Here is a 52,403-nt window from a genome sequence, read left to right as displayed (position 1 = left end):
GGGCCAGTCACGCTTCAAGCTTGAGTTGCGCAACAACGCCGGGTGGGGTCATCGTTGGACGCCAATGGTGGGGTCGAACCCCGAGCCGAAACACAGGGTGTAACGTGTTCACCGCCGAACTGACACCGGCCCCAGCACCGCTCATGACCTGTGGTGCAACTGGTTTACAGGCAGTCGGTGCCAACAGACTCGACCGAAGCTGTTAATTGACGCACTTTGCGCTTGTGCGCCTGACGCGCTTACTGGAATCGCGAGAGAGATTAGTTGGAACTGACAAGACGCAAGACACTCTCCCTCGGCCTTGCAGCCTGCGGCACTTCTGCGATGCCTGCACTTGCGCAGGCACCGCCAGTAATCAGATTTGGTCTGACGCCGGTGTTCCTCGACAACGATGCACAGATTCTTGACCAGTTCCGCAGCTACCTTCGGGCAGCCACCGGGGCTGAGGTTCAGTTTACCCAACGTCGGACCTACAAGGAGGTTGTTGCGCTGCTGATCCTTGGCGACATCGACGTTGCCTGGCTTTGCGGTTATCCGCTGCTTCAACATGCAAACGAACTCGAAACCCTCGCCATGCCCGTTTGGCGCGGTGACACGAGGTATCAATCCTACCTGATCGTGCCTGCCGATAGTGTTGCCGGGGCGATCGAGGATCTGAGGGATGGCATTCATGCTTATTCCGATCCGGACTCGAATTCGGGATATCTCGTCACCGTCTCGGAACTCCTGCGGCTCGGCCAGAAGCCCGAGACGTTTTTCAGCAAGACCTTTTTCACCTTCGGACACCGCAACGTGACTGTGGCTGTCGCGCGCAAGCTCGCCGACTCTGGCTCGGTTGACGGCTATGTCTGGGAAGCACTGGCGAAAGAAGAGCCGGAACTGGCGAACCAGACACGGGTCATCTGGACGTCTGAATGGTTCGGGTTCCCGCCGATATGCGTGCCAAGGGCACTCGCATCAACGCCTGTGATCCAGCGACTGCGCCAAGCCTTGTTTGCGATGCAGGATCACCCGTCGGGGCGAAACGTCTTGCAAGCGTTGCACCTTGAGGGCTTTGCCCCACCCGCACCTGGAGATTTTGACAGCATCGCGCTGCGGATTCAGCTCCTGTCGCGACGGGGATAGCATGGGTTCGCGTTTGTCATCCATTCCTCTCACACTCCGTCTGCCGCTGATGGTTGCGGTCTTGATGTCATTGGTCGGACTGGCGGCCTCAGCGGTCGTGTTGCGGGCCTTGAGCACAACGCAAGCCAGTCAGTTGCGAACCATGGCTGAGCTGGAATTCGACAGCATCCGCACCTCGGCCATGTCGATGCTGATCAGGGATGACACATGGGAGCTTTTTGACCTTCTGGACCGCATCACCCAGCGCGGCACGGGTCTCCGCCCGATCCAAGCGCACCTCGTCGATCCATACGGGCGGGTCATAGTCTCCACCGAACCTGCCCAGTTCCGTATCGGAAGTGACGGAAGGCAGCTGATTTCGGAAGCGATCCCGTTGGATGCGCCCGATTACCCGCTGAACGAGGACAGCATACTTTTGAAAAGGGTAGTGGAGGGCGAAGGCAGAAGTTTCGGCCAAGTTGTCGTCGGCTTTGATGTCGGTGCGCTTGTGGCAGAGCGGAAACGAACCTTGACCTGGTTGGTCATGGGTAACATTGCTGCCACGCTGGTTCTGGCACTGGCTGGCTATGCCATCGCCGTTCGGGCAATGCGCCCGATTTCCCGATTGATTCACCAGATGGGAATACCCGGAGGTGCCCCTCAACCCATCCCGGCCCCTGAAATCCCGGTCGGTGATACAGAAACGGCCCGGCTATATCGAAGCTACAACCGCATGCTGCGCGCCGTGGAGGACCGAAACGCTGCCGAGCGGCGGCTGGCTGATCGTGAGCGGTTCGTCAGCCTTGGGCGGCTGGCCGGGACGATGGCGCATGAGGTGAACAATCCGCTCGGGGGGCTGCTCAATGCTGTCGACACGTTACGCAGTTTTCCGGACCGGCCCGAAGTGGTCGCCCGGAATGCCGATCTTCTGGACCGCGGATTGAAGCATCTGCGCGATGTCGTGCGCGTGACGTTGGACACGCACCGGCAGGCGCGCGGGGACGTGCCGTTGCAGACGGTGGATTTTGAGGACTTGCACGCCTTGATCCGGCCCGAAGCCGATCGGCTCGGCCAGACCCTGATCTGGGATGTCACCGCGGCGCCTGCCACTTTCGTGGCTCTGCCCGCCGGGCCGGTGCGGCAGGTGGCGTTGAATCTGCTGCTGAACGCCAGTGCGGTCTCCGGCAAGGGCGGAGAGTTCGGGTTGATCTTGCAATCTTTGGACCCTGGACTTGCCATCGTGATCAAGGACAGCGGGACCGGATTGCCCAGTGAACTGCGCCCGCGCCTTCTGTCGGATGACCCAATCGAGCCGGGGGGTGGGCTTGGCCTGCGACTGGTGCGCGATCTTGTCGTTGGCCTTGGTGGAACCGTCTCGCTCGGGCAATCTTCAAGCGGTTTGCAGGAAGTGATCGTGGTGCTAGCGTGCGGCAAGGAAAAGACATAAAGCCATGCTGCAGGGACGTAACATCGCACTCGTCGAAGACGACGAAATCATGGGCGCATCGCTGACCGACCGGCTGGAGCTGGAAGGGGCGCGTGTTACCTGGTTCAAGACCTTTGGCCGTGCGCTTGGCGGCCTCAGAACACCGCTGCGTCCGTTTGACGTGGTGTTGTGCGACATTCGTCTTGGCGATGGGTCCGGCGAAGACCTGTTCCTGCGTCTGTGTGACCATGGCACACCGCCGCCATTCCTGTTCATGACCGGGCAAGCGACAGCGGATCAGGCCGTGCGGCTGTTGCGCTCAGGTGCGGCGGACTATCTGACCAAGCCCTTCGACATGGCCGCTCTTCTGGCACGACTTGGGCAGATCATCTCGCCGGTTTCGGCGGTGGGGTCGGCTCTCGTTTTCGGTCCATCGCAGGCAGCCCGCGCGCTGGAGACCCAGATGGTGCAAATCGCGCTGTCAGATGGGCCGGTGTTGATCCTTGGCGAAACCGGCACCGGCAAGAAGGCGGCGGCGCGACACATCCATGGTCTGTCGGACCGTCGGGCGGCTCCGTTTGTGGCGGTGGACCTGTCGCGCACGGATGCGGCCGGACAGGAAAACCTGCTGTTCGGTGCGGACGGCGCTTTGCAGCGGGTTCAGGATGGCGTTCTGGTGATCGAACGGATTGGAGATGCCGCCACACAGGTTCAGGCGCGTCTTGTGCAGACAATATGGGACAGCCAGACACGTGGCGCGCGGATCATGGTCACGGACACGGACGAGCCGCGTCTGCGGGCCGTGTTGCGCCCTGATCTTTTCTATCATTTGAACATGCTGGTCCTGACCATTCCACCATTGCGGCAACGGCCAGAAGACATTGGCTGGATGCTTGCACGGTTGTTCGACGGCATGAACGCCCGCCGCGCCGAGAGTTTGAAAGGTATCAGCCTGCCCGCCGAAGACCTTGCCCTGCGCCATGACTGGCCGGGAAACGGTCGCGAATTGCGGGGGCGGCTGGCGCGCGCCATGGCGATTGCGACCGGAGACATGATCCTTCCGGCAGAGCTGTTTCCCGAAAAGATCTCTGAAGGCGAGGGTGAGTTTTCCACGCTGGCCGAGGCGCGTGAACAGGCAGAACGGTTCCAAATCGAGCGGGCCTTGGCGCGGACGGGTGGCGGGGTCAGCGAGGCGGCCAAGCTCTTGCAAGTGTCGCGCACGACGCTGTGGGAAAAGATGCAGAAGCTGGGACTTTCCGGCTGAGGCTGGGCGGCAACGCCGTGTTCGGAAATCCGAACATTCTGCGCTGCGGCGTGTCAGGAAAACCGAACACCGCTATAAATGCCTGAATTATTGGCAGGAATCCAAGTGGCCGCACAGCGCCACAGCGCCCCGAGAGCGGCATGCATTGGCGTACACTGCCCGTCAAGCTAGGCGGTGGGCTGCATTTTGACGCCCCCTCGACCCAGCCGAGGGAGTTGCTGTGACTCTTGCGTACAACAGACAACCTGACAGAAACGTTCCGGTCTTTCTTGACGCCGGTGCGTGTCTGGCCGTGCAGCGCCCAGACAGCAGCTGCCGCGCCTGCGCGGATGTCTGCGCAACTGCGGCGATCAGCGTCACACCCCGTCAGGTCGAAGTTGCCGCAGACAGCTGCACGTCCTGCGGACGGTGCGTTGCGGTCTGCCCAACCGGTGCACTGTCCGCGACCGTGTCGGCAAGCCCGGCCCCGGCGTACGAATGTGTCCGTGTTCCCGCTCGCGCGCGCGTCGCGGGGGCAGAAGTCGTCTCTTGCCTTGGTGGGCTGACCGAAGAAACCCTGCGTAGGGCATTGGCCAGCGGAGATGTGCACCTGATGGATCACGGCTGGTGCGGTGATTGCCCTGTCTCTGGCTTTGCGGCCCCGTGGGCGGATGTTGTGGCGCGGATCAGTGCCGAGGCCGAGTCGCTTGGTCTTGCTGCCCGGCCCTTGATCGTTGAGGCCCCGCTTGACCCTGCACGCGCGTTGGTGCCGCCGCAGGCTCCTGCCGCTGCCGCCAAAGGCCTGTCGCGTCGCCAATTGTTTTCCCGGTTTGCCGCGCCCGTTACACTAGACCAGACTGCGGCACCCGATGCCTTGGCACATTTGCCGGGGCAGATCGCTCCGCCGCGTCTGGCGGCTCGGCTTGACTACTTGCGCTTGGCAAGTGGGGAGCAGCCCTTGGAGGCACAGCTTTTCCCTGCCGTGGACCTTCCTGCGACCGCAGACATGCGACTGGCCGCGGGCCTTTGCCCGTCGGCGGCGCTGTCGCTTCACGCACTGCCGCAGTCCGACGTTCTGGTCTTCGATGCTGCGCGTTGCCTTGGCAGCCGGGGGTGTCGTGCATGCGTGGTCGCTGGCGCGATCGTCACGCCAGAGGGGGAAGGGGCCTACGAAGGCCCTGTCGCCCTCATCGAACGGCCGATGGCCGACTGCCCGAAATGCGACGCCCGCTTTGCCCCGGTCCGGGGCGCGCGCGTTTGCGATCCCTGCCGCAAGGATACTGAACTGGCCGCATTTGCCCATTGGCTGATGCGGCGTGCTCCGGTGCAACGGGGCGCATGAAATCTGCCGCGCCGGCTGACGGCGCAGGTTCGAGAACGACCTGAGTAAGGGAGGAGACACTGATGGACGAAATAAACACCGGGATCAGCCGCCGGAAATTCCTGGCGACGACCGGCACCACCGGCGCGCTGGCCGCGACGGTATCGCTGGGCGTGCCAGGCATGGGTCTGGAAGCGACAAGTGCAGAGGCCCAAGCCGCAAAGACCCCGAACACGGTTGTGACCAAGAACATCTGCCACCAGTGCCCAGCGCGCTGCGGGATCGATGTCTACACGACTGACGGGCGTGTCCATGCCATCTATGGCACCGCAGATCACCCGATCTCGAACGGCAAACTGTGCCCCAAGGGACCGCTCGGCATCTACGTTCTTTATGACCCCGACCGCTGGCGCGGCCCAATGAAGCGGACGAACCCGAACAAGGGCCGCAATGAAGACCCCGGCTTCGTACCGGTCACCTGGGACGAGGCGCTGCAGACTGTGGCCGACCGCCTGAACGGTCTGCGCGAACGGGGCGAAAGCCACCGGGCTGCCATGCTTTATGGCCGGGGCTGGGGGGCGTCGTGCGCGGGGCTTCTGGGTACATTCGGCGGCCTTTATGGCTCGCCTAACATGCCGATCGGGCATTCTTCGATGTGCTCGGACGGCTCGATCGTCGCCAAGGGCTATACAGATGGCAACGCCAGCTACAATTCGCATGATTACCGCAACTGCAACTACCTGCTGATGTTCGGTGTGGGCTTTCTGGAAGCCTTCCGTCCCTATAACAACAACATGCAGATGTGGGGCTACATGCGCGGGCGCAAGACCCCCAAGACCCGGGTCACCGCAGTCGATGTGCATGTCAACACCACGCTGGCCGCCGCCGACCGGGGCCTGTTGATCCGGCCCGGCACCGACGGCGCGCTGGCGCTGGCCATCGCCCATGTCATCCTGACCGAAGGGCTGTGGGAGAGATCCTTTGTCGGTGACTTCGCCGACCGTCAGAACCGCTTTGTGGCTGGCCAGACGGTCACCGCCGCCGTGGCACCGGAACCCGTTATCAACGCGGAGACCGGCGAGGCCACGTCACCCGAGATCACTGGCGAGGGCTTTGTCGAGAAATGGGTCACGGGTCTGGTTGATTGGTGGAACATCGAGTTGAAGGACCGCACAGTCGAATGGGCATCCGAGATCACCGATATTCCGGCCCGCGATATCCTCGCCACAGCGCGTGAATTCGGATCGACCCGCCCCGCCATGGCGATTTTTGAACGTGGCGCACATTCGCACACCAACGGCATCTATAACGGCATGGCGATCCACTCGTTGAACGCGCTGGTTGGCTCGCTCTTCGCCAAGGGTGGCATGGCCTATCAGATGGGCCCCAGCTATGGCCCGATGCCCGCTGATGCCAATGAGTTCAAGGATGACTGGGCCAACAACGGCGACTGGAAGACCCAACCGCGCGTTGACAAAAAGGGATCAAGCGACGGTTATCTGCTGGCGCGCAACATGATGCAGGAGATCGGGCCGAACCATTTGGCCGGCGATCCCTACAAGCTGGACACGGTGATCTTCTACCAAAACAACGCAATCTTCACCGCGCCCAACGGGCAGGTCTGGGAAGAGGCGATGAAGGATGTGTTCATCGTCGACACCTCGCCCTTCCCCACAGAAACTGGGCATTACGCCGATATCATCCTGCCCGACCACACCTATCTGGAACGGTATCAGGACAGCCCCACCTATCCGTTCGAGGGGTACCCCCTGACCCAGCTGCGGGTTCCCGCGATCAAGCCGATCTATGACACCAAGTATTTCGGCGATGTGATCATTGAACTGGGCAAGCGGATGAACGGCCCGATGGCCGATTACTACCGCGCGCTGGACAGCGCCGAGAACGTGCTGCGCCATCTGGCCAAGGGGTTCGAGACTGACCCCGGCGACAATGGCGTGAACTCGTGGGAAAGCTGGGTGGAAAAGGGCGTTTGGTACAAGAAGCCCTATTTCTGGCAGCAGCGGGACGGCGTGTTCTTCGAATGGGACGGCACCGACTACAACCGTGAGATGACTCCTGAGGAAGTGGGTCAGAAGCTGCTCAAGACACCCTCGGGCAAGTTTGAGTTCCGCTCAGCCGCACTGGAGGCCAATTCCGACTGGATCGTTGGCGCGACAGGGCGTGATCCGGCCAACTTGATGTTCCCGATCTGGGAGCCGCCGGTGCATCCGGGCGGGGGCGACCTGTACTTTGTCACCCCGAAGGTTGCGCTGCATGCCGAAGGGCGCGGGCACAATATCCCGATGGTCATTGCGCATTTGCAACCCACCGTTGGTGGGCGTGGAGAGGCGTTCGTCGAGATCAATCCTGTCACAGCCTCGGCGCGCGGGATCAGTGATGGCGACCGGGTCAGGATCAGTTCCGACGCGGGTTCCATTGAGGCTCGTTGCCGCGTCTATGCGGGTGTGCGCCCCGATACGCTCGTCCTGCCCATGGAGTATGGGCACTGGGCATCGGGTCGCTGGTCCAAGGCGGTGCCGACAGAACATTGCGGTGAGGCGACGGTGAACCAGTCTGACAGGATCACCGGCCAGGCCATGTATTATTCGACCAAGGTCCAAGTGGCCAAGGCGTAAGGGAGGAATACCGACATGCCCAAATGGGGAATGGTCATTGACCTTGAAACCTGCACCGGCTGTCAGGCCTGCACCACGGCCTGCGCGATGGAAAACAACCGCCTTCCGGGCGAGAACTGGCAGGATGTGCTGTTCTATTCGGAAGGGGAATACCCGAACCTGAACCTGTCCTGGCTGCCGCGGCCTTGCATGCAATGCGAGAACCCGTCCTGCGTGTCGGTTTGCCCCACCAAGGCGACCTATAAGGACGAAGGCACCGGGATCGTGCTGGTGGATTGGAACAAGTGCATCGGCTGCAAATACTGCATGGTCGCCTGTCCGTATGGCGTCCGTTTCTACATGGATGAGGCCCCGGCGGTCGAACCCGATGTGAGGGCCGAGTTTCCGGCCAGCGGTCGGCGGTCCTGGAACCCGCCCTTCAAGATGCCGGACGAATACGAGGACGCCTCCAAGGGGATCGGCATTCAGCCCAAGGGCGTCGTGTCGAAATGCACCTTCTGCTACCACAAGGTTAGCCAGGCCCCCGCAGGCGTCGCCGATCTGGACGAGGACAACCCCGAAACCAAGGAATTCACCCCGGCCTGCGTGCGCGTCTGCGCCCCGAAATCGCGGTTCTTCGGTGATCTCGACAACCCCGACAGCCACGTCAATGCGCTGATCGCTGAAAAGGGCGGTGTGCGGCTGAAAGAGGAAACAGGCAACAAACCGCAGGTCTATTACCTGTCGGGCGGCGGGTCACCGGCGGTGCCGGGCAACCGGTCGCGCCGGTCGTGAACGGGAGGGAATGAACGATGGCAATGATGACAGATACGGCCCCGACAAGCGGACACGATACGCAAGGACGGGGTTCCCATTTCCTGCTGCACCTGATCGTAGCACTTGTACTGCTTGCGCTTGGTGGCGGCTATGCTCTGACCGAAATACTCGAATTCGGCAAAGTGCAGTTCAACACCAACAATGCGGGCATTCACTGGGGCATGGCAATCGTCACCTATGACTATTTCCTGCTGACATCGACCGGGTTGGCGATGGTCGCGTCGCTCTGGCATGTTTTTGGGATGGCCGAATTTGCACCCATTGCGCGCCGCGCGCTGTGGTTGGCCATGGCGGGCCTGGTCGGCGGCGTGGCGGTGCTGTTTCTGGAGTTGGGCGCGCCCTTGACCGCGCTCTGGGCCACGCCTTTGAACATGCAGTTTGCCTCGCCCCTTTTCTGGAAGGTGCTGCTGGTCGGGGCCTACGCAATCTCGTTGGCGATTGTCCTGTTCGGGATGATCAACAAGCCTGACGCGGGGCGCAATCCACTGATGATCCTCGTGGGGGGGCTTGCACTGGCGGTCACGCTGGTGGCGGGTTTGGTCTACGGGATGATGGCGATGCGCCCGGTCTGGTTCGGCGGTGAAATCCCGGTGGTGTTTTTGATCGAGAGCTTTGTGGGTGCGCTGGCCTTCACGATGTTCTTCAGCCACCTGAAGAACGGCTTCAACCACTCGAACATGCGCCCTGATACCCGCGCCCTGTTCGAGGGCACGCTGGCGCGGATGTTCGCCATCGCCATCGCGCTGCACTTCATCCTGCATGCAGGCCGCGCGATCACCGGCCTTTGGTCGAATGCCGAGGGGATGCAGGTCTGGGGCTACATGACCGCGCAGCCCCTGTTCCACATCGCACTCTGGGGCTGTGTCGCGCTACCCTTCGTGCTGATGGTCCTGCCCGGTACGCGCTCTAATGGCATGATGCAGATCGTTGCCGCTGCGCTGGTGATGATCGGCCTGCTGATCAGCCGGTACGAGTTCATCATCGGTGGGCAGATGGTGCCGATGTTCAAAGGCACCTGGGCGCCGGAACTGCTCAGCTATAGCCCGTCAACCGGGGAATGGGCGCTTCTGGTTCTGGCGGTGGGTCTTGCCAATACAGTCTATGCCTTCGGCGCCTGGAAACTGGGTGCCGAGGATCGGGCCTGACCGCTCCCGCCGGGGCGGATAACCCGCCCCGGCTCTGACCACGGAGAACAACGATGCATCGCGATACCGCCCTGCTGGCCTTTTCGAAACGGGATTTCTGGTTGTGCATGGCGCGTGCTTTTGCTCCGCCTGCCACCGGAACAGACTATCTGGAGGCCTTTCAAAACGCGCTGCCCGATGATCTGGAGGCAATCGCAGATGAGATCGGTCTGCACCTTGGGGCCGAGATCGCTGATCTGCGCGGCTCCGCCGCCACCCTCGGTGACCCGATGGAGCTACAGAAGCTTTACGCCGCTCTATTCCTGACCCCTCCCACCCCCGTCATGATCAACACCGGTTTTTATCTGGATGGCGGAATCATGGGCGACAGCGAGTCAGGCATGTCCGAATCCTACGCCCGTCACGGGTTTGAGCGGCACCAGCATTTCCGCGACCTCAACGATACCCCCGGCGTGCAGGCAGAATTCCTGGCGCTGCTGTTTGAAAAAGCAGGCGAAAAAGGCCGTGCAGGAGATGACATCGAAGCGCGCGCCCATCTGGCACAGGCCGAGGCATTCTTGTCTGATTACGTCTGTCGCTGGATCACACCCTTTCTGCGCGATCTGGAAACTGTCAGCCGCGACCATGGCGTCAACGCGGTCTACGCCCATCTTGCCAGGCTTATCTGGCTGGCAGCCGAGGGGTCAGTCGCGGCCCCTGAGGTGGTTGAGATCAAGGCCGGCATGGCCAGTCTGCCAACCGGATCGTCTCGTGGAATCGGGGCACTGACGGCAGAGGATCTGGCTGAAATTGCCTTCAGGTTGCAGCGCGATGGCCTGACTTGGGATCATGTGGCGCAGAATGACGGCTGGGATGACGCGGTATTCGCCGCGCGCTGCGCGAGGGATGAGAGCGTTGAAGCGGTTCACTGAAGCCTTCTTCCTTCTGGGGATCGCCCTTTTGGTGGCGGGGCAGGCTTCTGCTTGGTCTTGCGCCTCGGACGAACCGCTGGTGCCTGAAGTTTTGGCCTCGGACCGGGCGCGGATATCTGCAGAGGTCGCGCGCGCGCGAGCGCTGGCGGACGCCCTGCGCTGTCGGTCCGAGGGCCGCGCAGACTGCATGCCACTCGCTGCCGGGTCTGCATTTACGACGACGGTTCCCGCAAACGGCAGTTAGGTTCGTGCTACGCGGGGTCATTCTGGGCACGGCGCTGGCGCTCATGCCACTGGGCGCGGCTTCTGAACCGAATGCGGATGCCTATCAGACCGAGGCTGGTGCCCTGACGCAGGCTGAGCGCGCCGCGGTGCGGGCCCGTCTTGCCGCCGAGATCGAGGAGGAACGCGCCCGCGAGGAAGGCGCACGCCGGATGGCACAGGCCGAAGCTGAAAGAATCGAGGCCGAACGTGCCACCCGCCCTTTGGGCGTACGATTGGTCGAAGCCAGGTGTCTGACCTGCCATGACGCGGGCCAGATCGACAGCACTGCTTTGGGTGCGCCGGGCTGGACGGTAACGGTTTTGCGGATGGAGTGGCTGAATGGTGCCGTTCTGGAACCGGGTGAGCGGGGCGTGATCGTAGAACATCTTGCTGCACGCCATCCGGAACGCAATCGATCCGAATGGATAGGGCTGATGTCAGGATCTGTATTGATTGCGGTCTTTGGCTTTGGCGCGCTGGTCTGGAGGAGAAGAAGATGGTTTTTGAGGCAAGCGCGTTGAACGACTGCACCACCGCAGGGCCCACGCCCCTGATGGGCTGGCAAGAGGCCCGCGCCATCGGCTTGTCACTGGCCGGACCGGTCGACGGGGATGTGTCCTTACCGCTTGCACAGGCCGTGGGGCGGGTGACGGCCACGCCCTGCGCCTCGCCCGTGGCGCTGCCGCTTTTTGACAATTCGGCGATGGATGGCTTTGTACTGGCCACATCCGGGCTGACTGGCCAGGGCCCTTGGACCCTGTCTGTGGCGGGGCGGATTGCTGCGGGCGATACCGCTGGCACCTTGCCCCGTGGTGCCGCATTGCGCATCTTGACCGGTGCCCCAATCCCTGCGGGTGCCGATGCCGTAATCATGCAGGAGCATGTGCGGCGTCAGGGCGCGGCCATCGTGTTGGACGATCTGCCCGCGCCCGGCATCAACATCCGCCGCGCAGGCGAGGATCTGGTGCTGGGCGGCGAGGTTTTGCCCGCGGGGCGCGAACTGGGGCCGCGTGAGCTGGGCGTTCTGGCCGCGACCGGGCAGTCCGAGGTCACCCTACGCCGCCGTGTGCGCGTGGCGCTGCTGTGTTCGGGGTCCGAACTGCGCGAGCCGGGCGAGGTGCTGGCTCCGGGCCAGATCTGGAACGCCAACCGCTATCTGCTGACTGCGGCTCTGGCCTTGCCTTGGGTCGAGCTTGTCGATCTGGGTGCCGTGCCTGACAACCCCGCCCGACTTGCCGCGGCGCTGAACCATGCGTCGCGGACAGCCGATCTGGTCATTTCCACCGGTGGCATGGCCGATGGCGACGAGGACCACATGCCGCGCCTGCTGCGCGAAGGTGGCGGATCGGTTCAGGCCCTCAGGGTGGCGATCAAGCCGGGCAAGCCGGTTGGGATCGGCACACTGGGCGGGGCGATCTATGTCGGCCTGCCGGGCAACCCGGTTGCGGCCTTTGTCACCTGGTTGATGCTGGGTGCGCCTCTGCTGCGCAAACTCGCGGGCATCACCGATCCCCTGCCGGTATTCCAGACCGCGCGCCTGTCAGCCCCGCTGATCCGCCGCCCGGGACGCGCCGAATTTCGCCCTGCCAGCCTGCGGCCCGCTGGCCCCGATGGCCTGCCGGTGGCGGAACTTATGGCGCCGAACTTCGCCGCGCGCATCGCCCTTCTGGCCAGTGCCGATGGCCTGGCCCTGATCCCCGCCGATGCAGACCGGCTGGATGCAGGCGCGCACATCGACTTCCTAAGATTCTGAAGGATATGACATGACCGATACACCCCCCGCGCTTGACGCTATCCGCGCCTGTCTGACCGGCATTGCCCTGCCTGAAGGCGGAAACCTGATCTCGGCTGACCGGGTGCGGGCGCTGGCTGTCACGCAGGGCACCGTCACCTTTGTGATCGAGGCCGCCGACGCGGCCGAGGCGCAGGCTCTGGCCCCGGTTGTGGAATCGGCCGAGTGCGCCTTGCGTGCGCTGCCGGGGATCACTTCAGTCAACATCGCCGTCACCGCCCATGCCGCGCCGAAAGCCCCCCCGAACCTGACCATCGGTCGCCACCCCGAAGGCGCACCGCAGCAGCGGCGCATTCCCGGCGTCAAGCGTCTCCTTGCAATCGGGTCGGGCAAGGGGGGTGTAGGCAAATCCACTGTCTCGTCGAACCTTGCCGTGGCGATGGCGCGGCAGGGCTGGAAGGTGGGCTTGCTGGATGCCGATATTTATGGCCCCAGCGTGCCGACCATGCTGGGCGTCACCCGCGCCCCGGCCTCGCCTGATGGCAAGGTGATCATCCCGCTGCAGGCGCATGGGATCAGCTTCATGTCGATCGGCAACATGCTGCCCGAGGGACAGGCGGTGATCTGGCGCGGGCCGATGCTGATGGGTGCGCTGCAACAGCTTCTGATGCAGGTGCGCTGGGGCGATCTGGACGTGCTGATCGTCGATATGCCGCCGGGCACCGGGGATGTGCAACTGACGCTTTGCACCCACTTCGACGTCACGGGCGCGATTGTCGTGTCCACGCCGCAGGACGTGGCGCTGATCGATGCTCAAAAGGCGCTGACCGCCTTCAAGGAACTCAAGACCGAGGTGATCGGCTTGATCGAGAACATGTCCACCTATGTCTGCCGCAACTGTGGCCATGAGGAACATATCTTCGGCCATGGTGGTGTTGCGGCCAAGGCTGTGAAACTGGGCTTGCCGCTGCTGGCAGAGCTTCCTTTGTCCATCGACGTGCGGCTGGCTGGTGATGCGGGCAAACCGATTGCGGCAGGCGAAGGCCCGGTGGCCGAGGCTTACGGCCGCCTTGCCGCCCGGCTGATCGCTGCGGCCGAGGCAGGCGGGCAGGGCTGACCTCAGTCCCCCGGCGGGGCCCATTCCGACAGCACCTGTTCGGCTGCGCGGCGGGTCGCGTGCTTGACGTCGCCGTTATGGCGGCCCACCGCGATGAAGCCGAGAAGGTGAGCGCCATCGCCCAGCTCGAAGGCCGCGCGCAGCGCGCTTGACCGGACGCGCGCGCCTGACAGCATCTTGGCGCGGTAGCCTAGGGCTTCCAGCGCAAGAAGCGTGTTCTGTAACGCCGCCCCCGCCGAGACCCATTGTTCCTCTGGCGGGACTTGCGGGTGTTCCTTCAGCTCCACCACCACCGCCAGAAGGCCCGGTCCGGCAAGGGCGCGCTTGCGGGCCTTGGCCAGGGCTTCGTCGTCCGACTCGGGGTCCGCCTCGGTGGCCGCTGCGGCAAAGACATCGGCAAGACGGTTTCGTGCCAGGTCCGGAATGTGGATCAGGCGAAAGGGGCCTAAGGAGGCATGATCAGGCGCCGCTGCCGCCGCGGCTGCGACTTGCAGCAACTCTTCATATCCTGGTGCCGGGCCGCGCAGATGGCGTGGGCCAACAGAGCAGCGGTCGTGCAGCGCGGTGATGGCGGACATGTTGCGACCTTTGGTTATGTGGCAAGCATCGGCTTAAACTATCGATCAGAGCGGAATGCGATAGTGCTTTGTTCAAGCAAGGGTCTTTGTCGCCAGGAAAAGGGAGGGTTCCTTTCGAGTGTCGCATCTGGAATGCGGCCGCGTCCCGCACGAGCGTCACTGCTCCTTTTCCCGCATGAGGGCTTGTATCGTCTCTCTGCGATCCATATGTATCGCGTATTGGCGATATAGGGAATCATCCAGATGCTTGACCAGAACACCATACCGGCCCCTCCGGCCATGGATTCAGACCGGATCGCCGCTGTTGCCAAGGCGCTGGCGCATCCGGCGCGGGTGAGGATCATCGCGTTTCTGCTGTCAAAGCCCGGCTGTATCGGAGGCGCCATTGTGGACGAGGTCGGCCTCGCGCAGTCGACCGTCTCTGAGCATTTGCGGGTTCTGAAGGAAGCAGGCGTCGTGACGGGCACCATCGACTACCCCCGTGTCTGCTACGCCATCGACCCCGCGGCCTTAGCGCCTCTGCGCGATCTGATCGAGGCCATCACCGCCCGCCCGGCCGACGGCGATGCGCCATGCTGTTACACCCCCCAAGGCTGCGTTCCGAAGGAGACCGTCAAATGACCACCATCACCGTTTACGACCCCGCCATGTGCTGCTCGACCGGCATCTGCGGCGCTGAAGTGGATCAGCGGCTTGTCGATCTTACCGCTGATCTGGACTGGCTGAAGGCGCAAGGTGTGCGCGTCCAGCGGTTCGGGCTAAGCCGTGAGCCGGCCGAGTTTGCGGCCAATGACACCATTCGCCAGATCATGCAGGCCAGCGAAGGCGACGACCTGCCGGTATTTCTGGTCGATGGATCATTCAAGGCAAAGGCGCGCTATCCTGCCCGCGCAGAACTGGCCGAATGGGTGGGTATTGCTGACAGCGCCGCGGCACCGGCGCATCAGGCATCGGCCTGTTGCGGGGCCGCTTCCAATCAATCAGCTGTGAGCAGTGGCTGTTGCGGGGGCGGTGCCAAAGGCACTGCTGAAACGGAAAAGGCGGGCAGTTGCTGCTGACGCCGCGCGCGGTGTGATCCAGCGCAAGGCCCGCCGCGTCATTTTCGACGAAACCAAGATAAAGAGCCGACCGCGGTTGGCGAAAGGAAATGCCATGTTCAACGATCTGCCGAAATTCGTGTTCCTCACCGGCAAGGGCGGCGTGGGCAAGACCTCGCTCGCCTGCGCCACTGCGGTTGGCCTGGCTGACGGAGGTAAGAAGGTGCTGCTGGTCTCGACCGATCCGGCCTCGAACGTCGGGCAAGTGTTCGGTACAGAGATTGGCAACCACATCACGCCGATTGCTGCCGTGCCGGGGCTGATGGCGCTGGAGATCGATCCGGAGGGTGCGGCCGCCGAGTACCGTGAGCGGATCGTCGGGCCAATGCGCGGAGTGCTGCCGGAAAAGGCGTTGAAGGGGATCGAGGAACAGCTTTCGGGGGCTTGCACCACCGAGATCGCGGCGTTTGACGAGTTCACCGCGCTGTTGACCGATGACGCCGTGACCGGGGCCTACGATCACATCATCTTTGACACGGCTCCGACCGGCCACACGATCCGGCTGCTGAAGCTGCCCGGCGCGTGGAGCGGGTTTCTGGAAACCGGGGGCGATGCCTCTTGCCTTGGCCCGCTGGCGGGGCTGGAGAAACAGCGCGCCCGGTACGGCGCGGCAGTGGACAGCCTGTCCGATGCCGCCCGCACCCGGCTGATCCTCGTCACCCGCCCCCGCGTCAGTTCCTTGGCCGAGGCCGCGCGTACCAGCGGGGAACTGGCGGCGATCGGCATCGGCAATCAGCATCTAGCAATCAACGGGTTGATGCCGGAGCAGGATATGGGCGATGCACTCGCCGCGAGCCTGATCGCGCGCGACCGCGCGGCGCTGGATGGCATGGACGCGCATCTGGCCGCCCTGCCGCAAACCCGCTTTGCGCTGCGCCCGGAGAACCTTGTTGGCCTTGATGCGCTGCGCCGGATGAACACCCCCTTGACCCTGACGGGGGCTGCGTTGCGCAGCGCCGACACCGATCTGCCGTCGCTATCTGCGTTGGTTGACGGGATCGAGGCCGCGGGCCGCGGGCTGGTGATGACCATGGGCAAGGGCGGTGTGGGCAAGACCACCATCGCCGCTGCAGTGGCGGTGGAACTAGCCGCGCGCGGGCATGAGGTGCTCTTGACCACCACCGACCCCGCCGCGCACCTGACCGAGACGTTGGCGGGCGACGTGCCGCACCTGAGCGTCAGCCGGATCGATCCTGTGGCAGAAACGCAAACCTATCGCGACCATATCCTGTCAACCAAGGGTGCCAGCCTTGACGCCGAGGGCCGTGCGATGCTGGAGGAGGATTTACGCTCGCCCTGCACCGAAGAAATCGCGGTGTTCCAGGCGTTTTCCCGCGTGATCCGCGAGGCGGGGCGCAAGTTCGTGGTGATGGACACCGCCCCCACCGGCCACACGCTTTTGCTGCTCGATGCCACCGGGTCTTACCACCGCGACGTGATGCGCCATGCGGGCGACAATGCCGGTCACATGACCACGCCGATGATGCGGCTGCAAAACCCCGAGATGACGAAAATCCTGATCGTCACGCTGGCTGAAACCACCCCAGTTCTCGAAGCGGCCCGTCTGCAGGAGGATCTCAATCGCGCCGGGATCACGCCCTGGGCTTGGGTGATCAATGCCAGCCTCGCCGCGACGGGAACAACGCATCCGGTTCTCGCGGCCCGTGCCGCGACCGAAGCGCCCGAGATCGCAGCGGTCCGAAACGGGCTGGCCAGCCGCTATGCCGTTGTGCCGATGCTGGCCGAAGACCCGGTTGGCGCCGACCGCCTGCGCGCACTGGTCGGCCGCACCCCCGCAATTGCCTGAACCCACAAGGACGACGTCGCACATGTCTGCATTTGAACGCTATCTTTCGATCTGGGTCGCGCTGGCCATCATTGCCGGTCTGGCCCTTGGCCAGATCGCCCCGGGGCTGGTGAGCTTTCTGGCCTCACTCGAATACGGCTCGGTCAACTTCGTCGTCGCGGTGCTGATCTGGTTCATGGTCTTTCCGATGATGGTGGGGGTGGATTTCACCTCACTCAGACGGGTGCACGAACGGCCCAAGGGTCTGATCATCACGTTGGCGGTGAACTGGCTGATCAAACCCTTCACCATGGCCGCCCTCGGCGTGCTGTTCTTCGACTACGTCTTTGCCCCCTTCATCGAGCCGGGCACGTCCGGTCAATACATCGCCGGGATGATCCTGCTGGGGGCCGCGCCCTGCACGGCGATGGTGTTCGTCTGGTCACAGATGACCAAGGGCGACCCCAATTACACTCTGGTGCAGGTCTCGCTCAACGACGTGATCATGATCTTTGCCTATGCGCCGATCGTGGCGCTGCTGCTGGGTGTGACGGATATCACCGTGCCTTGGGATACGCTGGTGCTGTCGGTCGTTCTCTATATCGTGGTTCCGCTGGCGGCGGGGGTGGTCACCCGGCTTTACCTGACGCGCAGCGCGGGTAGCCCGGTCATGGGTGAGGCCGCCGTGAACGCCTTTACAGCGCGGGTGAAACCGTTCTCGGTGGTGGGGCTGCTAGCCACTGTCGTTCTGCTGTTCGGCTTTCAGGGCGAGGTGATCCTGAGCCAGCCGCTGGTCATCGTGATGATCGCGATCCCGCTTCTGATTCAGTCCTACGGGATGTTCGCGGTGGCCTACTGGGCGGCGAAAGCCTGGCGCGTGCCGCACAATGTTGCCGCCCCCTGCGCGATGATCGGGACGTCGAACTTCTTCGAACTGGCCGTGGCGGTCGCCATTGGCCTGTTCGGCCTTAACTCCATCGCCGCCCTTGTNCTGTTCGGCCTTAACTCCATCGCCGCCCTTGTCACCGTGGTCGGCGTGCTGGTCGAGGTGCCGGTGATGCTGTCGCTCGTCTGGTTCGCCAATCGCACCAAGCATTGGTTTCCGGCTGAAGAAACCCCCATTCGCGCACAAAAGTCAAAGGAGCAGAACTGATGTTTCCCGCAGCATTGATAACGGTGGACTATTCTGCCGCCCAAGGGCCGTTGCTGGACTGCCTGTCCGACCTTCGCGACATGGGCGTGACCCGAGTGATCCTGATCCATGTGGTTCAGGTCGGCTATGCGCTGGGTGCCTCCTACGGAAATAAGGAGGCGCTGGAGGATTGGCTTCAGGGTCGTGCCGCACCGCTGCACGCAGCAGGGATGGAAGTGGAAATCGAAATCCGCGCAGCCGGTGAGGTGGCCAAGGAAATTTTGCAAGCGGCCACCGACCATCGGGCCGATCTGACCGTGATCGGCTCGCGCGGGCAGAACATGATCCGCGGCCTGTTCCTCGGCTCGGTGGCACGCGAAGTGATCCGGCTCAGCACGCAGCCAGTGCGGTTGGAATGGATCGAATCGACAGGCAAGGACGGCGATGGGGCCTGCGCGCGCACCTGTCACGCCGGGTTGCGGCGGGTGGTTCTCGGCACGGACTTTTCGCAGCAATCGCAAGCGTCGGAAAAGGCATCCATGGCACTGGCTCGATTAGGGACACATGTCGATGTGATGCATGTCCTTGCGCCTGATGGCGGCAAGATTTATGCGCGTTGGCCCCGGATGGCACAAGCTGCGCTTTCCTACATTGTTGATGACATCATTGCAGCCGGTGGCACGGCGGAGGCGCATATCCTAACCGGAAAGCCATCTGAGGAAATCGCAAGGCTGGCCGCCGATCGCGACGCCGATCTTATCGTTGTTGGCAAGCACGGGCAGGGCTGGGTCGCAAGCATGGCGATCGGCTCCACGGCAGCCAATCTTTGCGAAATCGCGCGTCGTCCTGTGCTGATGGTGCCGTTCATCAAGACCGAGGAGTGATCCCATGCGAATCCTGTTTCTTTGCGTCGCCAATTCCGCCCGCAGCCAGATGGCCGAGGGACTGGCCCGCGCCATTCTGCCCGCATCGGTCGAGGTCGCCAGCGCAGGCTCGGCCCCCGGCACGCTCAATCCGCTGGCGATCGAAGCTTTAGCCGAGACGGGCATCGATCTCTCAAGGCATCGGTCCAAGCCGCTGGAAGAGGTCGCGCCCGAAACGGCCGACCTGATCGTGACGCTTTGTGCCGAAGAGGTCTGCCCCTATGTTCCCGGCCCCGTGCGGCGCCTGCATTGGCCGATCACCGACCCCTCTGCCGCAGGCGACATCGCCGCTTTCCGCACCGCGCGTGATCAGATCAAGGCAAGGATCGAGGTTCTGGCGCAACTGATCGACCTGCCCGAAGGACCAAAAGGTACCGAGTTCCACGCCAGCCTGCGCGTGCGCGACTTGGCAAGCAGCACCCGGTTCTATTGCTGGTTATTGAACACCTGGCCCAAGGAATGGACGCACCGCTATGCCACGTTCATTCGTCCTGATCTGAAACTCAATTTCGTGATCATGGTCGCCGACGGCACGGATCTGCACCACGACACGCTCTATCATCTCGGACTGGCGCTGCCGGATCGGGATGCCGTCGTCAACGCCTACCACCGCGCTCTGGCCATTGGTGCCTCTGTCGAAAAACCCCCGCGGACGACATTTAAGGGAACACCGCTGCACGAACTGTGGCTCACCGATCCCGATGGTACGCTGATAGAGATCTACGCATGCCTCACGCCAGCGGAACTGGCGGCCATGCCCGCTGATCAGGTGCCGGTATACCTGGTTCCCGGCACGGAAGCCGCAGCTTGAAAGGACAGACTGTGTTGGAACCGTCCGGCACAGTGCGGTTGGAGCGTTCGTGGGACCATCAGGCGTTTCCCCGACTCTCTGACGTCAGCGATTTCGAATGACAGATATGCGCATGCGGCAATGATCGTTGCGAGAAAGCGTTGACTCGAATGAAAGAGCTCTTAACTGCGCCGATCAAAGGCACCACCCTTCAGTTGGATATCCCGGTGCTGCTTCCTGATGCCCCAGATGCGGCCGATGCATGCGCCGTACGGTTGTTGGCGGAACTGACTGGCCGGGATGGAGTGACGTGGGTGCATGTGCTGGCCGCCGACGGGGATCAGCCCGCGAAACTTTGCATCCATTACGATCCCGACATGGTCAGCCTGGGCCGGATCAAGGAAATTGCCGAAGGGGTTGGGGCGCAGGTGACGCAGCGCTTCGGTCATGTGCTTTGGCAACTCGAAGGCATCACATCTGCCGGGCGTGCACGGACGGTGACCGATTATTTGCTGGGTCAGCCTGGCGTGCAGGAGGCAGCGGTTTCGGCCGGAGGTGCGGTCAGAGTCGAGTTTGACCGGACATTGGCAACAGAACCTGACCTGCTACTTGCGCTTGACGGGATCGGTGAGCATCTGGAAGGCGCGGCGGGCCATGCCCACGATGCGACGGGTGATGACCACGACCACGACCGCGGCGGGATCCTTGGCGAAAAGTCCGAGATCATCTTTGCCGGGATCAGCGGCGCACTGCTGGTTATGGGGACAGCCCTGCCGTTTGTTAGCGAGGTGCCGTCCTGGCTGCCTCTGTGGATCTTCATCGCGGCCTACGTCTTTGGTGGATATTACCTGCTGCGCGAGGCCATCGACAACCTTCGCATGCGTCGACTGGAGATTGACGCCCTGATGCTGGTAGCCGCCGCAGGGGCTGCAGTTCTGGGCAAATGGGCCGAGGGCGCGCTTTTGCTGGTGCTGTTCAGCCTGGGCCACGCCTTGGAGCACTACGCCATGGATCGCGCCCGAAAGGCGATTTCGGCGCTGGCTGATCTGGCCCCACCGACAGCAGAGGTGCGGCGCGCAGGTGCGGTGTCACAGGTGCCAGTAGGGGAGTTGACGGCGGGCGATACCGTGATCATCCGACCTAATTCGCGCATCCCGGCAGACGGGTTCGTCACGCTGGGCCACAGCAGCGTCGATCAGGCACCTATTACCGGCGAAAGCGTCCCTGTGGACAAGGTTGCGGTCGCTGATATCGCGTTGGCGACCACGCGCCCGCAGACAGTGACGGATGAGAACCGCGTCTTTGCCGGAACGATCAATGGCAGTGGCGCTCTGGAGGTGCAGGTGACCCGCCGCGCGGCTGACAGCACCCTTGCACGCCTCGTCTCTATGGTGGCTGAAGCCGAAACCCAGAAATCCCCGACCCAGCGGTTTACGGATCGGTTCGAGCGGGTTTTTGTACCCGTGGTGCTGAGCAGCGTCTTCCTGCTCCTGTTTGCGTTTCTGGTGATCGACGAGCCATTCGGGGACAGCTTTTATCGCGCCATGGCCGTTCTGGTTGCCGCAAGTCCCTGCGCGTTGGCTATCGCCACGCCCAGTGCTGTGTTGTCCGGGATTGCCCGTGCGGCGCGCGGGGGCGTGCTGGTCAAGGGAGGGGGCCCGCTGGAAAGGTTGGGATCGCTGAAAGCGATTGCCTTTGACAAGACCGGCACATTGACAGTCAGCAAACCGGAATTGATCGATGCCATTCCGGCCGCCGACATGACGGAACGTGATCTGCTGACCGTGGCCATCGCGCTGGAACAACTGAGTAATCACCCTCTTGCCGCTGCGGTGGTGCGCAATGGGCTCATGCGTCTCGGGGCAGGCGCGGACATTCCCCCGGCGCAGGATCTGCGCAGCATCACAGGGAATGGGCTGGCCGCCCGGTACGAAGGCGAGGACGTCTTTCTTGGAAAACCCGGCCTGTTTGACCAACTCGACGGCTCGCCCATTCCGAACGATCTTCGCGCAACGGCCGCAAGGCTGGAGGACCAGGGCCGCACCACTGTCGTGTTGCGCAGGGGCGCGCAATATCTGGGCGTGCTGGGCCTGATGGATCAACCCCGGCCCGAGGCCGCTTCGGTGATCGCACGTCTGCGCCGGATCGGGATCACCCGGATGATCATGATCTCGGGCGACAATCAGCGTGTCGTCGATGCCGTTGCGAGGACCGTTGGTCTGGACGAGGCCGTGGGCAACCTGATGCCCGAAGACAAGGTCGCAGAGATCAAACGGCTGCGGGCAGAAAACCCGGTCGCCATGGTGGGTGACGGTGTGAACGATGCTCCTGCCATGGCGCACGCCACGGTCGGGATTGCGATGGGGGCTGCGGGATCGGATGTGGCGCTGGAAACTGCTGACGTTGCGCTGATGGGCGATGATCTCGGCAGGCTCCCATTTGCCATTGGTCTGAGCCGTGCCACCAGCCGGATCATTCGCCAAAACCTGTGGATCAGCCTTGGAATGGTCGCCGTCCTCGTGCCTGCGACTCTGTTCGGTTTGCAACTTGGTGCGGCGGTAGTGTTCCACGAAGGCTCAACACTGCTTGTGGTCGCCAACGCCTTGCGCCTTCTGGTCTGGAAAGACCGAACCGCATCTAACGAGGACCGGGGCAGCCTTGGCGCAACCGTTTCTTCAAGGGCCTGATTGACCTTTCGCACCGTGAAAAGTGCGGTGCGCTTGGCCTGTCAGAACACAGCTTTGGCCGACTCCGGGAAGAGGCCGACCTCATGCGCCAGCGCAGATACAAGCTCCAGAAACGGTACGGCGGTCTCTGTCTGTTCTGAGGAGACATTGAATGCTCATGAAGCACAGCGACTTCTGCCGCCCGCCTTCACGGTAGCAATGCGCCCAAGAAGCAATGGCCTTGCACGCGCCTCATCCCAGACCCCGCGCTGCGCGGCATAGCTTCGCCGGGATACTCCCATTCTGACCAAAACCTCATTTATTCAGTGACTTAGGAGTTGATCTCTTTTGACACCGTGCGCTGTCTGCAGCCATTGCAACGCAACGGAGACCGCCATGAAAACCTCCACGAAGCCCCTGACAACCCACGAAGAATTTCGCCTGAAGAACGCCGCCCTCTTTGTTTCCGCCCGGGGCCGCACGCCCGCCACTCCACGCGCAAGCAATTTGCGACGCTGCCCGAGGCGCAGGCCTTTGGCGCAGCGATCGGCGACGGCCGCACGATGATCTACGCGGTTACGACCCTCGGTCATTCCGCCCACATCACCAACGCCCGAAAGAACCCGACCATGAAAACCAAAGCCGTCACCGCCGCGCAAATCGACACGCTCGCCCAGCGCCTTGCCGAAACTCCGATCGAACCGGCCGCCAGCGCCAAGAAGGCGGGCGACAACTTCGCCCGCTTGCTGGCGGCAAGGATTAGCGCCGAGCGCGCGGTCCTCGCCTTCACGTCGATCATGACCGCCGAGACCTTCGATCAGGCCGAGGTCCGGCTGACCTTAGTCCTCGATTACGGCAACCCCGATCCTGCGGGCGAGCCAATCCCGGCGGCGGAGGAAGCACCGAAGGCCGCGATCAATGTGGTGGTCGGCAAGCGCCAAGCCATCCTCGATCAGGCCGGGAGCGGCGCGCAGCCGCAGCCGCCGGATTTCTCTAAGGCGACCCACGCCCAGTTCCGCGCAAAGCTGGCCCAGATCGTCGCCTTGGCAAAGGCGGGCGACATCGCCGGTCTGCAGGCCTTCGAGATCAACCCGGTCTCGTCCAGCCCCAAAGCGACGGCCCGCTACCGCGACCTCTGCGTGATCGCCATCACCGCCCGCGCGCAGGTGACGTCATGAGGATCACTCGCGAATTCTGCCCCGGCGATCGCTACGTCTATGATTTCGGGCTCTGCAGCTACGCAAACGGCTGGGCGCAGGTCGATACGGCGCAGGACGCCTCATACTTCGGGACTTGGGCCAACCCGACCCGGTTGATGATTTTCAATTACTGCGAGGGCGACACGACCTTGAAGGAGGCCGCATCGCTCGAGGAGTTCGCCGCTGAACTGCGAGAGATCGATGCTTGGAACCGGGCGCACGGCTATGGCCCCGCGCGGATCGATCCGGGGTTTGATCCGGCGATGAGAGAGGCGTTTGAAGGGTTGGGGCTTGCGGACATGCTGCATTGAGCGTGCAGCCCGGAGAGCTTCGCTATTGCCGCAGGCGCCCTTCGTCGTCGATCAGCACCAGTTTGGTGGGAAGCGTGCTGCCCCAGACCCAGAGCACCATGTTCAGATCCTCACCGGTTGCCCCCTTGGCAAAGCTCGGCACCCGCAGCCCGGCATAGCCGTCGGCGATCAGCTTTTCAGCGAGGATCTGCGTCGGCGCCTTGCCATGTGCCCGCATCTGCCACCGCCAGTCTTCGGCGGCGAGCTCGGCGGGCGTCATGTCGTAGGCGCCCAGCGCCTCGGCATCGGTCGCGTCAAAGATCGGGTTGATGTCGGCCTCGTAGGAGACCAGCGTGGTCGGCTGCAGCGTCCCGATCTGATTGGCCTCGCGGATCGCCGTCATCACCGACGTTGCGGGGTAGAGCGCCGGTACGCCCTTGGGGTTGAAGCGCCCGCCATGCAGCCGGGCGCCTTCGCCGGACATCGGCTCACGGGCGCGGATCGGGTTGAGCGCGCGGTACAGAAGAGCCTGATAGTGCATCCGTCAGGCGTGGATGCCAGCGTCGACCGCGTCGATATACTCCAGCACATCGGCAGCGTGACCCTCGCGGACAAGCTGCATCGCGGTCAGCCCGCCAAAGCCAGCCAGCGGTTCCGACCGGTACCAGGCATAGGCGATCAGCGCGGAGCCAAAGCGTGGCTCGACCCGGTTCAGGATCTCGACCATCTCGCGCAACCGCTTTTGGGTCTTTGGGCTGGCGATCCGGTCCTGCCGCATGACGGCATCGCGACCGAGGCCGACGGTGCGGGCGACCTCGTCCAGCGTGGTGCGCAGGGCGGTCGCGATCCGGCCGGGGGCGAACCGGCCATCTTCGGCAAAGGCTTCGAGACTCATATGCGACTCCATCATTATTGACGCAATATGAGGGCAATCGGAGTGGCAATAAAGGTGGGATGTGACGTTGCCCCCAACTTTTATCCAGCGTGAGCGAGACTCCGGGTTTGAGTTTTGCTGGTTTGGGCGGGTTGGGCAACGGGGGCTGGCGCGGAGCTTTGCGGGTTGCGCAGCGTCAGGCCCCGTTGCGGGGCGAAGGTTTTGGCAAACTCGGCTGGGGTCTGCCAGCCGAGGCGGGAGTGTGGGCGTTCGGTATTGTAGTCGGTGCGCCAGGCGGCCAGCGTGACGCGGGCGTGATGCAGGGACGGGAACAGGGTCTCGTTCGGCAGCTCATCCCGCAGTCTGTCGTTGAAGCTTTCGATGAAGGCATTCTGCGTCGGCTTGCCGGGTGCGATGTAGTGCCAGTCAAACTTGCGGTCATCCACAAACTTCAGGATCGCGTTCGAGGTGAACTCGGTCCCATTATCGCTGACAATCGTCTGGGGCTTGCCGCGGGCGTCAAACAGCGCAGCCAGTTCCCGCGCCACCCGTGCCCCCGAGAGCGAGGTGTCGGCGATCAGGGCCAAGCATTCGCGCGTGCAGTCATCGACGACAGTCATGATCCGGAACCGGCGGCCATCCGTCAGCTGGTCGGACACGAAGTCGAGCGACCAGCGCTGGTTCGGCAGCAATGGCAGCACCATCGGGGCCCGTGTGCCCATGGCCCGCTTGCGCCCGCCCCGACGGCGGACATGAAGCTGTTCTTCCCGGTAAATCCTGAACAGGCGCTTGTGATTGACCTCATGGCCCTCACGCCGCAGGAACACATGCAGCCGCCGCCTTACGGCGATTTCAAGCAATCGCCTACCGGCCAATGGATAGCCGAACCGGCGCCGAACCTTGGCCAGTTCTTTCAGCCGCTCCCGCAGCACAGGGTCATCCTGCCGGACTGCTTCATACCGCATGGTCATCCGACAACAGCCAATCACCCGGCACGCCCGCCGTTCGCTCATCTCGTGGCTTGCCACCAGATGCGCGACCGCTTGCCGCTTCGCGGCGGGCGTCACCACTTTTTTCCCAAGAGATCCTTCAGCGCGGCATTGTCGAGCATCGCATCCGCCAGCAGCCGCTTCAGACGGGCGTTTTCGTCCTCGAGACCCTTCAGCCGCTTGGCCTCGCTCACATCCATGCCACCATACTTGGCCTTCCACTTGTAGACGGTCGCATCACTGACGCCATGCTTGCGGCATAGATCGGCGACGGAAATCCCGGCCTCATGCTCTTTCAGAATGCCGATGATCTGATCTTCGGTGAACCTGCTGCGCTTCATCTCTGGTCCTTTCGGTTGGGCCAGAGTCTACCTCAAACTGGATTAGGCGGAGGGGGCAACGTCACCCGCAACTGGCGTGGATCTTGTCCCCGCAACGATGCGAATGTGAACTGGCTCTCGTTGTAGATCTGCCCACCCGGCGAGGCGATGGCGGTCAGGATCATCGCCTGCGCTTCGTCATCGGTTTCTTCCGGCAGCGTGGGAGCCGTTTCCAGCACGGCCGACTTGGTCGGTTCCAACAGGCAGTCGAAGCGCCGCAGGACAGTGAAGGGCAGGACAATCTTGCCGTATTCAGACTGCTTGAAATCCCCACGCAGGATTTCCGCGATGGACCAGATGTAAGTGGCGTTAGTCTTGATCGTGTCCTGACTCAAAATTTCACCTTCCAAAGTCCTCGGAAGGGCTTGTTTGCCTTCAACTTCCGCTCTTTTTCTCCACGACGATACGCGCGACGTCGGCATCCATCAACCCGTCATGATTGAGCCAGATCACGCACGGCTGGCGCCCCCCTTGGCATGGTTCCTCCCCGGCTCCGAACGTATGCGGGGGGGCGCAGTGCAGCATTTCGCTAGCGACAGGCACTTTCACCAGGGAATCCACGTGGAAGCCACCTTGGTGATAGTGAAAATGAAAATTATTTATTTACATGATATTATAGGGGAAATTCTCCGCAGAAGGGTGGATTTTACAATTTTTGTCAAGAATTCACTTTGCGGAAGCCACCCACTTCGGAATCCACTTAGCGGAAGCCAAGGCTATCGGGCGTTTAGCGTGCCATCTGAAGACGGTGCTAGGTGCATGAAGCGCCCGCCAGTCCGTGTCCAAAACCTTTCCAGCCCCCGCCAAATTTGTCCGCCTTGACCAGTGCAGCTGCCCTTCGCCTGAGCTATGCGTTTCACGCATGACGGGAAGACCGCTTTGCTGCGCTGCAGTAAGCCGAGTACACAACTAACTTGGCACTATACGTTACGACCAAAATCAGGAGGCCCCATGGCCACGCTCTTCCTCAAGACATCGTAGTTTAGCCACAAAAGTAGCAGCGCACTCAGAGGTCTAGTAAGCTTTTTTGAACTTTGCCGTGCCGCGGTTGACGCTTCAAAGGCGATCGAGAATCGACGTAAACCTGCAACTGATGTGCTTGAAAGGCTGGGCATAGCACCAGATTCTTTCGCAGATTACACTGCCTGAGATCAGGCAGACCTAAGCGGCCCACCGTATGTTCGGTCAAAGACAGAGGTGGTTCGGTTGATCTGAACAGGTCCCGGGCGTTTTCTAAGTGGCTTTCCGCATCGCTTACGCCGCCACCGCTTCGGGCATCGGCTGATTGAAGTAGGCCTGCTCCGGGGTTTTGCCGTCAAGCGACTGGCCTAATTCTACCGACGCCGCCAAAGGAGTGAAGGCGGCGGTACCCTTTTTTCCCTAAGATTTGCAAATGTCGCTGATCCTGTGCCATAGACTTGCGCAGCCTACGGACAGATCGTCCGCAACTGCTGCACCCTGGCCCAATCGCTACGCACAGCGACCGCAAGGCCAGAAATCTGACAGGCTGAAATGTCCGAGCATTTGGTCCGCATACGGGCGCTATGAACAGAAAAGGTATCCAATGACAAAAACCGACACATCCGCACCGCACACCCTGTTCATCGAGGTGTCAGGCGCGGGCCTGGCGGAAGTTGATGGCCTCTACATTCCCTCGACTGCACCGCCCGCCGAATCCGAATCCGGCACCCTGTCCACTGCGGGCACATGGAACGGCAAACCAGCCTGGGACCGTGCCGACGGCAAAGCCGCCCGCAGCCCAGCGATCTCCTATTCCAACGGCTACAAGTCGTGGCGCATTTCGCGGCTGGATGGTCATCTGGCCTATGAAATCACCTGCGACGACGCGCTGCCGCCTACCGACCGACCCTGGAGCGTCTACAAGATGGGGGTAGCACCAGCACCGTCCGTAACACTGCATCATTGCGATCCGCGCCTGCCCACCCCGCAAGCAAATATCGTCTTCATTCTTGGTGGCCCGGGTGCGGGCAAGGGCACGATGTGCGAACTGGCGCAGATCCAGCTGGGATGGCAACACCTGTCCACCGGCGACCTGCTGCGCGCTGAACTCAAGGCCGGTGGTCCGACAACCGCGCTGATCAAGTCTTTCATCGATGCCGGCAAACTGGTGCCTGACGAAATCGTGGTCGGGCTGCTGAAGGATGCCATAGAGCGGACCATCCGTCACACCGGCAATCTGAACTTTCTGATCGATGGTTTCCCGCGCTCGTTCGGCAATATGGACGCCTGGTACGCGGTGTTTGGACGGGACGGTGACCTGCCCAAGATGATCTATTTTGAATGCCCGCTGGAGGTACTGACCCAACGTATTCTTGGTCGTGCGCAATACTCAAACCGCAGCGACGACAATGTCGATGCCATGAAACTGCGCTTTGACACCTTCAAGGCGGAAACTTTGCCGATTGTCGAGCACTTCAAAAGCGAGGGCAAATGCATCGAAATCGACACCAGCGCGGATCGTCAGACGGTTTATGATCTGCTGCGTGAGCAGCTGGCAAACCAGACCGATAGCGACTGTCTGGCCCGCCCACTCAGCGAGGAAGCCGAGATTTTGCTAGGGTTGCGGCCTTACCCCAACAAGGCCTGACGCAGATCACCTTGCACTGCACATCGTGGTGCAAGGCTTGTTTATGCCGCCTTCGTCAGGTCGTTCACGATTTCTTCCAGCATGAAGGTTTCGCGCTGGATCGACATACCCATAGAGGCTTCACGGCGCTGCATGACGCCCCGATTATGGGCGATGGCCTCTTCAAGATCGACCCAGACCGGCCGCATCCCGTTGGCCTTCTCATAATCTTCCATCTTCGTGGCGCGCAATTCCGGGTCGATGTCGCAAAAATAGAAATGCGATGTCATGTTCATCAGCGCAAAGCCGGGCTGCCAATGCGGTCGCAGTTCCTCGATATAGCCATAGTTGCGCTGCACGCGGACATTGCTGGCGCCGGTTTCTTCCTCGAGTTCACGGCGCAGCCCGTCCATCAAGTCTTCCCCCTCGGCCACGCCGCCGCCCGGAAAACTGAAATCGTTGTAGCGTTCTGTGAACAGCAGCAGGATCAACGTCTCGCGCAACACGATGCCGCGCGCCGCCCGGCGGGTCAGGATCGCACCCGTCGTGGCCTTCACGTCCGGATGGACGAGCTTCGTGATCAATCTCATTGCGTCCTTCTCCGTCACGTCAATTTGCACCTGCGCCACGCATCGAGACCCAGCCAAAGTGACGTTCGCGGACACGGTGCGTGGGGAATAGGGCACTATCGTTGGAAAAGCTACAGCCCGCCGTCACTTGGCGGATTGTCCGCAGCCCGGCGTGATGGAATGCGCGCTGATTCTTCGGATCGCGGAGAAGACGAAACAGTCTTGGGCGCTGAAAACCTGAGCGCCTCCCCCACACCAGCAGCTAAAGTAAATCGCGCGGTCTCCGGGGTATTCGCCGCTTTTAAATTCGGCGGCCTCCTGCCTTATGCAGAAAAGTAACCGAGGATGCGCTCGACTTCGGCCCTGTCGCCCATGGTGACACCCACCCTCTGGTGCAGTGCGCGCGGTTGGATTTCCAGGATCGGATGATCTTCTTCGAATGCCAGCCCGCCTGCCTGCTCGATCAGAAACCCCATTGGGTTCGCCTCGTACAACAAGCGCAACTTGCCAGCGGCGTCTGGATTGCGGTTGTCCCAAGGGTACATGAACACACCGCCGCGTTTAAGGATGCGGTGAATGTCGGCCACCATAGAACCCGTCCAGCGCATTCCGTAGTCGTGCCCGAGTGGCCCATCCTTCCCAGCCAAGCAATCATCGATGTATTCGCGTACCGGTTCGGACCAATGGCGGCGGTTCGACATGTTGATCGCAAACTCGCGGGAGCCGGGCGGAATGCGCAGCTTTTCTCCCGTCAACTCCCAGGAACCCATTGCGCGATCGAGCGAGAACTCATAGACGCCGGTGCCGACTGACAGCACCAGAAGGGTCTGCGGTCCGTAAAGGGCATAACCCGCCGCGACCTGCCTGCGTCCGGGTAGCAGGAAATCGGCTTCGGTCGGGTTTCGGCCCGAAATTCCTTCAGGTGCCTCGATCACGGAAAAGATGGTGCCGACCGAAAGTGCCACGTCCACGTTGCTCGATCCGTCGATCGGGTCGAACATCATCAGATATTCGCCCATCGGATAGCGGTTGGGAACCGGGTGGATGGTGTCCATCTCCTCGGACGCCATTGCGGCCAGATGGCCGCCCCACTCATTGGCCTCGAGCAGGATTTCGTTGGCCATCACGTCCAGCCGCTTCTGCGCTTCGCCCTGCACATTGATTGCGCCGGCGTCGCCCAAAAGGCCGTCCGTCCCAGCCTGGTTGACGGTGTAGCCGATGCGCTTGCACGCGCGCGCCACGACTTCCAAAAGAAGCCGTAACTGCGCTGGAAGAGCACACTGCTCGCGTTGCTGCTCGACAAGGAACTGGGTCAGGCTTTTGCGCGGCATCGACGTTTCCTATCCTAGTGTGATCGCTCGTGCCAAAAGGCAGGCAAAAGCGTTGATGCGTTATGGGAAAACCAAGACCGGGACATGACAGGTTCGCATGAGCTCAAGTGTCGTGGAGCCGATAAAGAGCTGCCGAAAACGCGAGTGGCCGCTTTTGCCCAGAACAAGCATGTCGACATCCAGGTCGGTCACCGCCTTCGCGATCACTGCCTCTGGTTCGCCCTGCATCAGATGCTCTTTCACGATATAACCTGCATCCCGCAAGGCCTGAGACGCGGAATCGAGGTCTTTGCCGACGTCAGTGGCCGCAGGTCCGACCTTCAGAATATGACACTCCAGGCCATCGAGAACCGACCCTTCAACCATACGGTTCACTGCGCGGATGGAGCTTTGGCCGCCGTCATAGGCCAGCAGAAACCGGCGGATCGGCTTGAATGCGCGCGACACCACCAGCACCGGGCGCGTCGATGTCCGAACCAGTCGTTCGAGGTTTGATCCAAGGTGCTTTGTTGCAAAATCTGCAGCTTCTCCGCGCTTTCCAATGATTGCAAACCGGGTTTCATCCGCGAGATCCTGCACGGCTTCGACCAGATCGCCATTCCGCAGCTTTGTGAAAATCTCAATGTCTTGGTTGGCTTTGGCGAGGCGGGCTTGGCCGTCGTCAAGGATGGCACGGCCGCGTTCCCGGCCAAGAACGGCCCGTTCTCCGTCGAGCTTGGCGAGTTTGTCGAGGAGTTCCGTGCGTGCACCCAGCTTTATGCTGCCGCTCAGATCAGCAGGCTGGCTCGACACCTCATTCCGGCGTCCCATGACATGCACCAGCGAGATGGGCATTTTGAGCCTCTGGGCAGCCCATGCTGCATGGTCAATGACGCTGGCCGCATAAAACGACCCGTCGATGAAGGCGGTGATTTTTTGCATGTTATCTCCCATGTCAATGAGCCTGCAACTTGTCCATTGCACCGGGTTTGTCGTGAATGGCCAGCTCGTCGACGATGGTTTCCGATGCTTCGTTCATGCCAACCAAATTCACCTTCGTACCCTCGCGCCGGAATTTCAAGACAACCATATCAACCGCAGCAACAGACGAGATGTCCCAGATGTGGGCGCGGCTGACGTCGATTGTCACCTCGTCAAGCGACTCTTTGAAATCAAAGGATGCGTTGAACCGCGCGACCGAAGCATAGAACAACTGACCGCTGATGATGTAGGTTCGCGATCTGCCGTCGGGAGTGGCCTCGGACGTCACGCCGAAAATCTGGGCGATTTTCGAAGCAAAGAAGATCCCCGAAAGCAGGACGCCGGCCATCACGCCGATTGCGAGGTTGTGGGTGTAGACCACCAGGATCACAGTCAGGATCATCACAGCGGATGAACTGACGGGATGCGAGCGCAGGTTGCCGATCGACGACCACGAAAACGTGCCGATACTGACCATGATCATCACAGCGACAAGGGCTGCCATTGGCACCGCCTTGACGACATCCCCGATCAGCAGGATCATCGCCAGAAGGAAAACACCCGACGCGGCTGTTGACAGTCGCGCCCGGCCACCTGACTTGACGTTAATGATCGACTGGCCGATCATCGCACAACCCGCCATGCCACCGATAAACCCAGTCGCGGTGTTGGCAACGCCAAGGCCGATACATTCGCGGTTCTTGTTGCTGGGCGTGTCGGTCAATTCATCGACGATCGTCGCTGTCATCAGGCTTTCCAGCAGACCGACGGCAGCCACCGCGAGCGAATAAGGCAGGATGATCAGGAAGGTTTCCAGGGTCAGCGGGATTTGTGGGAGCAGAAAAATCGGGAACGTATCGGGCAGTTCCCCCATGTCGCCGACCGTGCGCACATCAAAATCGGCAAAATAGACAACAACGGTGAGAACAACAATCGCCACCAGCGGCGCCGGGATTGCCTTGGTGATATAGGGGAAGCCGTAAATGATCGCCAATCCAGCTGCGACAAGGACATACGTCATCATCGGCACATTGGTCAGTTCCGGGATCTGCGACATGAAAATCAAGATCGCCAGTGCGTTCACAAAGCCGATCATCACAGAGCGCGACACGAAATTCATTATGAAGGAAAGTTTCAGCGCCCCAGCCAGAATTTGCAGCAGGCCCGCCAGGATTGTCGCGGCGAGCAGAAATTCAAGACCATGATCCTTGACCAGCGAGATCATCAGCACCGCGATGGCGGCCGTCGCGCCCGAGATGAGCCCCGGTCTGCCGCCGACGATGGCGGTCAGAACTGCGATGGAGAAAGAGGCATAGAGGCCGACCTTGGGGTCGACGCCTGCAATGATGGAAAAGGCGATTGCCTCGGGAATAAGGGCCAGGGCAACCACGATGCCAGCCAATAGCTCGACACGCGGGTTACCCACCCAGTCGCGCCAGGTGCGTTCAGAAATAGCCATGTATGAGGAGGTCCGTTCAAGAAATGGGCCGAGGGATAAGCGCCCGGCATAGCCATCGACAAAGTCGATTTAAGTTATTCGATGAATTCTGCGGTGCAGCATAGACAATGTCAAGCAAAAGCTGATTTTTCCATATATTGAGCCTGTTCGCCGCAAGATGTGGCTGTTCATGGGTTACATTTTGAGCTTATCCGGGTTGCGTCGATTCTGCTCCGTTCTGTCTGGATCAACGATTCTGCCTGTTTTGTGAACGTCGCGGGCGGCAGCCCCGGCCGGATTGCCGACAGGTAGGACACGGCTACCGATCCTGGTCGTTTGAATGGCTGGGCTGCGCCCCAAAATCTGCCAGAATCAATCACGACTGGCAGCACAGGAACATTGAGACGCGCATACAAAAGCTCGGCGCCACGGTGAAACCTGATGGCGGCGTCGGGCAGTTTGCGGGTGCCTTCGGGAAAGATCAGTACAGAGCGACCGTCGGCAAGGGCATCCTGCGCAGAGGTAAGCATCTGTTTCAGCGCACCTGACCCCGCCTCGCGGTCGATGATGATCATCGGCGACCGGGCCAGATACCAGGACACCACAGGAATCTTCACCAACTCGCGCTTGGCGATGATGGCGACATCGGGAAACAGAACCACAAAGGCCAGCGTCTCCCAGACAGACTGGTGGTTCGATATGATCAGGCACGGCCCATCCGGCTTGGCAGCGCGGCCCTGTTCGGAATAGGTCAGGCCGACCACCACTTTCAGCAGGACAAGAACACCGCGCACCCAAAGCCGGGTGACGGCGCGTATCGGGCGGCGGGGGCTGCCCGCGACCCACAACACCGGGATGCCCAAGGCAAACAGCGCTGTCCACATCACGAACACGGCGTCGAACAGGAATGACCTTAGCACGATCAAAGCGATGCAGCTTGCCGAGCCTGTTTGCGCAGTGGTCTATTGCGCGCGCCCGCGACGGGTCAACCGGTCGCACCCACCTTTTGTTTGGCCATCGCTTGCCGTGGCACGGCCCGCACAGGTGCCTCCTGCGCACGCAACTCGGCCTCTGCCTCTTCGATATAGGTGCGGGTCAGGGGTACGGCCTCTTGCCGTTTGGCAATCTGGATCTGGTGGATCACCAACCCCTGATGGCGGAACGCGGTTTCCGCGGCCGCAAGATAGAACTCCCACATCAGCGCAAATCGTTCGTCATAAAGCGCCACGGCCTCGTCGCGCCGTGCAAGGAAGTTCTGCCGCCAGTGCCGCAGGGTCTCGGCGTAATGCAGACGCAAGGTTTCCAAGTCAGTGACGATCAGACCCTGACGCTCGATAACCGGCAGCACCTCGGACAAGGCGGGCATGTAACCGCCCGGAAAGATGTATTTCAGCACCCACGGGTTCGTATGTGAAGGTCGGCCGCTCTGCCCGATATAATGCAGCAGCATCACACCATCATCGGTCAGCAGGTCCCGCACCTTGCCAAAGAATTCGTCATAGGATGAAAGCCCCACATGCTCGAACATGCCGACCGAAACGATCCGGTCAAACTTTTCCGAGACATCGCGGTAGTCACGCAAATGGAACCCGACCTGTTTGTCAAAGCCTGATGCCTTGACACGAGCGTTCGAGATGCCGTGCTGTTCTTCGGACAGCGTGACACCTGACACTTTCGCATTGAAATGCCGCGCCAGATACAGGCCGAGCCCACCCCAGCCAGAGCCGATGTCCAAGACGCTCTGCCCTGGCTTCATGACCATCTTGGCCGCGATGTGGCGTTTCTTCGCCAGTTGCGCCTGCTCCAGGCTGTCGCCATCGTTTTCAAAATAACCACAGGAATACTGACTGTCGCTGTCCAGAAACAGCCGATAGAGATCGCCATTCAGGTCATAGTGGTGCGCGACGTTCGATTTCGATTTTGAAATGGAGTTGTATCCGGTCCACCGGTTGAACATGCCGAAGGCTTTCCTGGCCAGTCCCGGAATACCGGCCAACTCCTCGACGCGAGTATTGCGGAAAACCAGTTCGAGAAAGTCATAAATCGATCCCTCCTCCATCTGGAAGGTGCCATCCATGAACGCTTCGCCAAAAGCCAGTTCAGGATTGGTTGTCAGACGCCGCAATGTCCTTTGGTCTTTTATGCGCGCCGCAACGGTCGGTCCCGTTCCGTCACCAAAGATTGTTTGTGATCCATTCGGAAAGGTCAGGATCAGATGCCCAGTCGTGATATGGCTGGATACGAAATTGGAAAATGTTCTGTTCATAGGCTTCCGTCATGCTGTTCTTTCGCCCGCACATCCATGATGGCGAAAGTCGATTTGGATTATGGTCGCCGGACTTGCGTGGAGCAGTCAGGAAGACATTATGTTGCTGTTCACGGCCAGATGCGCGCGATATCGCTGCATTGACGTTGTGGAAAGTAATCGTGCGTTCAGTTGCCGAGGGATAGGCGCCCGGAGAAGCCACCCGAAAATTCGGGCCCGATTATTCCAAATCCTATGAGGCAAAATGTCGCCGATGTAAACGCATATCCGCATTGCACTACGCGCATGACTTTTGCGCAATCCTGAAGCTCCAGGGCTACGTTGATTGACACTCCGACTTCACGAGCCTGGCCAAGACAACTTTGGCACTCAGAAGGGCGAACTCCAACGCACGCCGACGATGCTGCCCCCCGGCGCAGCGCCAGTGGCTCACCAGAGTTCCTGAGGGCAGGTGAAAGAAGGGGCTGCGCCGAGAAGCTAGCCTGTCTCAGTTGCACATTTGACAACGGGATGGCTTGGACTGCCGGCAACTCCGGGTCCGTCAAACAATGCGGTCATATGCTTTGCGTGCGCGGCCTGATGTAGTCAGCATCTTCAGCAGAAATTTTAGGATGTTCGCTTACTCGGGGCTTCATCCGGCAGCGCACGCAGCAGCAGACGCGCCCGTAACGCGCCTATACCGGCCAGTATGCCTGCCACAAGAAAGTAGATCCCTATGCCGTATGCCTGGCTGGGAAACGCGATGCCCAGATCGATCAGCACGCCGCTGACGCCCGGCCCAATGGCGGTGCCAAGAACCATGATGGCCGCCGTCATGGCGCGGATTGTGCCCAGATGGCGTGTCCCGAAAAACTCGGCCCAGAAAGCTGTGCTGAGGGTCGAGTTCATGCCTTGCCCGACGCCCATCAAGATGACACCCAGCCCCGCAACCCATAGTGCGTCTGCCACTGCTATAACCCCAAAACCGGCTGCAAACGGCAAGAGATAGACCGAGGCCAGCCGCGCGCATCCGAACCTGTCCACCAGCCAGCCAGTCGAAAGCATGGTAATTATGCCGGTTAGTGTAAACATCGGAAACAGCGCCACCAGCGACACATGCGACCAGCCTTTGACTTCGGCAAAATGGACCTGATGAAAGAAAAATGCAGTGCTCCAGGCTGCAGGGCCCAGCAGGGCGGGGACCATCATCCAAAACAGCCAGTGGCGTGAAACCTCGCCGCGGGTCCAGCTACGGCCTTGCATTCCCGCCGAATGCGTCTCTTTAGCAAAGGACATCGGCGTGCGCTCTCGACGCAGCAGCACGAACAGTACGGGCGTCATCAAAAGCAGGAACAGACCCGCGCCTATCCACAGATCACGCCAGGCAAAGACCCCCATCAGTGCAACAAAAGTAATGGGCAACAATCCTTCGCCCATCGCCACGCCCAGCCCGGCAATCGAGACGGCGCGGCCACGGGTTGCCACGAACCATCGTGCCATTGCAACCATTGCCGTATGACCCATCATGCCCTGGCCCATCAGTCGCAACAGAAACATCGCAAGAACCAAAACCCAGACGGAACCTGCTTGCGCCATGAGGAAAACTGCAAAGGCCAAAATGCCCAGTATGATCACCCCGATATGGCGCACCCGGAATCTGTCGGTCAGTCCCCCGGCAAACACCATGACGACGGCCGATGCCATGGTCGCAAGGGTATAGATCCCGCCCCACTCGCCATTCGACAGGCCAAACTCTGCGCGGATGTCGCCCGAAAAGACCGAGATGAAGAAGGTCTGCCCGAAACTTGATGTGAAGGTCAGCAGAAATCCGGCGGCCAACCAGGATGCGTTTATTCTCAGGAAGATCAGAAAATTTACCATGTTGCCCTATTCGGCCATCCGGCCGCAAATAGAAACCCGGAAGAAGCGGTTGACAGACAGACGGCATCGGGCTGCTTCGCCTGCGAGCCTGCGAGCTAGGGGGTCAGGATGCTGCCTGTGCGTTCTCCAGCGCCTGCAATGCCGCGACCCAAAGCGCCTCGGCGCGGTCAAGACCGTCCATGACTTCGGCATATTTTGATTGCCAGATCTGTGCCTGTGATTCCATGTCAGGTGCATAAAGGCCGGGATCGGCAAGTTTCAACGCCAGCGTGTCGCGCATATCATTTAGCGTGGCGATGCGTGTTTCGCAGGCGCGCACCTCGGCCTTCAATTGCGCAAACACAACGCGTGACGGTTTTTGCGGAGGTGCACCCTTGGCCTTTTGAGGCTCGACAGGCGCTCCGATACCCAGCAGGAAGCTCCGATAGCCATCCAGATCATCCTCATAAGGTGCGACCGATCCCGCATTGACCAGCCACAGCCTGTCTGCAACCAGCCCAAGCAGATGCATGTCGTGGCTGACCAGTATTACGGCACCGTTATAGCTGGTCAACGCGTCCACCAATGCCTCGCGGCTTTCAATGTCCAGGTGGTTTGTCGGCTCGTCAAGGATCAGCAGATGTGGCGCGTCCAGCGTTGCCAGCACCAGCGACAGCCGCGCCTTTTGCCCCCCCGACAGCCTGTCCACGATTGTTTCCGCATGATCTGCACCCAACCCAAAACCTGCCAGTCGCGCGCGCAACTTGGACTTCCCTTCCGTTGGCAGCAACCTGTCCAGATGCTGCAGGGGCGACTCGTACAGTTGCAACTCATCCACCTGATGCTGCGCAAAATAGCCGATCCGAAGCTTGCCCGATTTTGCCATTTGTCCCGATGCCAGCGGCAGCTTGCCCGCCAGCAGCTTCGATAGCGTCGATTTGCCTTCGCCATTGCGACCCAGCAAGGCGATCCGATCATCCGGGTCTATCCGAAGGTTCATGCCTTTGAGAACCGGCGGGCCATCGTATCCCACTGCGGCATCTTCCAGCGTGACCAGAGGGGGCGACATTTCCTCGGGTGCCGGAAAGCTGAAGGCGATTGTGGCGCGATCCTCGGGGGCGGAAATCGGCACCATCCGCTCTAACATCTTGATCCTCGATTGCGCCTGCCGGGCCTTGTTTGCCTGATAGCGAAAACGATCAACAAAGCCCTGTAAATGGGCACGCCGCATGTCCTGTTTGCGCGCACTTGCAGTTCGCACCGCGCGTTGTTCCTCCCGCTGGCGGGCAAACTGGTCATAAGGGCCGGAATAGAGCGTCAGTTTGCCATCCTCCAGATGCAAGATGGCGCCGACGGCTCGGTTCAGAAGGGCGCGGTCATGGCTGATGATGATCACCGTATGGGGGTATTTTTGCAGGTAATCCTCCAGCCAGATCGCACCTTCCAGATCCAGATAGTTCGTAGGCTCGTCCAGCAGCAAGATATCCGGCTGGGCAAACAGGACCCCTGCAAGGGCAACACGCATCCGCCAGCCACCCGAGAAATCCGAACAGGGGCGGCCCTGCGCCAGTGTATCAAAGCCCAAGCCCTTCAGAATGGCGCTCGCTCGCGCCTCGGCCGACCAGGCGTCGATATCTGCCAGCCGTGTCTGAACTTCAGCGATGCGCATTGGGTCTTTGGTGGTGTCGGCCTCGGCCAGCAATGCAGTGCGTTCGGCGTCGGCGCCCAATACGGTGTCCAGCAAGGACGTGGCACTGGATGGCACTTCCTGTGCCACACCACCGATACGACTGCCGGGAGGCAGGTGGATTTCCCCATCCTCCAGCGCCAATTCGCCTCTTATGAGCCTGAATAGCGTCGTCTTTCCCGCGCCGTTGCGCCCGACAAGCCCGATCTTGTGGCCTGCCGGAATGTCCGCGGAAGCCTGATCAAACAGGGGACGGCCTTCCACAGAATAGGAAATTCCTTCTATTTTCAGCATTTTAAGCTTTTGTCCGTAGGTGAAAAGAAGCCCGAATATGGCTTTGCAGAACGAACGGGTTTCTTGCACACGATTTGCAGCATGCGCCGACTCTGGATTCGGTTTCTGATGGATTTCACCCTCAACCCCTTGGCTCAAGCGCAGCTGTGACCAGTTTTCTTGACGCGTTTTCTGACGTCCGGTTATATGTGAGCGAGCACTTTTTCAGCATTGACAGCGAGGACCGATAAAGAACTTCGGCGCCACGCAGATGATACCAAGGCTCGGACCGGAACATCAAAAAGGGCTGGCAAGTCATTTGCCCCTCTTGTCTCAAGACAAAGGTTTCCAACGCCATCAATTATACCGATGGTCGATCAGAGCCCAAGAGGCGCAAAACAGCGTCCTGCAGTTCCGGTTGCAGCGCGCCAATGTCATTGGGAAGAGATCCGTCGCCGTTGATCCCGCACATGACAATCTGAAGACCGACATCCGGACCTTCGTCTTGCTCTACCACCCTGAGGATATCCGTCCCGAGTCTCTGATATGCACTGAGCAAATCCTGCACGGTGGCAAATTCACCAGCCGTCGCGAGGTCTGCCATGCGCAACCCCCACCTGCGTGACAGGGCGTGGTCATGAAGGGCGCGCAGCAGTTTCGGACCAGGAGACAGGCTCCGCAATGCATCTGCATATTCATCCGAAGTCGGAACCCCAGTGGGAAGAGAAGGATCGTCGCGTCTCAGCGAACGGCGTTCGGAACGCAAGGCTTCGAGTGTTTTGATCAGCTGCTCAATAGCGTCATCGGCAGTTTTGCCAAAAGCCTCCGCGACAAGGTGGCGGAATTTCGACGGTGGCTTCGGGAATGCCCGTGCAACAATCGTATTCTGAAGTAATCCTGCCTTGATCATATAGCGGCCGTGTTCCCGCTCCACGATCTCTGGCGGATTTGCTTTCCTTGAAATCTTTCCCACCGTCTGCTCTTCCCTCCGCTCTATGTTCTGTCCGTTCACCTTTGGGATTCGTGCGATTTCTGGTCGATCTCTGCGACGATCATTGCCGGGAACTGATCCCTGAGAAGGTCGAGGTCTGAAACGCAATCGGTTTCAAGATAGGCGCGTTCATTAATCCAGAAAACCCGATGTGCGCCTTGACCGAAGTCGAAAAGATATCGGTGAATATGCCCCACGGTTTTGCGACTGAGCCGCTCGTTCAACACGATTTTTCTAAACATGACCCTCCCTGACCTCTACCGGACCGCTGCTCGACGAGCCACGAACCTGACATTCAACGATGATGCTGGGAACGAGAAGCGCAACGGTGACGTGGTCACGTTGGAGTCTCGCACAAAAAACCGCTAATCGATGAAGGCCCGCGAGTCCAGTCTGAATCGATTGGCCACCGCAGTGCGCCTACATCATGAAGGTCCAAGAGGACAAGTTGTGCGGCGGCATACCCTGTACGCGACAGCATCCGGTATCAATCAAGCGTGAGTTCGCGAAAGTCGAATGTCGCCTTGCTCACCTGGAAAAGATAGGACTCTGTCTGTAGCGCGGCGTTGAGATCGAACAGGGCAATGTTGTAACCCGTAGTGGCGAAAGCACTTTTATAGATGACCCCATCATAGCCTTCCGAGCGGAACACCTCGGCGATGATCTGGGTGGCCGCGTATTCGGCCGTGTTGTCGCTGCGCGTGACGGGGCGCGAAAAAGCATAGTCTATGTGCGACCAAACCTGCTCGCTTACTTCATCCGAGTCCGAAAATCCGACCTCGGGAGCATCCAGCCCATGGTATTTAGAACAATCCACAACGGTAACGTCCCGGGCAAGGCTGAAGCGGGCCACAGAAAGGATGGACCCGATCCAAGGGCGGACCTCCGACATCGCAACTTCCCGTGTCGTGGCGAGGTAGAGGCAGGGAATTCCTTTCGCATTGACCCGGCCTTCATACGCGCGATCCTGCCATGGGCGCATGCGGGTTTCGGAATGAGGGCCGCTGATCCTTCGTCCATCGGCATCGCTCGTCCAGTCATGTCCAACCTGTGCGCGCCAGAACTCTGCGCCAGACGAAATGCTCTTCAAGCGTATCTTGCATGTATCGGCAACAGCCCGGAGGAACGCCTCGCCGCTTGCTGAACGCAGGTATCGGCTCCTTTGTGAAGCCTCGGATCTGAAATTCAGGAAGTCACGAGGGCCGGAAAAATCTGCCACGAGATCGACTTTCGAAGTCGGTTTGAAAGGACGCCGCCTTCTGTGCGGACCAGATGGCTACAAATCTAAAGTGCGTATTCCGGTCTTACCACGGAAAATTGGATGACGTATAACGTGGGTTTCCAGCGACCAAGTTCGGAAATTGGCGGCGGATCAGGTCTGCATCCCTGGTCGCGTGGACTTCGACGTAAGCGCGGTTGTCCACCCAAAACATACGGTGGGTATTTTCAGCGAAATCCATCAGGTACTGATGCAGTTGATCCGCGGTCTTGCGGCTGATGCTTTCCATCAGGGCGATTTTATGAAGCATTTTTCTATCCTCTTCGACCAGATTTCGTTTCGTAAACAACAGGCTATCGTATCATCTCAATTGATGGCCCGATCTCGGGATTGGTTCCGGAATTGTGCAATTGCCCAGTACATCTTGTTTCGCGCGGCGGAAATTGATGGAACGGAATCGCCCACCAGTTCAAATTGCTTGATCGTCCAGTTTTTTCCAATCCGGACCATCCACCGGTGTCCCTGATCCTTGAAATAGAATGGGACGTCGCCATCGATCGTACCTTTTCCGACGATTTCTACGTCTCTCTCCTGAATTCTTACTTTTAAGCTCACTTGGTATCCCTGTTCAATATTTGCAGAGCCCTACCTGCTGCCTCGTCGGCGCAGGTCGTGTGCGATGGTTTTACGATTTTTGGTAAACACGCCACCCGGCCATCGCATGGCGACGACCTCGGTCAGCTGGTTCGTAAAGAGTATATAGGTCAAAGGACCGCATTTGTCCATCAACCAGCGCACCCCTTGCCCAAGCCAGACCTCGCCCACGCTTTCTGCAATGTGGCCCGCGCACGGTCAGGCATTGACGTGTTGCTTCACATCGAGGAAGTCAGACGGTGCCCCCACCGAGATCAGGCTGAGCCGGTGCATCGCCCGAGTGCAGGCAACGTAGAGCAGGTTCCGGTCCATTTCGGTGGCATAGACCGCCGCACTGACATCGGGGATCATGACGCGGTCGAACTCCAGTCCTTTGGCGAGATGGGGCGTGCAGACAATGACGCCGGTGGAAAAACCGGAACTTCCCTCTTCCAGCAGCCGGGCCTGAACGCCAGCCTCGGCGAGATGTTTGTGCAGCCGTTTGGCCTGAGCTTGCGTCTTGGCCAGCACCGCAAGACTGGTGTGGTCGGAGTCGTGAAACTCCTCCACCGCAGCGGCGATCCGGGCCAACGCCTGCTGCGGAGTTTTCACGACCCGCACATCCGGCACTGGCCCATGACGTTCCATTGCGACCAGATCGGGGTTGGGCGAGATCTTCAGCGCAAACTCCATGATCTCCCAGGTTGACCGGTAGCTCTTGTTCAGCGTTACCCGCCACGCGCCTTCCAGCACGCTTTCGATCTGCTCTGCCGTCGATGCGCTGTAGGGATTCACCGACTGGGTGGCGTCGCCGAGGACCGTCTTGCGGCAGGGAAACAGCCGCGCCAGCACCGCGTAATGCGCTGGCGTGTAATCCTGCATCTCGTCAACCAGCAGGTGTTTGACACCTGCGTAGGGGTTTTCCACCCCCTCGGTCAGCATCTGCAGGTAGATCAGCGGGAAGACATCGGCGTATTCAAATTTTCCCCCGGTCGGCTTGAACAGATCTGGTCGGTCGATCCAATCGAGCAGCCCCTTGTAGGCCGCGCGCAAGGTCGGGCGGTTCACCATGCCGCGGACGGCGCTGCGGACGACGGCGCGTTCCTCCTTGCGCAACTCAATCTCGTATTGCTGCTGAAACTGCTCGATCATCGCGTTGCCTGTGGCAACGATGCGTTCAGCGGTATCCAGATGCTTCAGCCGGTTCCATGTCGTATCGAACACGAAACCGGGCAAGGGGCGCCTGCGGACCGTCAGATCATTGGCGACGAAGGCGGTCTTTTCAAGATGCTGCGCATAAGACTCGATCTGGCGCAGGAAATCCTGTGTGGCCTTGGCCCTTATCCGCGCCTTCATGGCCTCGTCATCTGTCTCAAGCAGAAGCGCCGTCTGTTCGAAGAAGGTCTGAAACCGGATGCCGCTGCCCAGAAGTTGCTTGGCCAGCGTCTCCATCCCGATCTCTGGCACGGTTTCCTCACCCAGTTCGGGTAGAACGTTGCCGATGTAGTCGGCAAACACCCGGTTGGGCGAGATGATCAGGATGTCGGAGGAAGTGAGCGTGTCCTTGAAGCGATAAAGCAGGAACGCGATGCGATGCAGCGCGATCGAGGTCTTGCCCGATCCTGCGACGCCCTGGATGATCAGCGTGTGGGCATCGGCGTCGCGGATGATGGCGTTCTGGTCACGCTGGATGGTGGCGACAATGTTCTTCATGCCGTCGTCGCTGGCCTGCGCCAAGGCATCCTGCAGCACGTCATCGACGATGTTCACGCTGACATCCAGCATGAAGTCCATCGCGCCGTCTCGAATGCGGAACTGCCGCTTAAGCAGCAGATCGCCAGGGATCGTGCCCGAGGGGGCCACATATTGCGCAGGTCCGGTCTCGAAGTCGTAGAACAAGGACGACACCGGCGCGCGCCAATCATAAACCCACGGCTCCTGGGTTTCATCATCGCGGAAATCGTGGATGCCGATGTAATGCGCCGCCGTCTCGTTGCGGTCGGTGCGACGGAAATCGAAACGCCCGAAATAAGGCGACTTGCGCAGCTTTTCGAGCTTTTTGGCCTGCGCGCGCAGCACATCCGACGACCGCATCATCTGGTCGATCGACTGCCGCATGCCGATCTTGTCGATATGGTCCATGTCGCGCCGAGCTTCCCACATATGATCGTGGGCGGCCTGAATGTCGCGCTGATAATCCGTCAGCCGGACGCCGATTGCGCCGAGGTTCGAGTCGATCCGCGCAAGGCACTGCATCAGCCGTTCGGACTCAAGGTCTTTCTCTGTGCTCATTTTCAAAGGTTTTTGTCCGGTCATGTTTCCCTCAGGCAGCATTCGTCTGCGTGTCCGGCTGGATCATCTGGAACACAGCCATCTGGCTTGCGCCGCCAAGATCGGGGTGCAGGCCAGCGATGTTGTGGATATCCGCGATGTAGCCTGTGTCATTGGCCACCCTTGCACACCAGCGACGGAACTGCGCCCGGTCCCATTCGAAACGGTGGCCGGGATGACGCATCCGACAGGACGGCACACCGAGCAACGGATTGAACTCGGAATTTGGGGTCGTGATCACCACCGTTTTCGGCCGCATGGTCTGGAACAACGCGCACTCCAGCTTCGACAATTCTTCAGGTTCGATGTGTTCGATCGTTTCAATGAGGATGGCGCAATCGAAACCGGCCAGATCAGGCGTCGGCTCAGTCATCGACGCTTTGCGCAAGTCGATCCAGGGCACCGAAGGCTTGCCTGCCACCAATCTGTCACGCAGACGGTTAAGCGACGCACGGCAGATGTCGATGCCCACAAGTTCCACAAGGGCGGGCTCCATCGCAAGCCGCACGAACAAATCCCCGGCGCCGCACCCGAGGTCAAGCACCCGGGCTGATCCGCTTTTCCGCACGACCTCTTGCACCGCTTTCAGGCGCTCTTCGTGGTGCCAGGAGGTCATGCGGAGACCCTCGGGCGTTGCATCAGGGCAACGTCCTTTACCGGCACTTCACAGGTCCAGCCCCAGCGGTCGGCAAGATTTTGGAATGTCTCTTCACGGTAGAAAACCACGTGGGTCGGGTCCTTTCTGTAGTGCCAGGCTGCGAAATGCGCATCCTCGGTCTGAAAACAGGTCATGATGGCGAGCCAACCGCCGGGGCGGACCAGATCGCGCAGACGGGCAAACTCGCGGCTCGGGTGGTGGAAATGCTCGGCCGCCTCGGTACAGGTGACGAAATCGTAAGTGTCGCCCAGGGGTGCCGGATCGGGCGCGAAGAACGGATCGTAAAGCGCCACCTCGTGCCCCGCCTCGCGCAGCATCACAGCTAGAGCGGGGCCGGGACCGCAGCCGTAATCAAGCCCGCGCGAGGCAGCTTCAAGGCGTGCCAGCAGCGGCTCCGCGAGCTTGGACAGGAAGCGGCGATAGCATGGGTCGTCGGGGTCGTTTTCATGATGGAGGTAGTGCGCGTATTCCGCGTCGCGCGCGGGGTGCTGCGCGGGATCAAGAAACCGAGTCCGACATGTCAGGCAGCGAAAGTAGTCATGCCCGTCAACAGACAGGAACGGTTCCGCCGATGCCGCACAGACCGGGCAGGAAAGGCCGAGAACTTCGGGTGTACGCTGGGTCTGCGAGTTTATCGGGCTCATGCCACCTCAGTTCGCGCCAGATAGACCGTCTGCGTAAACGGCCGTCCGGTCAGAGGGTTGTCAAAGGTGACAGGTTCCGCCCAAGCTTGGGGGAACGCCGCGCCCAGCCTGTCGAGGAACCGCTGGTCCGTGACTTCATTCGACCAGAGGCCGAAGATGCCTCCGGGTTTCAGGTGACGCTTCAGGGATCGCAGGCCCTCGACCTGATAGAATCTGTCGCTTCGCGCGTCGAGCAGATGGTCGGGGGCGTGGTCGATATCGGCGAGAATCGCGTCGAACTGCCTCGCGGGCCTTTCAGGGTCGAACCCTTCACCCTGAGCCATCGCGAAAAAATCTCCCGCCACCAATCGACAGCGCGGATCACTCGGCAGCCGGGTTCCCATGGGCAGAATCCCGGTTTCGTGCCATTCGATGACGGGGGCAAGGTATTCGACCACAATGAGGTCAGCGACCGAACCTTCGGCAAGAACGGCTTCTGCCGTGTAGCCAAGACCGAGCCCCCCCCACCACCACGTCAAGGCCCTCGCCCCTGCAAGCCCTGACACCCAGCTGGCCAAGTGCCACTTCTGAAACCGTGAAGTGGCTGGTCATCAGGAATTTCTCGCCAAGCATGATCTCCCAGACATCCTCACCAAGGCGCAGATCCCGACGGCGGCGCAAACTGAGCGCGCCGATTGGCGTCGGGCAATAGTCGAGTTCTTCAAACAATGCGCTCATGTTATTGCCGCCCTTCCACAGTGCAGCCACCTTTCAGCTGAGTTTCTCGGGATGCCCTCTTATCGGCCTTGCCGCTCAAGAGCTCAATCGTCGTTGGCGGTGCCAGTGCGGCACGCGCATCGCGCAGCCGGATCTCATGCCATGTACCGGGCCTGATGCCGTCTAAAGTCCAGGGCCCGATACGGCAGCGCACAAGTCGAAGCGTCGGATGATGGATCGCGGCCGTCATCCGCCTGACCTTGCGATTTCGGCCCTCCCGCAGAGTCAGGCGCAGCCAGCAATCTGGAACACTCTTCCGGTACCGAACCGGCGGATCGCGTGGCCAGAGATCGGGGGGGCAGATGCGCTCCACCTCTGCCGGCAGGGTCAAACCATCCTTCAGGGCAATGCCACGGCGCAGCGCCTCGAGATCCTCCGCGTCCGGCTCACCTTCAACCTGCACGAGATAGGTTTTGGGCAGCTTGAACTTCGGATCGGCGATTTGAGCCTGAAGCGGCCCATTGTCGGTCAGAAGCAGCAGGCCCTCGCTGTCCTTGTCCAGACGTCCCGCGGGATAAACACCGGGGCAGTTTATCCAGCCTCCAAGCGTCTTGCGTCCGTCGGGCGATGTATCACCGCTGAACTGGGAAACAACGCCAAAGGGTTTGTTGAAAAGGATAAGTCGGGAGGCGCGTCTCGGCGGCCCAAGTCGGCGAGCCTGCATCATCGCGCACCATTTGCACGCCGGTTGCGAAAAGGCGTCACAAGTTTCTCGATCTCGCTGTCGCTCTTTTCACGCAGCGCTGGCACGAGATTGCGTATGTCCTGGGCGGTGGCAGCCGGTCGGGCGATCAACACTCTCTCTATTAGATTCTTCAATTTCTGGTTCATTGCCATAGTCTCGCATCAAATGGGGCACAGGGTGACGGGGTCGGGCAAAGCACTGCTCGGCGATGCCGTCATGCGACCCCCACCTCGTCCTCGGAAACAGTGTCGGCGATGGCGACCTGCGTTGTAATCATTGCGCCGGCGACGGAGCACGCATTTTCGAAGGCTATTCGCACGACCTTTACAGGGTCGATGACGCCGCGCGCCGCAAGATCGCCGTAATCACCTCGCACGGCGTCGAACCCGAACCCTTCCGTTTCAGCGTCGCGCACCTTGCCAATCACGAATGTTCCGTCGAACCCGGCGTTATCGGCAATCCGGATCAATGGCGCGCTAAGCGCCTTGCGGACAAGGGCGATGCCCGCGTTCTCATCCAGGTTATTCCCGGTCAGCCCATCCAGTGCGCGACCCGCGCGCACCAGAGCGACACCGCCCCCGACGATAACCCCTTCCTCGACTGCCGCCCGCGTCGCGTTCAAGGCATCCTCGACGCGGTCCCTGCGCTCGCGCACATCAGTCTCGGACGTGCCGCCCACACGAAGAATGGCGACACCCCCCGCAAGCTTGGCCAGTCGTTCTCGTAGAGCCTCGGCCTCACGTCCAGACGGGATTTCGTCCAGTTCATGATGCAACTGCGTAGCCCGCGCCTTGACCGCATCCGCAGTTCCAGCGCCACCGATCAGGGTCGTTGTCTCACGGGTGATCTTGACGCGCCGCACACGGCCCAGCATCTCGACGCCTGCGGCATCGACCGTCATGCCAAGGTCGCGGCTGACAACCTTGCCGCCAGTGACGGTCGCCAGGTCGTCCAGCATCGCCTTGCGGAGGTCCCCGAAACCGGGCGCCTTCACCGCCGCGACCTTCAGCCCGCCACGCAGCTTGTTCACCACAAGCCCGGACAGGGCCTCGCCTTCGATATCCTCGGCAACGATCAGCAGCGGTTGGCCAGTCTGGATGACTGCCTCCAGGATCGGCAAGAGCGGTTGGAGGGAACCGAGTTTTCCATCGTGGAGCAGGATGAGCGCATCCTCGAAAGCGACCTGCGCCTTTTCGGTGTCAGTTACAAAATGCGGACTCAGGTATCCGTTGGAGAACTGCATGCCCTCCACAATCTCGATTTCGGTCGCAAGACCCGGATTGTCCTCGACGGTGATGATGCCTTCTGACCCGACCCGTTCCATTGCCTCGGCGATCTGTGCGCCAATGTCAGCCTCTCCGTTCGCAGAGATCGTGCCCACCTTGGCAATGTCACTTTGGCCATCCACAGGCCGCGCTGCCGCACGCAGTGCATTGACCGTCGCAACGGCAGCACTGTCAATTCCGCGCTTCACGTCCATCGGATTTGCTCCTCCGGCGACCAGCTTCACTCCTTCATGAAGGATCGCGTGGGCAAGAACGGTTGCGGTGCTGGTTCCGTCGCCAGCCTCGCTGTTCGTGCGAGAGGCAACCTCCTTGACCATCTGCGCGCCCATGTTCTGGAAGCGGTCCTTCAGTTCGAACGCCCGCGCGACCGTGTCGCCGTCCTTGGTGATATGAGGTGTGCCCCTGCCGTTCTCGAGAACGACGTTCCGACCTCTGGGGCCGAGTGTCACGCCCACCGCCCGTGCAAGTATGTCAACACCTGCGAGCATTCGATTACGCGCCTCGATGTCGAATGAAAATTCCTTGGCTGTCATGCCGTACTCCTTTCCGCGTTTCGGACAGGCGGCAAGCAGAACCGGGTCAGACGTGAGTTCGGGTATAAACCCCCAGTGTCGACTTGCAGCATCAAGAGCGAGCGACCTAGCGGCCGACAACGGCACCAGCGTCTGGGCAAGCCGTCGGAAGGGAGACCGGTACCTCACCAAGCAACTGCAGGGGATAGGAACCTCGCTCTGGCACTCGGCGCTATCGAGTGCTAATTAATCAAATAAGGAAGTGATCTTTGAAAGTCAAGCAGTGCGGACTGTCCTGACACCATGCACAGTTGACCTCTAATGCCATTTCTAAACCGTGTCGGGTATGCCGGAGGCTCCAACTCTTTGGTAAGGTGGAGCGAAACATGCCGGACCTTTGGCTATTGCTTGCGCGTGAATGACGGCGTGCGTCTGCGCCGGCGCGGGATCTCGGTCGACGGAGCGGGTGCATGAAAGCCCTCTCCCCTGCGCTGCAGGCCCATCTCTATGATGGCACCACCACCCTGTCCTGGTGCTGGCGGATTTCGCGCATCGATGGCGTGGCGCTCCTCGGAAAGCTTCACGCCCTACTTCTCTCGGGGCTGGCGGGACGATGCGATCCAGCGGGCCTAACTCGATGTCACATCCCGGAAGGTGATATGGCTGTTTCCTGAACACCTCCGGTTTCAGTTTGTGCCAGTCCCTCATCGCCTGCAAGGGCGTCTTGCTGCCCAAGGCTGACTGCGGAAGCTGCTGATTGTAGAGCAGCACGTAGCGGTGCAGCGTGGTTTCTAGTTCCTCGCCTGAATGGAAGTGGTGGGATTGAAGCACCTCCTCGATCCGGCCGTTAAAGCGTTCGACCATCCCGTTGGTTTGAGGGTGCTGCGGCGGTGCGAGGCGGTGTTCGATTCCTAGGTCTGCGCAGAGCTGGTCGAACTCGTGCTTGCCGGTGGCCTCGCGTTTGCGCAGACCAAACAGGCGGTCGGTGAATTCCTTGCCATTATCGGTCAAAACCGTCCTGATCCGGATTGGGCAGGCCCGTTCCAAGTCGCGCAAGAACCAGCGGGCGTTGGCGGCGGTCTTGGCCTTGAAGATGCGGATGAACACCCAGCGGGTTGCCCGATCAATGGCCACGAACAGGTAGCGGCGCGAGGTTTCGTCAACCATTTGAGGCAGATACTTGACGTCCACATGCAGATAGCGGGGCTCGTAGGCCTTGAATGCCTTATGCTTCGGTCTGGGGTCGCGTCCCTGAAGGTCGCGCAGATTGCCCACCCCGTGCCGACGCAGGCAGCGGTCGAGGCCCGAGCGCGAGACATCCGGATTGAGGAATTCCCGCACCACCGCGAGCAGGTCGTCGATCGACACCAGCAATGACTTGCGCAGGACAACCGCCACGGCCTCTTGCGCGGGCGTAAGTGTCGTTTGAAGCCGGTGCGGCGTGTGGCTGCGGTCATGCACCGTGTCCCAGTGCTTCCACTTGTAGACCGTCTGCTCGGTCGTGCCGAACCGCTCCGCAAGGGCGGACGCAGGCTCAACGCTGGCCTGAATCGCTGCCCGAACCTTCGGCGTCGTCGTCGCCTGCTTGTGAAGATGGATCAGCATGTCCGCACCCCGCTCCGAATGTCCCTCAGAACCGATCTTGCCATGAAAAACGCAGAGCGCCGAGGGTCTATGTGATCATCAAGGATGGAACAGTTGGGACGAGATAATGGCAACAAAGAAATAAGAATTTCTACTATATTTCAATATCTTAAAAGAAACGTCCAGCAACGTCAAGAATTCGGATTGCACCATCCCACCAAACCAGCGCGGTCAACAGGACCGAGGAGTTAGCCAATCACAATCAATAGAAGCCATCATGACACAATAAGCGAGCCATCCCTGCTTTTGCACTTACCCGATACGTATTCAGTAGCGATCAACTGCGGGCGGCGGCTGTTTGGGATTGCTCTGGGTGTGGCTTTGGCTCTTGCGATACTGGCCGCAAGCGCGACTTTATCCACCACCGCAACTGGGTGATCCGCGCCTATGCGATCGGCACGGGGGCCACGGCCGGGAAATGGTGTTTTTTTCCCATCTAAGTACTCACTGGAGAGCCTCCGATGGGCCTCGCCGCCGATATCGTGTTTCTGGGGTCATGGACGGCCTGCGTTGTCTTTGCCGAAGGCATAGTGCGCAAGGCTTGAGAATTATTGGTTTTAGGATGGCGCAACTGACCAATGCGTGTGCGCCATCACGTCAGTACAATCAGCAAGGGCCAGACATTCGCCTTTACTAACAGCGTGCTGCTTACGGCTTCTGCTGCAGTCGCTGCCACCAGAACGTCCGCACCAGAAAACCACTGCAAGTGCTACGCAATGCCCTGCCACCCCCCGCCAGTTTAGCGCGCCAGCTCAGAATGGCCATCGCCAGCATCACAACAAGGATCGGCAGGGTGGCCAGCGCGGCCGGCATCTCAATCCGGCCGAGCAACGGGATGCAGGGGCACCCCGTCCTGCTGGAACGCGATCACATTGGCGATGGTCGTTGCCGCGATCGCCTCGATTGCCTCCAGTGTGAAAAAGCCCTGATGCCCAGTGATCAGCACATTGGGATGTCCGCCATCAGCGCCCATGGAACAGTTTAGGATGATTGCGTAGCGGAGGGTTTGTGGCTCATCTTGACCCCATATGGAGTTGAAGATGATGAAGAAACCCGTGAGCACGAAGGCGCCTGCGGAGCAGGTTGTGAAAGACATCCGGCGCGCGACGCGCAAACTGCATTCTTCCGAGGAGAAGATCCGGATCGTGCTGTCCGGCCTTCGTGGCGAAGACAGCATTGCCGAGCTGTGCCGGAAGGAAGGGATCGCCCAAAGCCTGTATTACAGCTGGTCGAAGCGTTGCCCGGTAGGCGAATGCCTGCATTCGCCGTAAGGGGAATTCCTCGAGGCCGGCAAGAAGCGGCTGGCCGGTGATACGGCCCGCCAGGCGAACACAGGCGAGGTGAAGGATCTGCGCGCCGAGGCTTTGGCACTGAAGGAACTGGTGGCCGATCTCAGCCTTGAAAACCGTCTGCTCAAAAAAAACATGACCGGGCCTGGGGGAGACCACGAATGAGGTATCCTGCCACTGAGAAGCTCGAGATCATCCGGCTGGTGGAGCAGTCGCATCTGTCCGTCAGGCGCACCTTGTCCAAGATCGGCATCCCGCCCACCACGTTCTACCGGTGGTATGCCCGCTTCGTCGAGCATGGGCTGGAGGGGCTGGAGGACAGGTCCTCTTCCCCTTCCAGGGTCTGGAACCGCATCCCCGAGGCGGTGCGCGATCAGATCATGACC

The 52,403-nt window shown here is 60.8% G+C and carries 47 protein-coding genes, 3 pseudogenes and 1 other annotated feature; of the genes and pseudogenes, 23 read left to right on the top strand and 27 right to left on the bottom strand.

Going from position 1 to position 52,403, the window contains the following annotated elements:
- Window positions 1-324 precede the first annotated feature (324 nt).
- The 12 genes and pseudogenes from EEB11_RS17480 (at window position 325) to EEB11_RS17430 (ending at window position 13,715) form a co-directional block, all read left to right on the top strand.
- Window positions 325-1,125, top strand: coding sequence for a substrate-binding domain-containing protein (locus EEB11_RS17480; RefSeq protein ID WP_135433583.1), 801 nt, complete (start codon window positions 325-327; stop codon window positions 1,123-1,125).
- Window positions 1,046-2,551, top strand: a complete 1,506-nt coding sequence (locus tag EEB11_RS17475; RefSeq protein ID WP_210134452.1) for a sensor histidine kinase — start codon at window positions 1,046-1,048, stop codon at window positions 2,549-2,551. The genes EEB11_RS17480 and EEB11_RS17475 overlap by 80 nt, the downstream gene beginning before the upstream one ends.
- Window positions 2,552-2,555: 4 nt before the next feature.
- Window positions 2,556-3,794, top strand: coding sequence for a sigma-54-dependent transcriptional regulator (locus EEB11_RS17470; RefSeq protein WP_135433578.1), 1,239 nt, complete (start codon window positions 2,556-2,558; stop codon window positions 3,792-3,794).
- A gap of 220 nt (window positions 3,795-4,014) precedes the next feature.
- A pseudogene (locus EEB11_RS20385) lies at window positions 4,015-4,230 on the top strand (4Fe-4S dicluster domain-containing protein); the annotation flags it as partial.
- 12 nt (window positions 4,231-4,242) lie between these two features.
- Window positions 4,243-5,115, top strand: coding sequence for a hypothetical protein (locus EEB11_RS17465; RefSeq protein ID WP_245298976.1), 873 nt, complete (start codon window positions 4,243-4,245; stop codon window positions 5,113-5,115).
- A 62-nt stretch (window positions 5,116-5,177) separates the two neighbouring features.
- Window positions 5,178-7,730, top strand: coding sequence for a molybdopterin-dependent oxidoreductase (locus tag EEB11_RS17460; RefSeq protein WP_135433574.1), 2,553 nt, complete (start codon window positions 5,178-5,180; stop codon window positions 7,728-7,730).
- 15 nt (window positions 7,731-7,745) lie between these two features.
- The gene (locus EEB11_RS17455; protein WP_210134451.1) at window positions 7,746-8,504 is read left to right on the top strand and encodes a 4Fe-4S dicluster domain-containing protein; all 759 of its coding nucleotides are present in this window, start codon (window positions 7,746-7,748) and stop codon (window positions 8,502-8,504) included.
- Window positions 8,505-8,521: 17 nt separating this feature from the next.
- A complete protein-coding gene (gene nrfD, locus EEB11_RS17450; protein WP_135433572.1) occupies window positions 8,522-9,691 on the top strand; it encodes an NrfD/PsrC family molybdoenzyme membrane anchor subunit in 1,170 nt (389 codons plus the stop codon).
- A gap of 53 nt (window positions 9,692-9,744) precedes the next feature.
- A complete protein-coding gene (locus EEB11_RS17445) occupies window positions 9,745-10,602 on the top strand; it encodes a TorD/DmsD family molecular chaperone (RefSeq protein WP_135433570.1) in 858 nt (285 codons plus the stop codon).
- A 248-nt stretch (window positions 10,603-10,850) separates the two neighbouring features.
- Window positions 10,851-11,387: a hypothetical protein gene (locus tag EEB11_RS19665; RefSeq protein WP_167852792.1), complete on the top strand. Its 537-nt coding sequence runs from the start codon at window positions 10,851-10,853 to the stop codon at window positions 11,385-11,387.
- Window positions 11,363-12,619 (top strand): molybdopterin molybdotransferase MoeA, encoded by a 1,257-nt coding sequence (locus tag EEB11_RS17435; RefSeq protein WP_167852791.1) that lies wholly within the window; start codon window positions 11,363-11,365, stop codon window positions 12,617-12,619. Before EEB11_RS19665 ends, EEB11_RS17435 begins: the two co-directional genes overlap by 25 nt.
- 10 nt (window positions 12,620-12,629) lie before the next feature.
- Window positions 12,630-13,715, top strand: coding sequence for an Mrp/NBP35 family ATP-binding protein (locus EEB11_RS17430; RefSeq protein WP_135433564.1), 1,086 nt, complete (start codon window positions 12,630-12,632; stop codon window positions 13,713-13,715).
- Between the two features lie 2 nt (window positions 13,716-13,717).
- Here EEB11_RS17430 and EEB11_RS17425 read toward each other — a convergent pair whose 3' ends face one another.
- Window positions 13,718-14,293 carry a nitroreductase family protein gene (locus EEB11_RS17425; RefSeq protein WP_135433561.1) on the bottom strand — a complete coding sequence of 192 codons (576 nt, stop codon included), beginning with the start codon at window positions 14,291-14,293 and terminating at the stop codon, window positions 13,718-13,720.
- 243 nt (window positions 14,294-14,536) lie between these two features.
- Between EEB11_RS17425 and EEB11_RS17420 the strand changes: the two genes are divergently transcribed.
- The 9 genes from EEB11_RS17420 (at window position 14,537) to EEB11_RS17375 (ending at window position 24,197) form a co-directional block, all read left to right on the top strand.
- Window positions 14,537-14,914, top strand: coding sequence for an ArsR/SmtB family transcription factor (locus EEB11_RS17420; RefSeq protein ID WP_210134450.1), 378 nt, complete (start codon window positions 14,537-14,539; stop codon window positions 14,912-14,914).
- Complete coding sequence (arsD, locus tag EEB11_RS17415) at window positions 14,911-15,351, top strand: arsenite efflux transporter metallochaperone ArsD (RefSeq protein ID WP_135433559.1); 441 nt, start codon at window positions 14,911-14,913, stop codon at window positions 15,349-15,351. Before EEB11_RS17420 ends, arsD begins: the two co-directional genes overlap by 4 nt.
- A 94-nt stretch (window positions 15,352-15,445) precedes the next feature.
- On the top strand, window positions 15,446-17,197 hold the full coding sequence (arsA, locus tag EEB11_RS17410) for an arsenical pump-driving ATPase (RefSeq protein ID WP_135433557.1): 1,752 nt from the start codon (window positions 15,446-15,448) through the stop codon (window positions 17,195-17,197).
- A gap of 22 nt (window positions 17,198-17,219) precedes the next feature.
- Window positions 17,220-18,329 carry an ACR3 family arsenite efflux transporter gene (gene arsB / locus EEB11_RS17405; protein WP_135433555.1) on the top strand — a complete coding sequence of 370 codons (1,110 nt, stop codon included), beginning with the start codon at window positions 17,220-17,222 and terminating at the stop codon, window positions 18,327-18,329.
- Complete coding sequence (locus EEB11_RS17400; RefSeq protein ID WP_135433553.1) at window positions 18,329-19,192, top strand: universal stress protein; 864 nt, start codon at window positions 18,329-18,331, stop codon at window positions 19,190-19,192. The genes arsB and EEB11_RS17400 overlap by 1 nt, the downstream gene beginning before the upstream one ends.
- A gap of 4 nt (window positions 19,193-19,196) precedes the next feature.
- On the top strand, window positions 19,197-20,042 hold the full coding sequence (locus EEB11_RS19815; protein WP_280950288.1) for a VOC family protein: 846 nt from the start codon (window positions 19,197-19,199) through the stop codon (window positions 20,040-20,042).
- Between the two features lie 149 nt (window positions 20,043-20,191).
- Window positions 20,192-22,708: a heavy metal translocating P-type ATPase gene (locus EEB11_RS17385; RefSeq protein WP_135433551.1), complete on the top strand. Its 2,517-nt coding sequence runs from the start codon at window positions 20,192-20,194 to the stop codon at window positions 22,706-22,708.
- A gap of 317 nt (window positions 22,709-23,025) precedes the next feature.
- Entirely contained in the window at window positions 23,026-23,865 is an 840-nt protein-coding gene (locus EEB11_RS17380) for a hypothetical protein (protein ID WP_135433549.1), read from the top strand.
- Window positions 23,862-24,197: a hypothetical protein gene (locus EEB11_RS17375; protein ID WP_135433547.1), complete on the top strand. Its 336-nt coding sequence runs from the start codon at window positions 23,862-23,864 to the stop codon at window positions 24,195-24,197. The genes EEB11_RS17380 and EEB11_RS17375 overlap by 4 nt, the downstream gene beginning before the upstream one ends.
- 22 nt (window positions 24,198-24,219) lie before the next feature.
- Here the strand turns inward: EEB11_RS17375 and EEB11_RS17370 are convergent, their stop codons facing one another.
- The 4 genes from EEB11_RS17370 to EEB11_RS17355 form a co-directional block, all read right to left on the bottom strand.
- A complete protein-coding gene (locus EEB11_RS17370) occupies window positions 24,220-24,717 on the bottom strand; it encodes an RES family NAD+ phosphorylase (RefSeq protein WP_135433545.1) in 498 nt (165 codons plus the stop codon).
- A gap of 3 nt (window positions 24,718-24,720) precedes the next feature.
- Window positions 24,721-25,071, bottom strand: coding sequence for an antitoxin Xre/MbcA/ParS toxin-binding domain-containing protein (locus EEB11_RS17365; RefSeq protein WP_135433543.1), 351 nt, complete (start codon window positions 25,069-25,071; stop codon window positions 24,721-24,723).
- 80 nt (window positions 25,072-25,151) lie between these two features.
- A protein-coding gene (locus tag EEB11_RS17360) for an IS3 family transposase (protein ID WP_135433540.1) occupies window positions 25,152-26,380 on the bottom strand; the annotation gives its coding sequence in 2 pieces (ribosomal slippage) (window positions 25,152-26,122 and window positions 26,122-26,380; 1,230 coding nt in all).
- A gap of 32 nt (window positions 26,381-26,412) precedes the next feature.
- Window positions 26,413-26,841: a type I restriction-modification system subunit M N-terminal domain-containing protein gene (locus EEB11_RS17355; protein ID WP_135433538.1), complete on the bottom strand. Its 429-nt coding sequence runs from the start codon at window positions 26,839-26,841 to the stop codon at window positions 26,413-26,415.
- Between the two features lie 1,142 nt (window positions 26,842-27,983).
- Here EEB11_RS17355 and EEB11_RS17350 point away from each other — a divergent pair.
- Entirely contained in the window at window positions 27,984-29,027 is a 1,044-nt protein-coding gene (locus EEB11_RS17350; protein WP_135433535.1) for a nucleoside monophosphate kinase, read from the top strand.
- A gap of 41 nt (window positions 29,028-29,068) precedes the next feature.
- On the opposite strand, the gene EEB11_RS17345 is transcribed toward EEB11_RS17350, so the two are convergent.
- The 22 genes and pseudogenes from EEB11_RS17345 to EEB11_RS17245 form a co-directional block, all read right to left on the bottom strand.
- Entirely contained in the window at window positions 29,069-29,635 is a 567-nt protein-coding gene (locus EEB11_RS17345; protein WP_245298975.1) for an NUDIX hydrolase, read from the bottom strand.
- Window positions 29,636-29,898: 263 nt separating this feature from the next.
- Window positions 29,899-30,906 (bottom strand): class 1 fructose-bisphosphatase, encoded by a 1,008-nt coding sequence (locus EEB11_RS17340; protein ID WP_135433531.1) that lies wholly within the window; start codon window positions 30,904-30,906, stop codon window positions 29,899-29,901.
- Window positions 30,907-30,966: 60 nt separating this feature from the next.
- A complete protein-coding gene (locus tag EEB11_RS17335) occupies window positions 30,967-31,827 on the bottom strand; it encodes a universal stress protein (protein WP_135433529.1) in 861 nt (286 codons plus the stop codon).
- A 13-nt stretch (window positions 31,828-31,840) separates the two neighbouring features.
- A complete protein-coding gene (locus tag EEB11_RS17330) occupies window positions 31,841-33,325 on the bottom strand; it encodes a SulP family inorganic anion transporter (RefSeq protein ID WP_135433527.1) in 1,485 nt (494 codons plus the stop codon).
- Between the two features lie 167 nt (window positions 33,326-33,492).
- Entirely contained in the window at window positions 33,493-34,224 is a 732-nt protein-coding gene (locus EEB11_RS17325) for a lysophospholipid acyltransferase family protein (protein WP_245298977.1), read from the bottom strand.
- A gap of 65 nt (window positions 34,225-34,289) precedes the next feature.
- Window positions 34,290-35,570, bottom strand: a complete 1,281-nt coding sequence (locus tag EEB11_RS17320) for a cyclopropane fatty acid synthase (protein WP_135433525.1) — start codon at window positions 35,568-35,570, stop codon at window positions 34,290-34,292.
- 168 nt (window positions 35,571-35,738) lie between these two features.
- Window positions 35,739-35,791: a sequence feature (sul1 is cis-regulatory element that is thought to sense ions involved in sulfur or methionine metabolism; They are found in Alphaproteobacteria), on the bottom strand.
- A 385-nt stretch (window positions 35,792-36,176) separates the two neighbouring features.
- Entirely contained in the window at window positions 36,177-37,388 is a 1,212-nt protein-coding gene (locus EEB11_RS17315; protein ID WP_354002107.1) for an MFS transporter, read from the bottom strand.
- Window positions 37,389-37,533: 145 nt separating this feature from the next.
- A complete protein-coding gene (locus tag EEB11_RS17310) occupies window positions 37,534-39,390 on the bottom strand; it encodes an ABC-F family ATP-binding cassette domain-containing protein (protein WP_135433521.1) in 1,857 nt (618 codons plus the stop codon).
- Window positions 39,391-39,730: 340 nt separating this feature from the next.
- Entirely contained in the window at window positions 39,731-40,342 is a 612-nt protein-coding gene (locus tag EEB11_RS17305) for a hypothetical protein (RefSeq protein ID WP_135433519.1), read from the bottom strand.
- Between the two features lie 35 nt (window positions 40,343-40,377).
- Window positions 40,378-40,602, bottom strand: coding sequence for a hypothetical protein (locus tag EEB11_RS17300; RefSeq protein WP_135433517.1), 225 nt, complete (start codon window positions 40,600-40,602; stop codon window positions 40,378-40,380).
- 245 nt (window positions 40,603-40,847) lie between these two features.
- Complete coding sequence (locus EEB11_RS17295) at window positions 40,848-41,579, bottom strand: RES family NAD+ phosphorylase (protein ID WP_135433514.1); 732 nt, start codon at window positions 41,577-41,579, stop codon at window positions 40,848-40,850.
- Between the two features lie 85 nt (window positions 41,580-41,664).
- Window positions 41,665-41,889, bottom strand: coding sequence for a hypothetical protein (locus EEB11_RS17290; RefSeq protein ID WP_135433512.1), 225 nt, complete (start codon window positions 41,887-41,889; stop codon window positions 41,665-41,667).
- A 542-nt stretch (window positions 41,890-42,431) separates the two neighbouring features.
- Window positions 42,432-44,504: a HelD family protein gene (locus tag EEB11_RS17285; protein WP_135433510.1), complete on the bottom strand. Its 2,073-nt coding sequence runs from the start codon at window positions 44,502-44,504 to the stop codon at window positions 42,432-42,434.
- Between the two features lie 31 nt (window positions 44,505-44,535).
- Window positions 44,536-45,159 (bottom strand): methyltransferase domain-containing protein, encoded by a 624-nt coding sequence (locus tag EEB11_RS17280; protein ID WP_135433507.1) that lies wholly within the window; start codon window positions 45,157-45,159, stop codon window positions 44,536-44,538.
- Window positions 45,156-45,845, bottom strand: a complete 690-nt coding sequence (locus tag EEB11_RS17275; protein WP_135433504.1) for a class I SAM-dependent methyltransferase — start codon at window positions 45,843-45,845, stop codon at window positions 45,156-45,158. The genes EEB11_RS17280 and EEB11_RS17275 overlap by 4 nt, the downstream gene beginning before the upstream one ends.
- Window positions 45,842-46,228 (bottom strand): polyamine aminopropyltransferase, encoded by a 387-nt coding sequence (locus EEB11_RS20080; protein ID WP_245298973.1) that lies wholly within the window; start codon window positions 46,226-46,228, stop codon window positions 45,842-45,844. Before EEB11_RS20080 ends, EEB11_RS17275 begins: the two co-directional genes overlap by 4 nt.
- A gap of 61 nt (window positions 46,229-46,289) precedes the next feature.
- Window positions 46,290-46,562, bottom strand: a complete 273-nt coding sequence (locus tag EEB11_RS20075) for a hypothetical protein (RefSeq protein WP_245298972.1) — start codon at window positions 46,560-46,562, stop codon at window positions 46,290-46,292.
- Window position 46,563: 1 nt separating this feature from the next.
- A complete protein-coding gene (locus tag EEB11_RS17265; protein WP_135433585.1) occupies window positions 46,564-47,265 on the bottom strand; it encodes a pseudouridine synthase in 702 nt (233 codons plus the stop codon).
- Window positions 47,265-47,432, bottom strand: coding sequence for a hypothetical protein (locus tag EEB11_RS19660; protein ID WP_167852790.1), 168 nt, complete (start codon window positions 47,430-47,432; stop codon window positions 47,265-47,267). The genes EEB11_RS17265 and EEB11_RS19660 overlap by 1 nt, the downstream gene beginning before the upstream one ends.
- Window positions 47,433-47,500: 68 nt before the next feature.
- Complete coding sequence (gene groL, locus EEB11_RS17260; RefSeq protein WP_135433501.1) at window positions 47,501-49,105, bottom strand: chaperonin GroEL; 1,605 nt, start codon at window positions 49,103-49,105, stop codon at window positions 47,501-47,503.
- 618 nt (window positions 49,106-49,723) lie between these two features.
- Window positions 49,724-50,689 (bottom strand): annotated as a pseudogene (locus tag EEB11_RS17250) (IS481 family transposase); the annotation flags it as partial.
- Between the two features lie 853 nt (window positions 50,690-51,542).
- Window positions 51,543-51,701, bottom strand: coding sequence for a hypothetical protein (locus tag EEB11_RS17245; protein ID WP_245298971.1), 159 nt, complete (start codon window positions 51,699-51,701; stop codon window positions 51,543-51,545).
- Between the two features lie 67 nt (window positions 51,702-51,768).
- On the opposite strand from EEB11_RS17245, the pseudogene EEB11_RS17240 reads away from it, so the two are divergent.
- A pseudogene (locus EEB11_RS17240) lies at window positions 51,769-52,403 on the top strand (helix-turn-helix domain-containing protein); the annotation flags it as partial.

This window comes from Pseudotabrizicola sediminis, assembly GCF_004745575.1.
Lineage (GTDB): Bacteria > Pseudomonadota > Alphaproteobacteria > Rhodobacterales > Rhodobacteraceae > Pseudotabrizicola > Pseudotabrizicola sediminis.
This window is presented reverse-complemented; position numbering and strand designations above follow the sequence as displayed.

What these genes read in the sequence shown, in the direction of transcription:
- EEB11_RS17480 (WP_135433583.1), top strand. Translation starts at nt 325, where the DNA reads ATGCCTGCACTTGCGCAGGCACCGCCAGTAATCAGATTTGGTCTGACG.
- EEB11_RS17470 (WP_135433578.1), top strand. Translation starts at nt 2,556, where the DNA reads ATGCTGCAGGGACGTAACATCGCACTCGTCGAAGACGACGAAATCATG.
- EEB11_RS17460 (WP_135433574.1), top strand. Translation starts at nt 5,178, where the DNA reads ATGGACGAAATAAACACCGGGATCAGCCGCCGGAAATTCCTGGCGACG.
- EEB11_RS17455 (WP_210134451.1), top strand. Translation starts at nt 7,746, where the DNA reads ATGCCCAAATGGGGAATGGTCATTGACCTTGAAACCTGCACCGGCTGT.
- nrfD (WP_135433572.1), top strand. Translation starts at nt 8,522, where the DNA reads ATGGCAATGATGACAGATACGGCCCCGACAAGCGGACACGATACGCAA.
- EEB11_RS17445 (WP_135433570.1), top strand. Translation starts at nt 9,745, where the DNA reads ATGCATCGCGATACCGCCCTGCTGGCCTTTTCGAAACGGGATTTCTGG.
- EEB11_RS17435 (WP_167852791.1), top strand. Translation starts at nt 11,363, where the DNA reads ATGGTTTTTGAGGCAAGCGCGTTGAACGACTGCACCACCGCAGGGCCC.
- EEB11_RS17430 (WP_135433564.1), top strand. Translation starts at nt 12,630, where the DNA reads ATGACCGATACACCCCCCGCGCTTGACGCTATCCGCGCCTGTCTGACC.
- EEB11_RS17425 (WP_135433561.1), bottom strand. Translation starts at nt 14,293, where the DNA reads ATGTCCGCCATCACCGCGCTGCACGACCGCTGCTCTGTTGGCCCACGC.
- EEB11_RS17420 (WP_210134450.1), top strand. Translation starts at nt 14,537, where the DNA reads ATGCTTGACCAGAACACCATACCGGCCCCTCCGGCCATGGATTCAGAC.
- arsD (WP_135433559.1), top strand. Translation starts at nt 14,911, where the DNA reads ATGACCACCATCACCGTTTACGACCCCGCCATGTGCTGCTCGACCGGC.
- arsA (WP_135433557.1), top strand. Translation starts at nt 15,446, where the DNA reads ATGTTCAACGATCTGCCGAAATTCGTGTTCCTCACCGGCAAGGGCGGC.
- EEB11_RS17400 (WP_135433553.1), top strand. Translation starts at nt 18,329, where the DNA reads ATGTTTCCCGCAGCATTGATAACGGTGGACTATTCTGCCGCCCAAGGG.
- EEB11_RS19815 (WP_280950288.1), top strand. Translation starts at nt 19,197, where the DNA reads ATGCGAATCCTGTTTCTTTGCGTCGCCAATTCCGCCCGCAGCCAGATG.
- EEB11_RS17385 (WP_135433551.1), top strand. Translation starts at nt 20,192, where the DNA reads ATGAAAGAGCTCTTAACTGCGCCGATCAAAGGCACCACCCTTCAGTTG.
- EEB11_RS17375 (WP_135433547.1), top strand. Translation starts at nt 23,862, where the DNA reads ATGAGGATCACTCGCGAATTCTGCCCCGGCGATCGCTACGTCTATGAT.
- EEB11_RS17370 (WP_135433545.1), bottom strand. Translation starts at nt 24,717, where the DNA reads ATGCACTATCAGGCTCTTCTGTACCGCGCGCTCAACCCGATCCGCGCC.
- EEB11_RS17365 (WP_135433543.1), bottom strand. Translation starts at nt 25,071, where the DNA reads ATGAGTCTCGAAGCCTTTGCCGAAGATGGCCGGTTCGCCCCCGGCCGG.
- EEB11_RS17355 (WP_135433538.1), bottom strand. Translation starts at nt 26,841, where the DNA reads ATGCCGACGTCGCGCGTATCGTCGTGGAGAAAAAGAGCGGAAGTTGAA.
- EEB11_RS17350 (WP_135433535.1), top strand. Translation starts at nt 27,984, where the DNA reads ATGACAAAAACCGACACATCCGCACCGCACACCCTGTTCATCGAGGTG.
- EEB11_RS17340 (WP_135433531.1), bottom strand. Translation starts at nt 30,906, where the DNA reads ATGCCGCGCAAAAGCCTGACCCAGTTCCTTGTCGAGCAGCAACGCGAG.
- EEB11_RS17335 (WP_135433529.1), bottom strand. Translation starts at nt 31,827, where the DNA reads ATGCAAAAAATCACCGCCTTCATCGACGGGTCGTTTTATGCGGCCAGC.
- EEB11_RS17330 (WP_135433527.1), bottom strand. Translation starts at nt 33,325, where the DNA reads ATGGCTATTTCTGAACGCACCTGGCGCGACTGGGTGGGTAACCCGCGT.
- EEB11_RS17320 (WP_135433525.1), bottom strand. Translation starts at nt 35,570, where the DNA reads ATGAACAGAACATTTTCCAATTTCGTATCCAGCCATATCACGACTGGG.
- EEB11_RS17310 (WP_135433521.1), bottom strand. Translation starts at nt 39,390, where the DNA reads ATGCTGAAAATAGAAGGAATTTCCTATTCTGTGGAAGGCCGTCCCCTG.
- EEB11_RS17300 (WP_135433517.1), bottom strand. Translation starts at nt 40,602, where the DNA reads ATGTTTAGAAAAATCGTGTTGAACGAGCGGCTCAGTCGCAAAACCGTG.
- EEB11_RS17290 (WP_135433512.1), bottom strand. Translation starts at nt 41,889, where the DNA reads ATGCTTCATAAAATCGCCCTGATGGAAAGCATCAGCCGCAAGACCGCG.
- EEB11_RS17285 (WP_135433510.1), bottom strand. Translation starts at nt 44,504, where the DNA reads ATGAGCACAGAGAAAGACCTTGAGTCCGAACGGCTGATGCAGTGCCTT.
- EEB11_RS17280 (WP_135433507.1), bottom strand. Translation starts at nt 45,159, where the DNA reads ATGACCTCCTGGCACCACGAAGAGCGCCTGAAAGCGGTGCAAGAGGTC.
- EEB11_RS17275 (WP_135433504.1), bottom strand. Translation starts at nt 45,845, where the DNA reads ATGAGCCCGATAAACTCGCAGACCCAGCGTACACCCGAAGTTCTCGGC.
- EEB11_RS20080 (WP_245298973.1), bottom strand. Translation starts at nt 46,228, where the DNA reads ATGGGAACCCGGCTGCCGAGTGATCCGCGCTGTCGATTGGTGGCGGGA.
- EEB11_RS20075 (WP_245298972.1), bottom strand. Translation starts at nt 46,562, where the DNA reads ATGAGCGCATTGTTTGAAGAACTCGACTATTGCCCGACGCCAATCGGC.
- EEB11_RS17265 (WP_135433585.1), bottom strand. Translation starts at nt 47,265, where the DNA reads ATGCAGGCTCGCCGACTTGGGCCGCCGAGACGCGCCTCCCGACTTATC.
- EEB11_RS19660 (WP_167852790.1), bottom strand. Translation starts at nt 47,432, where the DNA reads ATGAACCAGAAATTGAAGAATCTAATAGAGAGAGTGTTGATCGCCCGA.
- groL (WP_135433501.1), bottom strand. Translation starts at nt 49,105, where the DNA reads ATGACAGCCAAGGAATTTTCATTCGACATCGAGGCGCGTAATCGAATG.
- EEB11_RS17245 (WP_245298971.1), bottom strand. Translation starts at nt 51,701, where the DNA reads ATGGGCGCTGATGGCGGACATCCCAATGTGCTGATCACTGGGCATCAG.